Annotated in this window: 57 protein-coding genes (2 of these 57 cut by a window edge); 26 read left to right on the top strand and 31 right to left on the bottom strand. The window is 66.0% G+C overall.

Annotation, left to right across the window (positions count from 1 at the left end; all coding sequences use genetic code 11):
- On the bottom strand, positions 1–103 hold the 5' portion of the coding sequence (locus D7325_RS07335) for a type 1 glutamine amidotransferase domain-containing protein (protein ID WP_120994896.1). The gene continues 437 nt to the left of window position 1, outside the view; only the first 103 of its 540 coding nucleotides appear in the window; it begins with the start codon at positions 101–103; its stop codon lies off the left edge, out of view.
- Positions 104–237: 134 nt separating this feature from the next.
- Here D7325_RS07335 and D7325_RS07330 point away from each other — a divergent pair, with 134 nt between their 5' ends.
- From D7325_RS07330 to D7325_RS07305, 6 genes are all read left to right on the top strand, one after another.
- Entirely contained in the window at positions 238–1,104 is an 867-nt protein-coding gene (locus D7325_RS07330; RefSeq protein WP_120994895.1) for an HDOD domain-containing protein, read from the top strand.
- 108 nt (positions 1,105–1,212) lie between these two features.
- Positions 1,213–1,707: an MOSC domain-containing protein gene (locus D7325_RS07325; RefSeq protein WP_120994894.1), complete on the top strand. Its 495-nt coding sequence runs from the start codon at positions 1,213–1,215 to the stop codon at positions 1,705–1,707.
- Between the two features lie 125 nt (positions 1,708–1,832).
- Positions 1,833–2,267 (top strand): peptide-methionine (R)-S-oxide reductase MsrB, encoded by a 435-nt coding sequence (gene msrB, locus D7325_RS07320; RefSeq protein ID WP_120994893.1) that lies wholly within the window; start codon positions 1,833–1,835, stop codon positions 2,265–2,267.
- Positions 2,264–2,809, top strand: a complete 546-nt coding sequence (gene msrA / locus D7325_RS07315) for a peptide-methionine (S)-S-oxide reductase MsrA (RefSeq protein ID WP_120994892.1) — start codon at positions 2,264–2,266, stop codon at positions 2,807–2,809. The genes msrB and msrA overlap by 4 nt, the downstream gene beginning before the upstream one ends.
- Positions 2,810–2,869: 60 nt before the next feature.
- Positions 2,870–3,682, top strand: coding sequence for a bifunctional DNA-formamidopyrimidine glycosylase/DNA-(apurinic or apyrimidinic site) lyase (gene mutM, locus D7325_RS07310; protein WP_120994891.1), 813 nt, complete (start codon positions 2,870–2,872; stop codon positions 3,680–3,682).
- Positions 3,683–3,798: 116 nt separating this feature from the next.
- Positions 3,799–4,137 (top strand): multidrug transporter, encoded by a 339-nt coding sequence (locus D7325_RS07305; protein WP_120994890.1) that lies wholly within the window; start codon positions 3,799–3,801, stop codon positions 4,135–4,137.
- A gap of 83 nt (positions 4,138–4,220) precedes the next feature.
- Here D7325_RS07305 and ggt read toward each other — a convergent pair whose 3' ends face one another.
- From ggt to D7325_RS07275, 6 genes are all read right to left on the bottom strand, one after another.
- The gene (gene ggt / locus D7325_RS07300) at positions 4,221–6,002 is read right to left on the bottom strand and encodes a gamma-glutamyltransferase (protein ID WP_120994889.1); all 1,782 of its coding nucleotides are present in this window, start codon (positions 6,000–6,002) and stop codon (positions 4,221–4,223) included.
- Positions 6,003–6,005: 3 nt separating this feature from the next.
- Positions 6,006–6,257, bottom strand: coding sequence for a YfhL family 4Fe-4S dicluster ferredoxin (locus D7325_RS07295; RefSeq protein ID WP_120994888.1), 252 nt, complete (start codon positions 6,255–6,257; stop codon positions 6,006–6,008).
- A 104-nt stretch (positions 6,258–6,361) separates the two neighbouring features.
- Entirely contained in the window at positions 6,362–6,844 is a 483-nt protein-coding gene (gene coaD, locus D7325_RS07290; RefSeq protein ID WP_120994887.1) for a pantetheine-phosphate adenylyltransferase, read from the bottom strand.
- A 95-nt stretch (positions 6,845–6,939) separates the two neighbouring features.
- A complete protein-coding gene (locus D7325_RS07285) occupies positions 6,940–8,532 on the bottom strand; it encodes a GMC family oxidoreductase (RefSeq protein WP_120994886.1) in 1,593 nt (530 codons plus the stop codon).
- Between the two features lie 33 nt (positions 8,533–8,565).
- Positions 8,566–9,102 carry a twin-arginine translocation pathway signal protein gene (locus tag D7325_RS07280; RefSeq protein ID WP_120994885.1) on the bottom strand — a complete coding sequence of 179 codons (537 nt, stop codon included), beginning with the start codon at positions 9,100–9,102 and terminating at the stop codon, positions 8,566–8,568.
- 37 nt (positions 9,103–9,139) lie between these two features.
- On the bottom strand, positions 9,140–10,570 hold the full coding sequence (locus D7325_RS07275) for a coniferyl aldehyde dehydrogenase (RefSeq protein ID WP_120994884.1): 1,431 nt from the start codon (positions 10,568–10,570) through the stop codon (positions 9,140–9,142).
- A gap of 130 nt (positions 10,571–10,700) precedes the next feature.
- Here D7325_RS07275 and D7325_RS07270 point away from each other — a divergent pair, with 130 nt between their 5' ends.
- Positions 10,701–11,363, top strand: a complete 663-nt coding sequence (locus D7325_RS07270) for a TetR/AcrR family transcriptional regulator (protein ID WP_120995112.1) — start codon at positions 10,701–10,703, stop codon at positions 11,361–11,363.
- A gap of 80 nt (positions 11,364–11,443) precedes the next feature.
- Positions 11,444–12,202 carry a hypothetical protein gene (locus D7325_RS07265; RefSeq protein ID WP_120994883.1) on the top strand — a complete coding sequence of 253 codons (759 nt, stop codon included), beginning with the start codon at positions 11,444–11,446 and terminating at the stop codon, positions 12,200–12,202.
- A 6-nt stretch (positions 12,203–12,208) separates the two neighbouring features.
- Here the strand turns inward: D7325_RS07265 and D7325_RS07260 are convergent, their stop codons facing one another.
- The 4 genes from D7325_RS07260 to D7325_RS07245 are packed head-to-tail and all read right to left on the bottom strand — an operon-like array spanning position 12,209 to position 16,685.
- On the bottom strand, positions 12,209–13,237 hold the full coding sequence (locus tag D7325_RS07260; RefSeq protein ID WP_245962035.1) for a hydrolase: 1,029 nt from the start codon (positions 13,235–13,237) through the stop codon (positions 12,209–12,211).
- Positions 13,238–13,273: 36 nt separating this feature from the next.
- Entirely contained in the window at positions 13,274–13,867 is a 594-nt protein-coding gene (gene rsmD, locus D7325_RS07255) for a 16S rRNA (guanine(966)-N(2))-methyltransferase RsmD (protein WP_120994882.1), read from the bottom strand.
- Positions 13,868–15,337: a M16 family metallopeptidase gene (locus D7325_RS07250; protein ID WP_120995110.1), complete on the bottom strand. Its 1,470-nt coding sequence runs from the start codon at positions 15,335–15,337 to the stop codon at positions 13,868–13,870.
- The gene (locus tag D7325_RS07245) at positions 15,330–16,685 is read right to left on the bottom strand and encodes a M16 family metallopeptidase (protein ID WP_120994881.1); all 1,356 of its coding nucleotides are present in this window, start codon (positions 16,683–16,685) and stop codon (positions 15,330–15,332) included. Before D7325_RS07245 ends, D7325_RS07250 begins: the two co-directional genes overlap by 8 nt.
- 193 nt (positions 16,686–16,878) lie before the next feature.
- On the opposite strand from D7325_RS07245, the gene ftsY reads away from it, so the two are divergent.
- The 4 genes from ftsY (at position 16,879) to rpoH (ending at position 20,859) form a co-directional block, all read left to right on the top strand.
- A complete protein-coding gene (gene ftsY / locus D7325_RS07240; protein WP_120994880.1) occupies positions 16,879–18,213 on the top strand; it encodes a signal recognition particle-docking protein FtsY in 1,335 nt (444 codons plus the stop codon).
- 4 nt (positions 18,214–18,217) lie between these two features.
- Positions 18,218–18,886, top strand: coding sequence for a cell division ATP-binding protein FtsE (ftsE, locus tag D7325_RS07235; RefSeq protein ID WP_120994879.1), 669 nt, complete (start codon positions 18,218–18,220; stop codon positions 18,884–18,886).
- Positions 18,886–19,893 carry a permease-like cell division protein FtsX gene (ftsX, locus tag D7325_RS07230; RefSeq protein WP_120994878.1) on the top strand — a complete coding sequence of 336 codons (1,008 nt, stop codon included), beginning with the start codon at positions 18,886–18,888 and terminating at the stop codon, positions 19,891–19,893. The genes ftsE and ftsX overlap by 1 nt, the downstream gene beginning before the upstream one ends.
- Positions 19,894–20,004: 111 nt before the next feature.
- Positions 20,005–20,859, top strand: a complete 855-nt coding sequence (rpoH, locus tag D7325_RS07225) for an RNA polymerase sigma factor RpoH (RefSeq protein ID WP_120994877.1) — start codon at positions 20,005–20,007, stop codon at positions 20,857–20,859.
- Between the two features lie 204 nt (positions 20,860–21,063).
- Here the strand turns inward: rpoH and mtgA are convergent, their stop codons facing one another.
- Positions 21,064–21,771, bottom strand: a complete 708-nt coding sequence (gene mtgA / locus D7325_RS07220; protein WP_120994876.1) for a monofunctional biosynthetic peptidoglycan transglycosylase — start codon at positions 21,769–21,771, stop codon at positions 21,064–21,066.
- Between the two features lie 68 nt (positions 21,772–21,839).
- Between mtgA and D7325_RS07215 the strand changes: the two genes are divergently transcribed.
- From D7325_RS07215 to D7325_RS07195, 5 genes are all read left to right on the top strand, one after another.
- Positions 21,840–22,211, top strand: coding sequence for a DUF423 domain-containing protein (locus tag D7325_RS07215; RefSeq protein ID WP_120994875.1), 372 nt, complete (start codon positions 21,840–21,842; stop codon positions 22,209–22,211).
- A 75-nt stretch (positions 22,212–22,286) separates the two neighbouring features.
- Positions 22,287–22,487: a sulfur carrier protein ThiS gene (thiS, locus tag D7325_RS07210; protein ID WP_120994874.1), complete on the top strand. Its 201-nt coding sequence runs from the start codon at positions 22,287–22,289 to the stop codon at positions 22,485–22,487.
- Positions 22,488–22,588: 101 nt separating this feature from the next.
- A complete protein-coding gene (locus D7325_RS07205) occupies positions 22,589–23,383 on the top strand; it encodes a thiazole synthase (protein ID WP_120994873.1) in 795 nt (264 codons plus the stop codon).
- 42 nt (positions 23,384–23,425) lie between these two features.
- Positions 23,426–24,136 (top strand): tRNA (guanosine(46)-N7)-methyltransferase TrmB, encoded by a 711-nt coding sequence (gene trmB, locus D7325_RS07200; RefSeq protein WP_120994872.1) that lies wholly within the window; start codon positions 23,426–23,428, stop codon positions 24,134–24,136.
- 90 nt (positions 24,137–24,226) lie between these two features.
- Entirely contained in the window at positions 24,227–25,561 is a 1,335-nt protein-coding gene (locus tag D7325_RS07195) for a DUF1329 domain-containing protein (protein ID WP_120994871.1), read from the top strand.
- A gap of 31 nt (positions 25,562–25,592) precedes the next feature.
- Here the strand turns inward: D7325_RS07195 and D7325_RS07190 are convergent, their stop codons facing one another.
- The 10 genes from D7325_RS07190 to D7325_RS07145 form a co-directional block, all read right to left on the bottom strand.
- Positions 25,593–25,916 carry a DUF3392 domain-containing protein gene (locus D7325_RS07190; protein WP_120994870.1) on the bottom strand — a complete coding sequence of 108 codons (324 nt, stop codon included), beginning with the start codon at positions 25,914–25,916 and terminating at the stop codon, positions 25,593–25,595.
- 12 nt (positions 25,917–25,928) lie between these two features.
- Positions 25,929–27,143 carry a radical SAM family heme chaperone HemW gene (gene hemW, locus D7325_RS07185; protein ID WP_120994869.1) on the bottom strand — a complete coding sequence of 405 codons (1,215 nt, stop codon included), beginning with the start codon at positions 27,141–27,143 and terminating at the stop codon, positions 25,929–25,931.
- On the bottom strand, positions 27,140–27,736 hold the full coding sequence (rdgB, locus tag D7325_RS07180; protein WP_120994868.1) for an RdgB/HAM1 family non-canonical purine NTP pyrophosphatase: 597 nt from the start codon (positions 27,734–27,736) through the stop codon (positions 27,140–27,142). Before rdgB ends, hemW begins: the two co-directional genes overlap by 4 nt.
- Entirely contained in the window at positions 27,733–28,152 is a 420-nt protein-coding gene (locus tag D7325_RS07175; RefSeq protein WP_120994867.1) for a DUF4426 domain-containing protein, read from the bottom strand. Before D7325_RS07175 ends, rdgB begins: the two co-directional genes overlap by 4 nt.
- A 15-nt stretch (positions 28,153–28,167) precedes the next feature.
- Positions 28,168–28,776: a methionine biosynthesis protein MetW gene (gene metW, locus D7325_RS07170; RefSeq protein WP_120994866.1), complete on the bottom strand. Its 609-nt coding sequence runs from the start codon at positions 28,774–28,776 to the stop codon at positions 28,168–28,170.
- Positions 28,777–28,783: 7 nt separating this feature from the next.
- A complete protein-coding gene (gene metX / locus D7325_RS07165) occupies positions 28,784–29,923 on the bottom strand; it encodes a homoserine O-succinyltransferase MetX (RefSeq protein ID WP_120994865.1) in 1,140 nt (379 codons plus the stop codon).
- A gap of 73 nt (positions 29,924–29,996) precedes the next feature.
- Positions 29,997–31,985 carry a dynamin-like GTPase family protein gene (locus tag D7325_RS07160; protein WP_120994864.1) on the bottom strand — a complete coding sequence of 663 codons (1,989 nt, stop codon included), beginning with the start codon at positions 31,983–31,985 and terminating at the stop codon, positions 29,997–29,999.
- A gap of 106 nt (positions 31,986–32,091) precedes the next feature.
- Positions 32,092–32,682: a YggT family protein gene (locus D7325_RS07155; RefSeq protein ID WP_120994863.1), complete on the bottom strand. Its 591-nt coding sequence runs from the start codon at positions 32,680–32,682 to the stop codon at positions 32,092–32,094.
- A gap of 15 nt (positions 32,683–32,697) precedes the next feature.
- A complete protein-coding gene (gene proC / locus D7325_RS07150) occupies positions 32,698–33,531 on the bottom strand; it encodes a pyrroline-5-carboxylate reductase (RefSeq protein ID WP_120994862.1) in 834 nt (277 codons plus the stop codon).
- Positions 33,532–33,547: 16 nt separating this feature from the next.
- The gene (locus tag D7325_RS07145; RefSeq protein ID WP_120994861.1) at positions 33,548–34,237 is read right to left on the bottom strand and encodes a YggS family pyridoxal phosphate-dependent enzyme; all 690 of its coding nucleotides are present in this window, start codon (positions 34,235–34,237) and stop codon (positions 33,548–33,550) included.
- A gap of 62 nt (positions 34,238–34,299) precedes the next feature.
- On the opposite strand from D7325_RS07145, the gene pilT reads away from it, so the two are divergent.
- The gene (pilT, locus tag D7325_RS07140; protein WP_120994860.1) at positions 34,300–35,334 is read left to right on the top strand and encodes a type IV pilus twitching motility protein PilT; all 1,035 of its coding nucleotides are present in this window, start codon (positions 34,300–34,302) and stop codon (positions 35,332–35,334) included.
- A gap of 50 nt (positions 35,335–35,384) precedes the next feature.
- On the top strand, positions 35,385–36,530 hold the full coding sequence (locus tag D7325_RS07135) for a PilT/PilU family type 4a pilus ATPase (RefSeq protein ID WP_120994859.1): 1,146 nt from the start codon (positions 35,385–35,387) through the stop codon (positions 36,528–36,530).
- Here D7325_RS07135 and D7325_RS07130 read toward each other — a convergent pair.
- Together D7325_RS07130 and D7325_RS07125 are read right to left on the bottom strand one after the other, a co-directional pair.
- Positions 36,489–37,985, bottom strand: a complete 1,497-nt coding sequence (locus D7325_RS07130) for a TIGR03915 family putative DNA repair protein (protein ID WP_120994858.1) — start codon at positions 37,983–37,985, stop codon at positions 36,489–36,491. The genes D7325_RS07135 and D7325_RS07130 overlap by 42 nt on opposite strands.
- Entirely contained in the window at positions 37,985–39,199 is a 1,215-nt protein-coding gene (locus D7325_RS07125) for a putative DNA modification/repair radical SAM protein (RefSeq protein ID WP_120994857.1), read from the bottom strand. The genes D7325_RS07130 and D7325_RS07125 overlap by 1 nt, the downstream gene beginning before the upstream one ends.
- 108 nt (positions 39,200–39,307) lie before the next feature.
- Here D7325_RS07125 and D7325_RS07120 point away from each other — a divergent pair, with 108 nt between their 5' ends.
- Positions 39,308–39,709, top strand: coding sequence for an NINE protein (locus D7325_RS07120; protein ID WP_120994856.1), 402 nt, complete (start codon positions 39,308–39,310; stop codon positions 39,707–39,709).
- Between the two features lie 47 nt (positions 39,710–39,756).
- On the opposite strand, the gene D7325_RS07115 is transcribed toward D7325_RS07120, so the two are convergent.
- The 7 genes from D7325_RS07115 to gshB all read right to left on the bottom strand — a co-directional run bounded on the left by D7325_RS07115 (position 39,757) and on the right by gshB (position 45,572).
- A complete protein-coding gene (locus D7325_RS07115; RefSeq protein ID WP_120994855.1) occupies positions 39,757–41,031 on the bottom strand; it encodes a dihydroorotase in 1,275 nt (424 codons plus the stop codon).
- Positions 41,028–42,032 (bottom strand): aspartate carbamoyltransferase catalytic subunit, encoded by a 1,005-nt coding sequence (locus D7325_RS07110; RefSeq protein WP_120994854.1) that lies wholly within the window; start codon positions 42,030–42,032, stop codon positions 41,028–41,030. Before D7325_RS07110 ends, D7325_RS07115 begins: the two co-directional genes overlap by 4 nt.
- An 8-nt stretch (positions 42,033–42,040) precedes the next feature.
- Complete coding sequence (pyrR, locus tag D7325_RS07105; protein ID WP_120994853.1) at positions 42,041–42,556, bottom strand: bifunctional pyr operon transcriptional regulator/uracil phosphoribosyltransferase PyrR; 516 nt, start codon at positions 42,554–42,556, stop codon at positions 42,041–42,043.
- Positions 42,557–42,574: 18 nt separating this feature from the next.
- Positions 42,575–43,003, bottom strand: coding sequence for a Holliday junction resolvase RuvX (gene ruvX / locus D7325_RS07100; protein ID WP_120994852.1), 429 nt, complete (start codon positions 43,001–43,003; stop codon positions 42,575–42,577).
- The gene (locus D7325_RS07095; protein ID WP_120994851.1) at positions 43,000–43,566 is read right to left on the bottom strand and encodes a YqgE/AlgH family protein; all 567 of its coding nucleotides are present in this window, start codon (positions 43,564–43,566) and stop codon (positions 43,000–43,002) included. The genes ruvX and D7325_RS07095 overlap by 4 nt, the downstream gene beginning before the upstream one ends.
- 51 nt (positions 43,567–43,617) lie before the next feature.
- A complete protein-coding gene (locus tag D7325_RS07090) occupies positions 43,618–44,514 on the bottom strand; it encodes an energy transducer TonB (RefSeq protein ID WP_120994850.1) in 897 nt (298 codons plus the stop codon).
- A gap of 98 nt (positions 44,515–44,612) precedes the next feature.
- Positions 44,613–45,572 carry a glutathione synthase gene (gshB, locus tag D7325_RS07085; RefSeq protein ID WP_120994849.1) on the bottom strand — a complete coding sequence of 320 codons (960 nt, stop codon included), beginning with the start codon at positions 45,570–45,572 and terminating at the stop codon, positions 44,613–44,615.
- 225 nt (positions 45,573–45,797) lie between these two features.
- On the opposite strand from gshB, the gene pilG reads away from it, so the two are divergent.
- The 6 genes from pilG to D7325_RS07055 form a co-directional block, all read left to right on the top strand.
- The gene (gene pilG, locus D7325_RS07080; RefSeq protein WP_120994848.1) at positions 45,798–46,205 is read left to right on the top strand and encodes a twitching motility response regulator PilG; all 408 of its coding nucleotides are present in this window, start codon (positions 45,798–45,800) and stop codon (positions 46,203–46,205) included.
- Positions 46,206–46,252: 47 nt separating this feature from the next.
- Positions 46,253–46,618, top strand: coding sequence for a twitching motility response regulator PilH (gene pilH, locus D7325_RS07075; protein ID WP_120994847.1), 366 nt, complete (start codon positions 46,253–46,255; stop codon positions 46,616–46,618).
- A gap of 41 nt (positions 46,619–46,659) precedes the next feature.
- The gene (locus tag D7325_RS07070) at positions 46,660–47,196 is read left to right on the top strand and encodes a chemotaxis protein CheW (RefSeq protein WP_120994846.1); all 537 of its coding nucleotides are present in this window, start codon (positions 46,660–46,662) and stop codon (positions 47,194–47,196) included.
- Between the two features lie 68 nt (positions 47,197–47,264).
- Complete coding sequence (locus D7325_RS07065; protein WP_120994845.1) at positions 47,265–49,352, top strand: methyl-accepting chemotaxis protein; 2,088 nt, start codon at positions 47,265–47,267, stop codon at positions 49,350–49,352.
- A 51-nt stretch (positions 49,353–49,403) separates the two neighbouring features.
- Positions 49,404–50,261 carry a CheR family methyltransferase gene (locus D7325_RS07060; RefSeq protein ID WP_120994844.1) on the top strand — a complete coding sequence of 286 codons (858 nt, stop codon included), beginning with the start codon at positions 49,404–49,406 and terminating at the stop codon, positions 50,259–50,261.
- An 11-nt stretch (positions 50,262–50,272) separates the two neighbouring features.
- Positions 50,273–55,061, top strand: the 5' portion of a protein-coding gene (locus D7325_RS07055; RefSeq protein WP_120994843.1) for an Hpt domain-containing protein. Its footprint extends 2,246 nt past the window's final position; the window shows 4,789 of its 7,035 coding nt (coding positions 1–4,789); its start codon is at positions 50,273–50,275; the stop codon falls past the right edge of the window.

Raw genomic sequence — 55,061 nt, 5'->3', positions numbered from 1 at the left:
CGCCGGCCTGGTCGAGCGCCTCTTTCGGGCCGGTCAGTTCGACCTGTTCGAAGCCGTCGGTCACCAGGATGGCGATGCGTTTGCCGTTCAGGGATTGAGCCATGCGCAAGTCCTCCGCTGTCGTGATCAAAGGAAGCGCCACTGGGCGCCTCGTCCTTGAAATCCGACCGCCATCTCGGCCAAAGTTCGCAGCTTCCAGGGATGGCCTTTTGCCTTCCCCTCGCGCAGAGCCCCCCGATGGCCGTCGAACTTACCGCCGATCAGATTCGGCATGTGCTGCAGGGCATCAGCGTCCCGCCGCAACCGCAGATCATGGTCGACCTGCAGATGGAGCAGGTCATGCCGATCCCCGATCTCAAGAGCATCGCTCGCCTGATCAGCCAGGACCCGGGCCTGTCGGGCGCGCTGCTGAAGATCGTCAATTCGAAGTTCTTCGGCCTGTCCAACCGCATCGCGTCGATCCAGCAGGCGGTGAACCTGCTGGGCTGCGACTCGGTGATCAACCTGATCAACGCGCAGTCGATCAAGGGCGAGATGAGCGACGAGACCATCGTCACCCTCAACCGCTTCTGGGACACCGCGCAGGACGTCGCCATGACCAGCCTGACGCTCGCCAAGCGCATCGGCTACCAGGCGCCGGACGAGGCCTACACGCTGGGGCTGTTCCACGATTGCGGCATCCCGCTGATGATCAAGCGCTTCCCCAGCTACATGAGCGTGCTGGAAGAGGCCTACGCCAGCGCCAGCGCCGAGCAGCGGCTGATCGACATCGAGAACCGCGTCCTGTCGACCAATCATGCGGTGGTCGGCTACTTCACGGCCAAGTCGTGGAACCTGCCGCTGCACCTGTGCGATGCCATCGCCAACCACCACAACGCGCTCTCGCTGTTCCTCGACGATTCGGGGCGCGACGCGCAGATCAAGACACTGCTGGCGATTCTCAAGATGGCCGAGCACATCTGCGCCTGCCACCGGGTGCTGGGGGCGCAGGTCGAGGATTACGAGTGGGAAAGCATCGAGAGGCTGGTGCTGGAATATGTCGGCCTGTCCGACTACGACTTCCAGAACCTCAAGGAGAGCATCCGGGAACTGGGCGTCGCCTGACCGAACCGGGCGCGCTCATGGGGTTCCAAGCCAACCTGCCATGTCCATCGCCGAGGTAGCGCCGTGTTCCATCCCGAGTCCAGGCTCGCCGACTTGCTGTCCGCTCCGATGCGTCCGGGCCGCGTGGAGTGGATCGGCCTGCGCCCGGCGCGGCGTGCCGCGCTGGTCGAGGTCGAGCGGGCGACCGTCGAGCCGGGGCAGGGGCTGGTCGGCGATCGCTACGCCTCCAGCGGTCAGGGCCGTCGTCAGATCACGCTGATCCAGGCCGAGCATCTGGCGGCGATCGCCAGTTACCTCGGTCTGGCAGCCGTTTCGCCACAGGTGCTGCGGCGCAACCTCGTGACCCGCGGCATCAATCTCCAGGCCCTCAAGGGCAAGCGCTTTCGCATCGGCGATGCGCTGTTCGAGCACACCGGCGACTGCCACCCCTGTTCGCGCATGGAAGAAGTGCTGGGCGTCGGCGGCTACAATGCCGTGCGCGGCCACGGTGGCATCACGGCCCGCGTGCTGCAAGGCGGCACCGTCGCGGTGGGCGAGGAGCTGCGGGTCGAGCCCGAGCTGCAAGCACCCGCCGCGCCGCAGCAACAGCGGATGCCCTTTTGATCTGGCCGCCGACGACGCGGAATTTACCGGCGCACGGGTAATCACAGGTCACATGGGCCGTCTTCGGGCGGCAAGCATTCGGCGGGCCGCGCGCGTCGTGGCCGCCCACTGGTGGAGGAACCCCTATGGTCGACAAACTCACCCTCAGCGATGACGAATGGCGTCGCCGGCTTTCGCCCGAGGCCTTCAAGGTGCTGCGCCAGCACGGCACCGAGGCGCCGGGCAGCGGCTGCTTCCTGCAGACCAAGGAACCCGGCACCTATGTCTGCGCGGCGTGCCACAACCCCCTGTTCAAGTCCGGCGAGAAGTTCGAATCCGGCACCGGCTGGCCGTCGTTCACCCAGCCGCTGACCGCCGACTCGGTGACCGAGTACCAGGACCGCTCCTACGGCATGACCCGCACCGAGGTGCGCTGCGGTCGCTGCGACAGTCACCTGGGCCATGTCTTCCCGGACGGCCCGCCGCCGACCGGTCTGCGTTACTGCATGAACTCCGTGGCGATGGACCACGTGCCTGAAGGCCAGTCCCTCGAACTGGTGCGCCAGGGGGAGGTGTCGTGAGCCGCGAAGAGAGCCACATCATCACCCTGGGCGGCGGCTGCTTCTGGTGCGTGGAGGCTGTGTTCGGCAATCTCCGCGGCGTCGAGCGGCTCGTCTCGGGCTATGCCGGCGGACATGTGCCCAACCCCACCTACCGGCAGGTCTGCGAGAAGAACACCGGCCATGCCGAAGTGGTACAGGTGGCCTTCGATCCGCAGCAGATCAGCCTGCGCGAGCTGCTGGAAGTGTTCTTCACGACCCACGATCCGACCACGCCCAATCGTCAGGGCGCCGATGTCGGGCCGCAGTACCGGTCGATCGTCCTGTACACCGACGAGGCGCAGAAGCAGGTCGCCGAGAAGGTCATCGCCGATCTCGAGGCGCGCGGCCTGTGGGATGCGCCCGTGGTGACCGAGCTGGTGCCGCTGGAAGCCTTCTACCCGGCCGAGCCGGAGCATGACGACTATTACCGGCGCAATCCGTACCAGCCCTACTGCCAGGCGGTGATCGCGCCGAAGGTGGCGAAGCTGCGCGCGCTGCACCTGGACAAGCTCAAGGCCTGACGGTGCGACCGGCGGGCGCTTTTGCTATGGTCGCCGGCCCGCCACCCTTCGCTTGCCGCCATGCCTGAATTGCCCGAAGTCGAAACCACCCGCCGCGGGATCGAGCCGCATCTGCTGGGCCGTCGCATCGAGCGGGTGGTCGTGCGCGACCACCGCCTGCGCTGGCCGATACCCGAAGATCTCGACAGCCGCCTGTCCGGGCAGCGCATCGAACGGGTGGCGCGCCGCGCCAAGTACCTGATGCTCGAAGCCGAGGCGGGCACCCTGGTCGTCCACCTCGGGATGTCGGGCAGCCTGCGGCTGGTCGACGGCGCGCTCGAGCCGCGCAAGCACGATCATGCCGACCTGCTGCTCGATTCCGGGCAGGCGCTGCGCTACCACGATCCGCGTCGTTTCGGCGCGATGCTCTGGACCACCGATCCGCTGGCCCATCCGCTGCTGGCCAGCCTGGGGCCGGAACCGCTCGGCGACGACTTCGATGGCGACCGGCTGTACCGGCTGTCCCGCGGACGCAGCATGGCGGTCAAGCCGTTCATCATGGACAACGCCGTCGTCGTGGGCGTGGGCAATATCTACGCGACCGAGGCCCTGTTCGCCGCCGGCATCGATCCGCGCCGACCGGCGGGCGGCATTTCCCGTGCGCGCTACCAGCGCCTCGCCGAGGAAATCCGACGCGTGCTGGCCTATGCCATCGAGCGCGGCGGCACCACGCTGCGGGATTTCGTGGGTGGCGACGGCAAGCCCGGCTACTTCCAGCAGGAGCTGTTCGCCTATGGCCGCGGCGGCGAATTCTGCAAGGCCTGCGGCAGCACGCTGCGCGAGATCCGACTCGGCCAGCGGGCCAGCGTCTACTGCCCCCGCTGCCAGCGCTGAGCGGCGCCGGGCGGGCGTTTCGGCGGTGACGGCGTTCACGCTGACAAACCGTCGGCCGCTGTTATAGTGGCCGGCACAACAACCTGCCACGCTCGCCCATGCTGAGGGATCGCACCATGAACCTGTTCCGCACCACTGCCGCCGCCCTGGCGCTCACCGTTGGCCTGTCGGCGCTCCCGGCGCAGGCGCAGACCGTTCACCAGAACGTCAGTGGCGACCCCGCCTACGAAGTTGAGGCCCCGGCCGGTTACGCGATGGCCGGCGACCTGCTGATCGCCCGCCCGCTGCTGATCGCCGCGACCGCCATCGGCGCCGGCCTGTTCGTGATCAGCCTGCCGTTCTCGGCGCTGGGTGGCAACGTGGCCGAAGCGGGCCAGGCGCTGGTCGTCGAACCGGGCAAGGCCGCCTTCGTACGCTGCCTGGGCTGCACCAACAGCGGCTATCAGCACGACTGAACCAGCGCTGAACCGCTCCATGAAAAAGCCGGTCGATCGACCGGCTTTTTCGTTTCCGCTGGAAGGTTCACCGGTTGCGCTGACTACCGGCTGGCCGGGGCGGTGCGCAGGTCGCTCGCCGGAATCACCAGCGCCTCGCCCGCTCCCCGCGGGTCGCTCGCGGCCTGGACCGCGCCGGTGCGCTTGTCCCAATAGATGATCTGCTGGTTGCCATAGGCGCGCTCCAGCGGCTCGAGCCGGTGCCCCATCGCTTCCAGCGCCTGTCGTTCGCTGGCGCTGAAGGCACCCTCTTCGTACTGGATGACATCCGGCAGGTACTGATGGTGATAGCGGCGCGTCGCGGCCCAGGCGGGTACCGGCTCGCCGCCCAGGTAGGCGAGGGCGGAGAGCAGGTTCATGCTCGGAATCCGGCTGCCGCCCGGCGTGCCGAAACTCGCCAGGCCCTGCGGCCCTTCGATGAAGGTCGGGCTCATGCTCGACAGCGGCCGCTTGCCCGGTGCGATGAGATTGGCCCGGCTACCGGTCAGGCCATAGGCGTTGCTGGCGTCGAGGTCGGCGGCGAAGTCGTCCATCTGGTCGTTGAGCAGCACGCCGGTGCCCGGCACCGTGAAGGCCGCGCCGAACATCAGGTTGAGCGACACGGTGGCCGCGACGGCATTGCCGTCGGCGTCCATCACGACGAAGTGGGTGGTGTGGTCGCCTTCCCACCAGCGCGGCGCCGGCGGCAGCGTCGCGCTCGGCGTGGCGCGCCGCGGATCGACGCTGGTGGCGAGCTGGTCGAGGTGACGGTCGGACAGCAGGTGATCGACTGGCGAGGCGATGAAATCCGGGTCGCCCAGCAGGCCGCGATCGCGGTAGGCGCGGCGCAGCGATTCCACCACCAGGTGCACGCGTTGCAGCGGCGGCGCGGCGCGCCAGTCGAGCCGCTCGAGCAGCCCCAGGCTCTGCGCGATCGCGACGCCACCGGCGGAGGGCAGCGGGGCGCTGATCAGCCGGCGCTCGTCCGGCAGTGCGAAAACCAGCGGTTCCCGCAGGACGGTCTCGTACTGGGCCAGGTCTTCGCGCGTCCAGATGCCGCCCGCCTCGCGCACGCCGGCAACCAGTCGCTCGGCCACCGGGCCGGCATAGAAGCCGGCGTTGCCTTCGACGGCCAGCCGTTCGAGCGTGTCGGCCAGTTCCGGCTGGCGCAGGCGGTGGCCCAGCGGCGGGATGGCGCCGTCGAGCAGGAACAGGCGGGCGCTTTCTGCATCCCGTTGCAGCGCTTCGAGCCGCCAGCCGGCGCGCTCGCGATAGACCGCATCGACCGGGAAGCCCTCGCGCGCCAGGCGAATCGCCGGAGCGAGGCTGGCGGTCAGCGGGAGCCGGCCGTAGTCGTCGGCGAGCTGCACCCAGGCCGCCGGAAGGCCAGGAATGCCAGCCGCCAGCGGACCGTCCAGCGACAGTCGCGGATCGGCCTTGCCGTCGCGCAGGTACAGATCGGCCGTGGCGGCCAGCGGTGCTCGCTCGCGCGCGTCGAGGAATCGATAGGTCGCCGCTTCGCCGGCCTGGCGAAGCATGAAGAACCCGCCGCCGCCCATCCCGGAGCCGTAGGGCTCGACGACCGCCAGCGCCGCACCGATCGCTACCGCGGCGTCGAAGGCATTGCCGCCGTCGGCGAGGATCTGCGCGCCGGCCTCGCTGGCCAGTGGGTGCGCGGTGGCGATCGCCGCCTGCCCGGGCGCCTGGGCCTGGACGGCATTGGCGAGCAGCAGCGTCGCTGCAACGGTGAAGACAAGGGCACGCAGGCGCGCGAGCGGGCGCGGCGTGGAGCGGTGCACCGTCCCGCCAGCGCGGGGTTCGGGCAGGCGGGTCGGGCACTCGGGCATGGGTCAGGCCTTGGCGGTGATGATGAGGTACTTCTGCATCAACTGATCCTTGGTCTCGACGTTGGTTTCATCGAGCGGGATGCAGTCGACCGGGCACACCTGCTGGCATTGCGGCTCGTCGTAGTGACCGACGCATTCGGTGCACAGCTTCGGATCGATGACGTAGATTTCCTCGCCCTGCGAGATGGCGCCATTGGGGCATTCCGGCTCGCAGACATCGCAGTTGATGCAGTCATCGGTGATTTTCAGGGACATTCCGGGAGACTCCCGCCGCAGCGGCCGCGCGGCTCAAAGCGAAAACAACGCGCGATTTTGACGCATCGCCGCGCGCAGTGCACGCGGCGCGACGTCCGGCGGCGTCAGGCCTGCTTGTAGCGGTCGTGCAGCGCGTCCATCACCACCGGGTGGACGAACTTGCTGATATCGCCGCCGAGCCGGGCGATCTCGCGGATCAGCGTCGACGAGATGTAGGAATACTTTTCCGACGGCGTGAGGAACAGGCTCTCGACTTCCGGTGCCAACTGGCGGTTCATGTTGGCCAGCTGGAACTCGTATTCGAAGTCGGACACCGCGCGCAGGCCGCGCAGCAGGATGTTCGCGTTCTGCTCGCGGACGAAGTGCGCCAGCAGGCTGGAGAACCCCATCACTTCGACGTTCGGCAGGTGCCGGGTGACCTCCTGCGCCAGCGCCACCCGCTCCTCGAGCGAGAACAGCGGGTTCTTCCTCGGGCTGGCCGCGACCGCGATGATGACGTGGTCGAACAGACGTGACGCGCGCTCGACGAGATCGCCGTGGCCCTTGGTGATCGGGTCGAAGGTGCCCGGATACAACACTCGATTCATCGCAACGTCCTGAGGGGTCCGTGGGGGGAGGGATGGTAGCGGCTAGCGTCCGGCAGCGTAAAGCGCCGCCGGGTGCGGGCTCCAGCGCCGGCGATTCAGGCCCGCAGGCGTTCGGCGAGCAGGCTGGAGAGCCGGGCGGTGACGCCGTAGACCGACAGCTGCGGGTTGGCGCCGATGCTGGTCGGGAAGAGCGAGCCATCGTGGATCGAGAGGTTCTCGACCTGATGATGACGGCCCAGGCTGTCGACCACGGCGGTGCGTGCGTCCTCGCCCATCGCGCAGCCGCCCATCACGTGCGCGCTGCCCAGGCGGGTGCGGAACAGCTCCAGCGGCAGGTCGTCGATCAGGGCGCGCGCCTCGGCCAGCGAGCGGGCGTGGCGCGCCGCGTTGTGCAGCGGCAGTACCTCACGCGCGCCGGCCGCGAACTGGATGTCCGCCATGCTGTGGTAGGCCCGACGCAGGCCATCCCAGGTGTAGTCGGTCATGCGGTAGTCGAGCGTCGGCGAGCCGTCGTCGCGCAGCAGGACCGTTCCCTCGGCGCTCTCGGGATGGAAGCCGTCGCGCAGCAGGGCAATGAGCACGTTGGTGTGGGGGAGCTGTTCCATGCGCAGGGCGTTGTCGACGCCGAAGCGGCCGAGCAGCGTCGAGGCGATCGCCGGGTGCATCGGCGGCACTTCGAGCTTGTAGCCGATCGGGCCGTCGATTCCGCCCTGCCACTGGAAATGGTCGGAGTAGATCGATTGCGGCGCGCCGTAGAAAGGGTTGATGACCTCGTCGAAGAGCGCGGCCGAGAAATTCACCGGGTGCAGGAAGGTCCGCTTGCCGGTGCGTCCGTGCGGGTCCGGTGCGTCGGAACGCAGCAGCACCGCCGGTGTGTTGATGCCGCCGCCGGCGAGGATGTAATGCCGCGCCCGCACGACGATGCGACGCCCGTTCGGCGCCACGCAGCGGTCGTCCATGCCGAGGCATTCGAGCCAGTCCACCCGGTCACCGGCGAAATGCAGGCGCTCGGCGCGGGCGAGGTAGAGCAGTTCGCCGCCGTTCTCCAGCGTGGCGGGGACGGTCGTCACGAGCATCGATTGCTTGGCGTTGGTCGGGCAGCCCATGCCGCAATAGCCGAGGTTCCAGCAGCCGCGGACGTTGCGCGGAATCACCGCCCAGTCGTAGCCCAGGGCCTGGCAACCGGCGCGGATCACGTCGTTGTTGGCGTTGGGCGCGACGGGCCACGGTTCGATGCCGAGTCGCCGTTCCATGCGTTCGAACCAGGGCGCCAGGTCCTCGACGCCATGCCCGCGCACGCCGTGCGCATCGGCCCAGTGCGACAGCGTGGCGACGGGGGTGCGGAAGCTCGATGTCCAGTTCACCACCGTGGTACCGCCGACCGTCCGGCCTTGCAGGATGGTGATGGCGCCGTCCTTGCTCGTTCGACCGATCGCTTCCTGGTAGAGGCTCGGGTAGGCCTCCGCTTCCTGCATGTGGAAGTCGCGGCTGGTCTTGAGCGGGCCTTCCTCGATCAGCAGCACCTTGAAGCCGGCGGCGCTGAGCAGTTCCGCGCTGGTGCCGCCGCCGGCCCCGGTGCCGACGATGGCGATGTCGGCTTCGAGCGTCAGGTCGGCCTCCAGGCGGGAGCCGTCATGGGTTTTCCAGCCGCGGGCCAGGCCTTCGGCGAAGAGATCGGGTACGGGCATCGCGTTCTCCGGCGATCAGGTGGGCGAGGGCATTCAGACGGTCGGCGGGCCGGGGTAGCCGCAGGCCGCCCAGGCCTGTGGCTGGCTGTACCAGCTCATGAGGGTCAGCTGGAGCAGTGAGCTGTAGCCCTGCCGTAGCAGCATCAGCCGGCTGCCTTCCCAGCGTCCGAGAAAGGCGCGCACCTGTTCATCGGATGCGCTTGTCCAGTCGCCCCAGATGCCGGTCAGCGGCCCGCGTGTGACGGGCAGCGTCAGCAGGTCGAACAGTTGCAGCACCTGGGTGGCCAGCGCCGGGCTGAGGTGGGCGATGGCGCGGTCGATGCCGGCCAGCGTCGCGGCCGTCGCGTCAGGCGGGGCGGGGGGCGGGACGGCGCCGTCGAGGATCACCGGGATCAGCCGCCGCAGGAGCGGCAGGTCGCCGTCGCGCAGCTGGCTGAAGCCGGCGGCCGGTGCGTCGGCCGAGCAGCCGGTCAGGCTGGCGGTCAGGCCGACGGTCGCCAGCGCGGCGCCACCGAGCAGCCCGAACCGGAGCAGGTTGCGGCGTGAGGATGAGGCGGGTGCGGTCGTCATTGTTGTTATTACCGTCGGTTGCCTGTGGCGGCGGTCGTCAGCGCACGAAGAGCTTCTGGATCAGTCGTTGCAGCGGCCGGCCGTAGGGCGGATAGATCAGTCGCGCGGCGTTGAAGCGCTGCTTGCCGAGCACGCCCTTCGCCTTGCTGAAGGTGAGAAAGCCTTCGTGGCCGTGGTAATGCCCCATGCCCGACGGGCCGATGCCGCCGAAGGGGAGATCGTCCTGGGCGACGTGCAGCAGCGTGTCGTTGAGGCAGACGCCGCCGGAGTGGGTTCGCTCGATCACCCGCTGCTGCTCGCGTTTGTCGTAGCCGAAGTAATACAGCGCCAGCGGCCGCGGGCGTGCATTGACGTAGGTGATGGCGTCTTCGGGCCGGTCGTAGGGGACGATCGGCAGCAGCGGGCCGAAGATCTCGTCCTGCATGACGCGCATGTCGTCATTCACGTCGAGCAGCAAGGCGTGCGGCATGCGCCGGTCCTGGCCTTCGGCGAACAGCGGGACGATGCGCGCGCCCTTGATCTCGGCATCCGACAGGTAGCCGCGCAGGCGCGCCAGCTGTCGCTCGTTGATGATCGAGGTGTAGTCGGGGTTGTCGGTGAGTGTCGGGTAGAACCGCGCGACCACCTGCCGGTACGCCTCGACGAAACCCGCGACGCGCTCGCGCGGCACCAGCACGTAGTCGGGTGCGACGCACGTCTGCCCGGCGTTGAGCGTCTTGCCGAAGGCGATGCGCTCGGCGGCATCGGCCAGGGGCACCTCGTGCGAGACGATGGCCGGCGACTTGCCGCCGAGCTCGAGGGTCACCGGCGTGAGGTTGTCGGCGGCCGCGCGCATCACGTGGCGGCCCACCGCGGTCGAGCCGGTGAACAGCAGGTGATCGAAGGGCAGTTGCGAGAAGGCGATGCCGACCTCCGCGTCGCCGAGCACGACGGCGACCTGGTCCTCGGGGAAGATTTCGGCCAGCAGGGTCTTGAGGCGCAGCGAGGTCGCGGGCGTCGACTCGCTCATCTTGATCATCACGCGGTTGCCGGCGGCAAGGGCGCCGACCAGCGGCGCGATGGCGAGGAACAGCGGGTAGTTCCAGGGCACGATGATGCCGACCACGCCCAGCGGCTGGTAGACCACCCGCGCGCTGGCCGGCTGGAAGGCGAGGCCGACGCGCCGCCGCGAGGGCTTCATCCAGCTGCGCAGGCGTCGGCGGGCGTAACGAATGCCATGCAGGCAGGGCATCACCTCGGCGAGCAGCGTTTCGTCGGCCGAGCGGTTGCCGAAGTCCTCGCTGATGGCCTCGACCAGGCTGCGCTGGTTGACCTCGATGAGATGGCGCAGGGCTTCGAGCCATTGCAGGCGTTCGTCGGCGGACGGCATGGGCTGGCGGGCGAAGGCGGCGCGCTGACGTTCCAGCAGCGGCACGAGAAGATCCCGCGGCGACTGATGCGGCGCGAGGTAGCGGACGTCGGCGACCATGAGGCTGCTCCGGGCATGTTGTTCTGATTGGTCTGCGGAAGGTTTAGAGCAATTGCTCTAGTCTGTCAACGAACCCCGCCCCGGTGTACCTTTGGCCCTTCTTTCGCCGGCCGAGCAGCGTTTCATGCCCATGCCACCGTCACGTCCCAAGACCCGTGCGCGCATCGTCCAGGCGAGCCTGGCGCTGTTCAACGAGCAGGGCGAGCGCAGCGTCACGACCAATCACATCGCCGCGCATCTGGGCATCTCGCCGGGCAACCTGTACTACCACTTCCGCAACAAGCAGATGATCATCGCCGAGCTGTTCGCCGAGTACGCGGCGAGCGTCGACGACTTCCTGCGGCTGCCGGAAGGCCGCGCGCTGACCGTGGCCGACAAGACCCACTACCTCGAGTCGCTGCTCGATGCGATGTGGCGCTACCGGTTCCTGCACCGCGATCTCGAACACCTGCTCGCCGCCGACCCGGTGCTGGCCGAGGATTACCGCCAGTTCGCCCGTCGCTGCCTGGCGCACGCGCAGGCCATCTACCGCGGGTTCGTCGAGGCCGGCATCCTGTGCCTGGAGGAGGCGCAGGCCGAGGCGCTCGCGCTCAATGCGTGGATCGTGCTGACCAGCTGGGTTCGCTTTCTCGGCACCGTGCGCAGCGACGCCGCAACGCTGGACGAATCCATGCTGCGCCGCGGTCTGTACCAGGTACTGGCGCTCGAGGGCGGCTTCGTTTCGCCGCAGGCGGCGCCGGCGGTGCAGGCGTTGTACGCGCGGCTGCACGTGCCGCTGGAGCAGCTGTTCTGAACGCCTGGCGCGCCGGCTGGCTGGCATGCCTGCTGATGGCATCGCCGGCTGCACCGCGCGCCGAGGACGGGAAGCCGCCGATGACGGACTGGGAACAGGGCACCTACGTCTGGGACAGCCACGCGCTGCTCGATCCCGTGCGCCGCGAAGCCGAACTGGAGGCCTTGCAGCGTGCCGGCATGCGCCGCCTTTATGTGGGTCTCGACCTCGCGCAGACGCAGGACATCGCCCGCACCGGCGAGGCCGTGACGGCGCTCGAGGCGGCGGCTGATGCGCGGGGCATGAGCCTGAGCCTGCTGCTCGGCGATCCGCACTGGATGACCGAAGCGCGTCGCCCGCACCTGATCGAATTGCTGGCAAGTCTGCGCGAGCTGCCCTTCGATGCGCTGCATCTGGACCTCGAAGTCGAACAGCTGGGCTGGCCCGTGCCGGATGCGCGCGTCCAGGATTGGATGGACACGCTGCGTGACGTCTACGCGATGAGCCCCTGGCCGCTGGAAATCTCGGCGCACCATCGCTGGTTCGAGGCCGCCGAGCCAGGGGTGCCCTGCGTGCCCTGCGCGTTGCCGGTGGTGGGTGTGGAGCGGGTCAGCCTGATGCTCTACACGCGCAACGCCGACTACGCGGCCACGCGGATCGCCGAGATCGCCGAGCGCTGGCCCGGATTGCAGTTTCGGCTGGCGCAGAGCGTCGAGGACTTTCTCGCCCCTTACGAAACCTGGGACGGCGCCTCGCGCGCCGAGTTGGCCGAGCAGGTCGAGCGCTGGGCCGACAGGTTGCGCCCGCATGGCATCACCGGCATCGACTGGCAGGACTGGGCGGCCTTCCCGCCGCGCTGATCCGGTTCAGCTTTGCGCCAGGCTCGCCAGCCACGCGGGAATGCGGCGCTCCAGGTAGTAGCCGGGGCGCCATGGGGCACCTTCGACGAACCCGACATGGCCACCGCGCCGGTGCCGCTCGAAGCGCGTCGTCGGCGAAAGCTCCCGCTCCTCCGGCAGGCTGTGCGGGAACACGAACGGATCGTCCAGCGCCTGGATGAGCAGCGTCGGCACGGCGATCGCCCCGAGGTAGTAGCGGCTCGATGAGCGGCGGTAGTAGTCGTCGGCATCGGTATAGCCGTGCAGCGGCGCGGTGATGCGGCCGTCGAAATCCCAGAAGGTCCGCATGCCTTCGAGCGAGCCGAGACGTTGCAGGGCGGCGAAATGCTCGGTCAGGCCGTCGTGCCGGAACCGCTGCAGCTTGACCTGCACGTAGTCGACCATCGCGCGCATGAAGTGCGCCTGGTAGACGCGGGAGAAGCCAATGCCGATGCGGTCGGCGCACTGGTCCAGCCGAAAGGGCACCGACACCGCCGCGGCCCCGCGCAGCGGGCACTCGGCGCCGGTCTCGCCGAGGTACTTGAGCAGCACGTTGCCGCCCAGCGAATAACCCACCGCATACAGCGGCCGGCCGGGGTGCAGTGTCTGGAGATGGGCGATCACCTCGGCGAGGTCGTCGCTCGCGCCGGAGTGATAGGCGCGCGGCAGCAGGTTCGGCTCGCCCGAACAGCCGCGCCAGTTGATCGCCACGCTGGCCCAGCCCTGGGCAGCCAGGCTGCGCTGCATGCCGAGGACGTAATGCGAGTCGGAAGAGCCGGTCAGGCCGTGCAGCACGAGCGCCAGGGGCGCGTCGCCGGCCGCGTCGGCGTGCCAGTCGAGATCGAGGAAATCGCCGTCGGCCAGCCAGAGGCGCTCGCGGCGTCGGGCAAGCGCCTGGTGACGCCGACCGAAGGGCCCCCAGAGCGTTTGCAGGTGCGGTCCGGGCAGCCACCAAGCGGGCGCGAAGGGGGCGGTGTCTTCGGCGATCGAGTCGCTATTCGCAACCACCAGGCTCACGCCGGCACTCCTGTCATCGAGGGCATGCGCGACCGGCTAGCAGCTGCGTTCCCAGAGTGCGTAATGCACGCTGCCGGCCTTCTTTTCGCGGTGCAGCCGCCAGTTGCCGGGCAAGCCCAGGCTGGAGGGCGCCGCTTCGCTCTCGGTGTAGATCCAGGCCCGCTCGGCGAGCCAGCCCTTGTCTTCGAGCAGCGCGCACGCGGGCAGCAGGAGCTGCTTGTTGAAGGGCGGGTCGAGAAAGACGAGGCCGAACGGCGTCGGCGACTGGTTCTCCAGGTAGCGCAACGCATCGGCCTGCATCAGCTGGCCCTGGCCGCACTTGAGCGTGTCGAGGTGCTTGCGCAAGCTGGCGATGGCGCTGGCGTTCACGTCCAGTGCCAGCGCCATGCCCGCCCCGCGGGATAGGGCTTCGAGATAGAGCGCGCCGCTGCCGGTGAAGGGGTCGAGCACCCGCGCGCCGACGATGTAGGGCGCGACCCAGTTGAACAGGGTCTCGCGCACCCGGTCCGGCGTGGGGCGCAAGCCCTCGGCGTCGGGGAAGTCGAAGCGACGGCTGCGCCATTCGCCGCCGATGATGCGTAGCTGGCCGGTACCGCGACGGGCGGTCGGGCGGATCGGTGGGTTGGCCAATCAATGCTCCGGAACGGCGCTGGGCGCCTGGACGGGTTGGTCGGTTGGCGGCGGCAACGGCTTTTGCTCGACGGTCGGTCCGGCCGTGACGATGACGAAGTCGTCGACATCCAGGTGCTCGTTCATGGCGCGCCGGACGTCTTCGACGCTGAGCGCCTGGATCGCCTGGGTGAAATCTTCGAGGTAGGTCAGCGGCAGGTCGTAGAAGCCGATGCTGCCGAGCTGCCCGACGATGTCGGCGTTGCTGGCGGTCGTCAGCGGGAAGCTGCCGGCGACTTCGCGCTTGGCCTGTTCGAGTTCGGCTTCGGTCGGGCCCTTTTCCAGGTACTCGCCCACCAGCCGCTTGACCAGCGCCAGCGTGCCGTCGGCCAGCTCGGCGCGGGTCTGCAGGTTGATTATGAACGGCCCGGCCTCGGCCATCGGGCTGAAGCCGGAATAGACGCCATAGGTCAGCCCTCGCTTCTCGCGGATTTCTTCCATCAGCCGGGTGCCGAAGCCGCCGCCGCCGAGAATCTGGTTGCCGAGGTAGAGCGCCGGGTAGTCCGGATCGCCGCGTTCGATGCCGAGCTGGGCGAGCAGCAGGTGCGTCTGGCTGGACGGAAATTCGATGTGCTCCAGGCCGGGCTTGGGCGCCTGCGGCGAGGCGAGCGGCGGTAGCGCCGGGCCTTCGGGCAGGGCACTGGAAACCTGGGCGGCGATCGCCTGCGCTTCGTCGCGGGTGAGGTCGCCGACCAGCGCGATCACCGCATTCTTGGCCGTGTAGGCACGGTCATGGAAGGCGTTCAGGTCGTTCACGTCGATCTTCGGGATCGACTCGGGCGTGCCTTCGCTCGGGTGGGCATAAGGGTGGTCACCGTAGAGCGACTCGAACAGCGCATCGCTGGCCAGCTTGCCGGGGTTCTGCTTCTGGAATTCGAAGCCCGCCAGCACCTGATTGCGGATGCGCTCCAGCGATTCCTGCGGGAAGGTCGGCGCGCCGACGACCTGGCTGAACAGTTCGACCGCCTGCTGGCGCTTGTCCGCGTCGCTCAGGCTGCGCAGGCTGGCCACGGCCATGTCCCGGTAGGAGCCGTTGCCGAAGACGGCGCCGAGGCGCTCGAACCCCTGGGCGATCTCGGTCACGTTCTTGCCGGCGATGCCTTCGTTGAGCATGGCGTTGGTCAGCATCGCCAGACCGGGTTCGCCGGCGTCCTGGCTGCTGCCCGCGGCAAAAGTCAGGCGCAGGTCGAACATCGGCAGCTGGTGTGCTTCGACGAACAGCACCTTGGCGCCTTCTTCGGTCGTCCAGCTCTGGATATCGAGTGCGCGTCGGTCGAGCGGCTGATCACTGAGCGACTGCAACGACTCGATGCGGCTTTCGGCGCTCGAGGCGCCGGCCGGTTGCTCGGCCAACGCCGGTGGGGCCAGCAGCAGGCTGGCGACGGTGAACAGCGCCGCGGGGAGACGACGGATCGGGGTGGCTTCACTCATCATCCTTCGGCTCCTCCGGCAGGACGTGCGCGACGCTCAGCCGCGGGCGGGTGAAATAGGTACGGGCGGCCTGCTGGATGTCCTCGGCGGTCACCGCTTCGAGGGCGGCGAGTTCCTGGTCCATCAGTTTCCAGGACAGGCCGACCGTCTCCAGCTGGCCGATGGTGGTGGCCTGCTGGGTGATGGAGTCGCGCTCGTAGACCAGTCCGGCGATGACCTGGGCGCGCACGCGCTCGAGTTCTTCCTCGGTGGGCGGGGCATTCTTCAGGGCTTCGAGTTCCCGCCACAGGCCGGCTTCGGCCTCCTCGATGGAGTGCCCCTTCTGCACGTTCGGGGCGGCGGACAGCACGAACAGGCTGTCGCCGCGGGCGTAGGCGTCGTACCAGGCGGAGGCGCCCGTCACCAGCTCCTCGCCACGTTCGAGCCGCGAGGGCAGTCGGGCGCTGTAGCCGCCGTCGAGCAGGGCCGCTGCCAGCCGTAACGCATGCACCGAGGTGGCGCTCTCGGCAGTCGACAGGCTGGGAACGTTGAACGCCATGATCAGGCTGGGCAACTGGGTGTTGAGGTGCAGCGTCAGGCGCCGCTCGCCCGGTTCGTCCAGCTCCAGCGGGGCCTTGGCGATCGGCACCGGCTGCCGTTCGATAGGGCCGAAATAGCGCTGCGCGAGGGTGCGCACCTCGTCGACCGTGACATCGCCCACCACCACCAGTGTGGCGTTGTTGGGCGCATACCAGGCCTCGTACCAGCGACGCAGTTCCTCGACGGTCATGCGCTTGAGATCGGCCATCCAGCCGATGGTCGGGATGTGATAGCCGCTGGACGGGTAGGCCATCGCCTGGAACCGCTCGAACGCCAGGGCGTTGGGCTTGTCGTCGGTGCGCAGGCGGCGTTCCTCCATGATCACCTGGATCTCGCGCTCGAATTCCTCCGGCGGCAGCCTGAGGCTCGCCATGCGGTCGGCCTCCAGCTCCAGCGCGACCGCCAGACGATCGCGCGCCAGCACCTGGTAATAGGCGGTGTAGTCGTCGCTGGTGAAGGCGTTTTCCTCGGCGCCGAGTTCGCGCAGGATGCGCGACGCCTCGCCAGGGCCGAGTTTGCGGCTGCCCTTGAACATCATGTGCTCGAGCGCATGGGACAGGCCGGTCTGGCCGGGCGACTCGTAGCTCGAGCCGACCTTGTACCAGAGCTGTGAAACCACCACCGGCGCGCGGTGATCCTCACGCACGATGACCTTGAGGCCGTTGTCGAGAACGAATTCGTGGGTCGGCTGGCTCTCGGCGGCGAGCGCTGTCAGCGACAGACCCAGTCCGAGCAGCAGGGCCGCGGCGCGGCAGATGATCTGGGGCATGGGATGGCTCTTGCTGGCTGAGTATTCATGCATGGACGAGCGCGTCATGGTACTGGCGCGTCGGGGTGAATCAAACCCTCGCCGGGACGCCGCCCGGCCCGGTCTTAGCGTTGGCGTCGAGCGAGGTGCTAGGATACGGCACCGTCTGGCCGGCGAGACGTCGGCGATCCGCACCTTTGAGAATGCCCCCTCCATGTTTGGTTCCAACGACGACAAGAAGGCGCCGGCAGAATCCGGCGAGAAGAAGGGCCTCTTCGGCTGGCTTCGCCGAAAGCCGCAGACCCCGGCCGCCGAACCGCCCGCCACCGAGCCGCTGGAAGACAGCCAGCCGTTCGCCGACAAGCCGGACCAGCAGGCCATCGAGCAACTGGTCGAGCCGACCGCACCGGAAGAGCCCACCCGCGCCGAGCTGCTCGCGGAGCTGCAGCCGGTCCTCGAGCCGCAGGACGAGCCGCAACCCGAGCCTGCCTCCACCCCTGAGCCTGTCACCGAGCCCGAGCCGACCCCCGAGCCGGTCCCGCTGCCGGACGAGCCGGTCGAAGAGCCACAGCCGACGCCCACGCCGGTCGAGGAACCCGAAGCGCCCACGGCGCCGGCCCGCGCAGGCTTTTTCGCGCGCCTGCGCCAGGGGCTGTCCAAGACCAGCGCCAGCATCGGCGAGGGCATGGCCAGCCTGTTCCTGGGCAAGAAGGCGATCGACGACGAGTTGCTCGAAGACATCGAGACGCGCCTGCTGATGGCCGACGTCGGCGTCGAGGCCACCGCGGTGATCGTCCAGAACCTCACCCGCAGCGTCGCGCGCAAGGAGCTGTCCGACAGCGGCGCGCTGTACAAGGCGTTGCAGGAGGAGCTGGCGGCGCTGCTGCGGCCGGTCGAGCAGCCCTTGCAGATCGACGCGGCGAAGCGTCCCTACGTCATCCTCGTGGTCGGCGTGAACGGCGTCGGCAAGACCACCACCATCGGCAAGCTGGCCAAGAAGCTTCAGCGCGACGGCAAGAAAGTCATGCTGGCCGCCGGCGACACCTTCCGTGCGGCCGCGGTCGAGCAGTTGCAGATCTGGGGCGAGCGCAACGCCATTCCGGTCATCGCGCAGCACACCGGGGCCGACTCGGCGTCGGTGATCTTCGATGCGGTGCAGGCCGCCAAGGCCCGCGGCGTGGACGTGCTCATCGCGGACACCGCCGGGCGCCTGCACACCAAGGACAACCTGATGGAGGAGCTGAAGAAGGTCCGTCGGGTCATGGGCAAGCTGGATGAGACCGCGCCGCATGAAGTGCTGCTGGTGCTCGATGCCGGCACCGGGCAGAACGCGATCAGCCAGACGCGCCAGTTCAACCAGTCGGTCGAGCTCACCGGCCTGGTGCTGACCAAGCTCGATGGCACGGCCAAGGGCGGGGTGATCTTCGCCCTGGCCAAGCAGTTCGGCTTGCCGATCCGCTTTATTGGGGTCGGCGAGACCATCGATGACCTGCGCACGTTCGAGGCGGACGCCTTCGTCCAGGCCTTGTTCACGGATAAAGAGGCCTGATGGCGTGATCCGCTTCGAACAGGTGGGCAAACGCTACGCCAACGGCCATGTGGGCCTGCATGAATTGTCGTTCCGCGTGCAGCGCGGGGAATTTCTGTTCGTCACTGGCCACTCCGGGGCCGGCAAGAGCACCTTGTTGCGGTTGCTGCTGGCAATGGAACGACCGACCAGCGGCAAGCTGCTGCTGGCCGGGCAGGACCTGTCGCGCATCACCAATGCGCAGATTCCCTTCCTGCGCCGGCAGATCGGCGTGGTGTTTCAGAACCATCAGCTGCTGTTCGACCGGACGGTGTTCGACAACGTCGCCCTGCCGATGCAGATCCTCGGGCTCGGCAAGCGCGAGATCGGCCAGCGGGTCATGACGGCGCTGGAGCGGGTGAGTCTGAAGGACAAGGCCTTGCAGTTCCCGGCGGACCTGTCGACCGGGCAGCAGCAGCGGGTCGGCATCGCGCGGGCGGTGGTCCACCAGCCGGCCTTGCTGCTGGCCGACGAACCCACCGGCAACCTCGATCCGCGGCTGGCGGCGGAGATCATGGCGGTGTTCGAAGACATCAACAAACTGGGCACCACGGTGCTGATCGCCAGCCATGACCTGGCGCTGATCGCCCGCATGCGTCATCGCATGCTGACCCTGCAGCGTGGACGCCTGATCGGCGACGGGGAGGCGGGCTGATGGCGGCTTCGACACCGGAATCCAAACCGGCCGAGCGCGTCGGGGGCTCGGGCCGCAAGCCCGAACCGCAAAGCGACGAGCCGGGCTTCAAGGCGCTGTTCCACGCCTGGCTGGAAAGCCATCGGGCGAGTCTGGTCGACAGCCTCAAGCGGCTCGGCAAGCAGCCGATCGGCAGCTTCTTCACTTGCCTGGTCATGGCGGTCGCGCTGAGCCTGCCGATGGGCCTGGCACTTTTGCTCGACAACATCGAGCGGCTTGGCGGGTCCTGGCAGCGCGCCGCCCAGATTTCGCTCTACATGGAGCTGGATGTGCGTAACGAGGCCGGGACGGCGCTGCGCGAGCAGATTGCCGACTGGCCGGACGTGGCGGACGCCGCCTGGGTCAGCCGTGAGCAGGCGCTCGAAGAGTTCCAGCAGTTGTCGGGACTGGGCGAGGCGTTGCGTGAACTGCCGGACAACCCGCTGCCGGGCGTGATCGTGGTGACGCCCCGCGAGATCGACCGCGCCAAGCTGGAATCGCTGCGCCAGCAGCTGGCCGAATTGCCGGGCGTCGAGCAGGCGCAGCTGGACCTCGTCTGGGTCGAGCGCCTGAGTGCGATTCTCAAGCTGGGCGATCGCTTCGTCTTCGGTCTGACGCTGCTGCTGGTGGCGACGCTGTTGCTGGTGATCGGCAACACCATCCGCCTGCACATCGAGAACCGCCGTACCGAGATCGAGGTGGTGAAGCTGGTGGGCGGAACCGACGGCTACGTGCGCCGGCCCTTCCTTTATATGGGAGCGCTGTACGGCCTCGGCGCCGGTCTGCTCGCCTGGCTGCTGCTGGCCTACGGGCTGGGCTGGCTCAACGAGGCGGTGGTTCGTCTGGCGGGCCTCTATGGCAGTGATTTTGCGCTGGCCGGCGTGCCGGGCGAGGATGGCCTGTCGCTGGTTCTAGGGGCGATATTGCTGGGCTACATCGGTGCGTGGCTGGCGGTCGCACGCCATCTGAGCGAATTGGCGCCTCGCTGATAACCTCTTGATATTCAAGCCTTTTAGTTTGCTTGTCGGGAACTTTTCCACAGGCTTGCAGTCCGAGGGGGCAATGATAAACTTCCGCAGCTCACGAGCTGGAGGATCTGCATGACTACATCTCTGCAACCTGTTCAGGCGCTGGTTCCGGGTGCGAATCTCGAGGCCTATGTGCAGACGGTCAACAGCCTGCCGCTGTTGACGCTGGAGCAGGAGCGCGAGTTGGCCGGACGCCTCTACTACCATCAGGATCTCGATGCTGCCCGGCAAATGGTGCTGGCCCACCTGCGTTTCGTCGTTCATATCGCCCGCAGCTACTCGGGCTACGGGCTGGCCCAGGCCGATCTGATCCAGGAAGGCAACGTCGGCCTGATGAAGGCGGTCAAGCGCTTCAATCCGGAAATGGGTGTGCGGCTGGTGTCGTTCGCCGTGCACTGGATCCGGGCCGAGATCCACGAGTTCATCCTGCGCAACTGGCGCATCGTCAAGGTCGCGACCACCAAGGCCCAGCGCAAGCTGTTCTTCAACCTGCGCAGCCAGAAGAAGCGTCTGGCCTGGCTGAACAACGACGAAGTGCGCGCCGTGGCCGACAGCCTGGGCGTCGAGCCGCATGAAGTGCGCGAAATGGAAAGCCGCCTCACCGGGCAGGACATGGCTTTCGATCCGGCCGAGGACGCGGACGATGACAGCGCCTACCAGTCGCCGGCGCACTATCTGGAAGACCATCGCTACGACCCGGCCCGCCAGCTCGAGGATGCTGACTGGAGCGACAGTTCGTCGACCAACCTGCATGAAGCGCTCGAGGGGCTGGACGAGCGCAGCCGCGACATCCTGCAACAGCGCTGGCTGTCGGATGACAAGGTGACGCTGCATGACCTAGCTGCCAAGTACAACGTCTCCGCCGAACGTATCCGGCAGTTGGAAAAGAACGCGCTGAACAAGCTCAAAGGTACCCTGCAGGCGTAATGCAGCCGGCAGATGCAAAAGGCCGCACCCCGAGGTGCGGCCTTTTCGTTTCTGCGGCGACCCTTCCGATGCGGTCCCGGCGGGCGCTCCGGTTGCCGCCGCCGCTGCGGTGAACGCGGGCGCCGTGTTCGGCTGCGGCCGATGGCATCGAAACCTTCCGTGCACGCCTGCCGTCTTCTCGGCGAGCTTCGGCGCGCACGCGCCTCAAGGGTGCGGCGTGCGCATCTCTGCCAGGTAGTTCGTACCGCCAAGCTGGCGGACCTGCTGACGTATCCAGCGCGCGCGGCGTTCGATATAGGCGGTCGGCCGGCTGGCGCTCCATTCGCGCGGGTTCGGGAGCACGGCGGCGAGCAGGCTGGCCTGGCGATCCGACAGGTCAGGCGCGCCCTTGTCGAAGTGATGGCGCGCCGCCGCCTCGGCACCGAAGATGCCGTCACCCCATTCGACGCTGTTGAGGTAGACCTCGAGGATGCGCTGCTTGGGCCAGAAGAGTTCGATCAATGCCGTGAACCAGACTTCCAGGCCCTTGCGCAGCCAGCTGCGATCGGACCAGAGGAAGAGGTTCTTGGCGACCTGCTGACTCAGCGTGCTGGCGCCGCGCAGCGAGCCGCCTTCTTCGTTGTGCTCGATCGCGGCGCGGATGGCGGCGAAGTCGAACCCCCAGTGCTCGGCGAACTTCTGGTCCTCGGCTGCGATGACCGACATCTTCAGGTTGCCGGGTAGTTCCGCCCAGGGGCGCCAGTCACGCTCGAGGTCGATCGCCTCCCCGGTGCCCCAGGATTCGATCTTGCGCTCGATCATCAGCGCCGTGAATGGCGGCGGTACCCAGCGCAGCATGAGGACCAGGCCCATCGAGGCGAGGCCGAGGTAGAGCGCGAGCTTGAGCAGGCGGCGAGTCAGGGAGCAGAACATGGGATTGGTCGGGAGCTTCACGGAGGGCCATTATAGGCAGCAGCCTCACGCTTATGACCGGAGCCCTCATGATTCGTGCCTTTCTGCCCCTGGCCGCCTTTTTCGGCCTTACCGGCGTCGCCCTTGGCGCCTTCGCGTCCCACGGATTGCGCGGCCGCCTGAGCGCCGAGTACCTGGCGGTGTTCCAGACGGGCGTGCTGTATCAGCTGGTGCACGCGCTGGCGCTGTTCGGGGTGGCCTTGCTGGCGATGCACGCGCCAGGCCGCCTGGTGACCGCGGCGGGTGCTTCGTTCGTTGGTGGAATCCTGCTGTTCTCCGGCAGCCTGTACCTGCTCACCCTGACGGGCGTCGGCAAGCTCGGCATGGTCACGCCGCTCGGCGGGCTGTGTTTCATGGCGGGTTGGGCATGCCTGCTGATCGCAGGCTGGCGCATGGCCTGACGGGAGGGCGGCGTGTCGCTTGGACCCCATTGCGCTTCAGGCTAGAATGCGCGGCCCGCAAAAAAGGCCGACCCCATGCGTATCCAGCTCAATGGCGAGCCATTCGAAGTGTCCGATGGCGCGACGATCACAGACCTGCTCGAGCGTCTCGAACTGGCCGGCCGCCGCGTTGCGGTCGAGCTGAACCTGGACATCGTGCCCCGCAGCCAGCATCCGGCCACGCCCTTGAAGGAGGGCGATCGCGTCGAAGTGGTGCACGCCATCGGCGGAGGCTGATTGCCGGCGCGTTGCGACGGTCCGCCAGCATCGTCGCACCGGGCCAACCCGTGCTGGCGATGCGGGGTCATCCGTCGCCCGCCTGACATGAGGAAACATCGATGAACCCAGTTCCCGCCGACAAGCCCTTCGTTCTCGCCGGTCGTACCTACCAATCGCGCTTGCTGGTCGGCACCGGCAAGTACAAGGACATGACCGAAACCCGCGAAGCCATCGAGGCGTCAGGGGCTGAGATCGTCACCGTCGCGGTTCGCCGTACCAATATCGGCCAGAACCCGGACGAGCCCAACCTGCTGGACGTGATTTCGCCGGATCGCTACACCATCCTGCCGAACACCGCCGGTTGCTACGACGCGGTAGAAGCGGTGCGCACCTGCCGGCTGGCCCGTGAACTGCTCGATGGCCACAACCTGGTCAAGCTGGAAGTGCTCGCCGACCAGAAGACGCTGTTTCCCAACGTCATCGAAACCCTGAAAGCGGCCGAGACGCTGATCGCCGACGGGTTCGACGTGATGGTCTACACCAGCGACGACCCGATCATCGCGCGGCAACTGGCGCAGATGGGCTGCATCGCCGTCATGCCGCTGGCCGGCCTGATCGGCACCGGGCTGGGCATCTGCAACCCCTATAACCTGCGCATCATCCTCGAGGAAGCCACCGTGCCGGTGCTGGTGGATGCGGGCGTGGGTACGGCGTCCGACGCGACCATCGCGATGGAGCTGGGCTGCGAGGCCGTGCTGATGAACAGCGCGATCGCCCATGCGCAGCAGCCGGTGATGATGGCCCGCGCCATGCGCCATGCGATCGAGGCCGGCCGACTGGCCTATCTGGCCGGGCGCATGCCGAAGAAACTCTATGCCAGCGCCTCGTCCCCGATGGAGGGGCTGGTCCGCTGATACCGCGCCCGCCAGCCGGGCGCGTTTTCCAGGTAGTTCCCAATGAGTGAAACCTCCGATACGGCGCAGGGTGCGCCACGCCTGCGCACGGTCAAGAGCTTCGTGATGCGCGCCGGGCGTACCACCGAAGGGCAGCAACGCGGTCTCGATCAGGGGTGGCCGCGTTTCGGTCTCGAACTGGAACAGGGCTGCCAGGATTTCGACCAGGTCTTTGGCCGGCAGGCGCCGCGTACCTTCGAGATCGGCTTCGGCATGGGCCACTCGCTGCTGGAAATGGCGCGTACCGCACCCGAGCAGGATTTCATTGGCGTGGAGGTGCACAAGCCAGGGGTGGGCGCCTTGCTGTCCGGCCTGCTGGGCGAGCAGCTCGACAATGTGCGGGTCTACAGCTGCGATGCGCTGGAAGTGCTCGCCCGCTGCGTGCCGGACGCCTCGCTCGACCGGGTCCTGCTGTTCTTTCCGGACCCCTGGCACAAGAGCCGCCACCACAAGCGCCGCATCGTCCAGCCGGCGTTCGCCGAGCTGGTCCGCCGCAAGCTCCGGGTCGGCGGGCTGCTGCACATGGCGACCGATTGGGAGCCTTATGCCGAGCACATGCTGGAGATCATGAATGTCGCGCCGGGCTATGCCAACCTGGCCGAAGACGGTCGCTACGTGCCTCGCCCGCCGGAGCGCCCGGTAACCAAGTTCGAACGGCGGGGCGAACGCCTCGGACACGGCGTCTGGGACCTCAAGTTTCAGCGCCAGCACTAGATAACTACAAAATCCAACACACACAACGACTGCGGCACCGCTTCGGCGGCCGGCCGCGCATGGCGCCGGCGCGCCATGAAGGAGAAAAGGATGCACAGGAAGATCGGCGTTTTGTTGCTAACGGCATTGGCCGCGCAGGCGCAGGCCAAGGTGGATGGCACTCAGGCAGCCCGGCTGGGGGCTGATCTCACGCCCCTGGGGGCGGAGATGGCAGGTAACACGGCCGGCTCGATTCCGGCCTGGACGGGTGGGGTGCAGCCGCCGGCCGGTTACGAGCCGGGCATGCATCACCCTGATCCGTTCGCCGGCGATGCGGTGCTGTATCGCGTCGACAAGAGCAACCTGGCACAGCACGCCGACTATCTGCCCGATGGCTTGCGCGCGCTGATCGAGACCCACCCCGACTTCTACCTGCGCGTCTTCCCGACGCGTCGCAGCGCCGCGGCGCCGCAGCGGATCTACGACGAGACCCGCAAGAACGCCGAAACTACCGAGCTGATCGCCAACGGCAACGGTATCCAGGGCGCCGTGGGCGGCATTCCGTTCCCGCTGCCGCAAAATGGCCTGGAGGCCATCTGGAACCACATCCTGCACTACAAGGGCGAACAGACCCACATGGTCAACAGCCAGGCGGTGGTGGTCGGCGGCAAGCCCAACTACATCAAGCGCGATCGCCACATCTTTTACGTCTACAACCGTGAAGGTATGACCGTCGCGGACATGGACAACACGCTGCTGTACTACAAGTACAAGGTCACGGAACCGGCCAAACTCTCCGGCACGGCGCTGGTGGTCGAAGACACGCTCGATCAGGTGCTGTCGGTTCGCAAGGCCTGGCGCTACAGCCCTGACGATCGCCGTGTGCGTCGCCTGCCGTCGCTGGCCTACGACTCGCTGCAGCCCGACACCAGCGGCCTGGCGACCGCCGACGTGGTCGACGTCTATAACGGCGCGCCGGATCGCTACGAGTGGACGCTGCACGGCAAGCGCGAAATGCTGGTGCCCTACAACAGCTATGCCGTCCATCAGGAAGGGCTGTCGAACGACACCATCGTCGGCGCCCGCACGCTGAACCCCGAGCTGCTGCGCTACGAGCTGCATCGTGTCTGGATCGTCGACGCCGTGCTGCGTCCGAGCTTCAGCCATCCCTACCACAAGCGCCGCTTCTATATCGACGAGGACAGCTGGCAGGTCCTTGCCGTCGATCTGTACAACGAAGAAGGCGAGTTGATCGGCGTGCAGGAAAGTCATCCGATCAGCTACTACGAAGTGCCGATGTTCAACAGCACGCTCGAGACCCTCTACGACCTCGAGGGCGGCAACTACTTCGTCGACGGGCTGGACAACAACGACCCGATGTACGACTTCTCGGTCGAGCTCAGCCCCCGCGATTTCTCCCCGCAGGCGCTGCGTCGCGGCAACTGACCGCCCGCCGCGTTCTCATCCCGGCCGACGCTCAGCGTCGGTCGGCCATCACCCCGATCACGAAGAAGACCAACAGCAGCACCGGCGCCAGGGTGTAGTTGGTGAAGTAGCCCAGCCCGTGCGCCAGGAATGGCGTCAGGTAAACCAGCGCCAGTCCGTAGCCCACCGCGCACACCAGCACGAAGATCAGCGTACGCAGCACGAAGTTGAGGCTGGCGATCGACCGTTGCACCCAGGCATTGATGCTGGGCCCGAAGAGCACCAGCAGCGTGGCCATGATGGCCAACGAGATGTCGTAGAGGTGGCTGCGGCTCCAGCGCGATAGCGTGGCGATGAGGTCCATCAGCAGATCCATTCGGTCCGTCCTTCAGGGCAGGAAGAGTTGCAGCAGGTCGTTGAGAAAGAGCTGGCCGCGCGCGGTGGCGACCAGGCGTGTCGGGTCCTCGCTCATCAGCCCGCGGGCCTGTGCCTGCGCCCGGCCTTGGTCGAGCGTCGACAGCGGCAGCCCGGTCCGCTGGTTGAATAGTTCGGCCGGAACGCCGTCGCTCAGGCGCAGCGCATTCATCAGGAATTCGAAGGGCAGTTCCTGTTCGGTCAGCGTCTTTTCGCCGGCGCGAAAGGGTTTTTCCGGCGCCAGGTAGTCCTTGGGCAGGCGCGTCTTCCAGCTGCGCGTGATGCGGCCATCGGCATGGGTCTGCTTGCCATGCGCACCGGCGCCGAGGCCGAGGAAGTCACCGAACGTCCAGTAGTTCAGGTTGTGCCGCGCGCGTCGGGCATCCCGGGCGTAGGCGGAGGTCTCGTACTGCGCGAAGCCATGCTCGGCGAGTAGCGCCTGACCGGCCTCCTGGATATCCCAGAGCAGGTCATCCTCGGGCAGCAGGGGCGGCTGGCTCCAGAACAGGGTGTTCGGCTCCAGAGTCAGCTGGTACCAGGACAGATGCGTCGGTTGCTGGGCCAGCGCGGTGCGCAGGTCATGCAGCGCATCCTCGAGCCGCTGGCCGGGCAGGCCGTGCATCAGATCCAGGTTGAAGTTGTCGAAGCCGGCCGCGCGCGCCATGTCGGCCGCCCGTACGGCCTCTTCGCCATCGTGGACACGGCCCAGCGCCTTGAGCTTGTCGGCCTGGAAGCTCTGAACGCCGATCGACAGGCGATTGATGCCCAGGTGCCGATAATCGGTGAACTTCGCCTGTTCGAAGGTGCCCGGGTTGGCTTCAAGCGTGATCTCGACATCGTCCGCAAAGCCGACATGGCGCTCCAGCCCGTCGAGCATGGCGCCTAGCGCCGCCGGCGAGAACAGGCTCGGCGTGCCGCCGCCGAAGAATATCGAACTCAACCGACGCCCCTGGCTCAACGCCAGGTCGGCCTGCAGGTCCTCGAGCACGGCTCGAACGTAGTCGGCCTCGGGCAGGCTGGGGCCGGCCGCATGCGAGTTGAAGTCGCAGTACGGGCATTTCCGTACGCACCAGGGGATATGGATGTAGGCCGCCAGGGGCGGCAACTCGACGCGCGACGCGTGAAGCGGGACCTCGTCCGCGCGCTGCTCGCTTCCGGCTTGCGGTTGCCGGCTGCCCGCGTGGCTCATGCGATGCCCAGCCGCGCCTTCAGCAGGGTCATCGCGCGGGCGCGGTGACTGATGCGGTTCTTCTCCCGCGGATCGAGTTCGGCGCTGGAACACCCGGCTTCCGGTACCCAGAACAGGGGGTCGTAGCCGAAGCCATGCGCGCCCTGGGCGGCGTGCAGGATGCGCCCGGGCCACAGGCCCTCGCAGAGGATCGGCAGCGGGTCGTCGGCATGGCGGACCAGTGCAAGTGCGCAGACGAATTGGGCGCCACGCTGCTCGTCCGGCACACCCTGGAGAGCATCGAGCAGCTTGGCGTTGTTCGCCGCGTCGCCCGCGCCGCCGGCGTAGCGGGCCGAGTAGATGCCCGGTGCGCCGCCCAGCGCGTCCACGGCGAGCCCCGAGTCATCGGCCAGCGCCGGCAGGCCCGACACGCGCGCGGCGTTACGGGCCTTGAGAATGGCGTTTTCGATGAACGACAGGCCGGTCTCTTCGGGCTCGACCTGACTGAACTCGCCGACCGAGCGGACCGTCATGCGGTCGCCCAGCATGGCTTGCAGTTCCTTGAGCTTGCCGGCGTTGTGGCTGGCCAGCACCAGTTCGGTTAGCGGTTTCATTGGTCGGGGAAGAATTCCTGGTTGAAGGTTAGGCTCACCGGCTCGCCGCCCATGGGCTGCACGTTGAGGTCGAAGCGCAGCACTTCGCGGCTGTCGAACGGGAACTGCGCCAGGTAGTAGGTCGCATCGCCTTCCTTGTGCCGTTTGAAGCTCAGCGGCTGATCCTGCCCCAGGAGGTTCTTCACCGTGCCGCTGACCAGCGCATCGACCGGCTCGGCATCCTTGAGCACGGCGATGTTGACCACGCCCATGCGCTTGCTGCGGATCAGACCGGCCGCGGCGGCGACGTCCGGCTGCAGGAAGCCGGAGTTGAAGGCGATGTAGTGGATGTCGTAGTCGCCATAGCTCTGTTTGCGTTCGGCCACGGCGGTCGTCGCGATCAGCAGGCCGAGCAGAAGGGTCAAGGCACGTTTCATCGGTTCCTCCGGCAATCAGGATGGACGTGAGCGGTCGCCGACGACCCGGTAGATACCGATCTCGCCGAGCAGGTTCGGCCACAGGCGGCTGGCCCAGCCGTGGCGGTGTTCGCGATCGACGGCCAGGCGTTCCTTCACGCCGATGCCGAGGTCGCGGCACAGGTTTTCGAAGTCTTCGAAGGTGCAGAAGTGGATGTTCGGCGTGTTGTACCAGGTGTACGGCAGGAATTCGGAGACCGGCATGCGGCCCTTGCTCGCCAGGTACCAGCGGCAGCGCCAGTGGCCGAAGTTGGGGAAGGTAATGATGCATTCGCGCCCGACCCGCAGCATCTCCTCGAGCAGCCGGTCCGGGTAGTGCACGGCTTGCAGCGCCTGGGTCATGACGACGACGTCGAAGCTGTCGCTGGCGAAATTGCCGAGGCCCTTGTCCAGGTCCTGCTCGATCACGTTGACGCCGCGCTCGACGCAGCGGGCGATGTTGTCGGGGTCGATTTCCAGGCCGTAGCCGCTGACGCCCTTGTTGTCACGCAGCCAGGCGAGCAGCTCGCCATTGCCGCAGCCGAGGTCGAGCACCCGGCTGCCGGTCGGTATCCAGTCCTGGATGATGTCGAGGTCGGCGCGCATGTCGGTCCTATACGGCTATGCGGTTCATGTAACCGCGGAAGGCTTGCAGGTAGCGGGGAATCGGTATCAGGAAGGCGTCGTGCCCCTGCGGGGCGTCGATCTCCAGATAGCTGACGTTCTTGCCGGCGGCGACCAGCGCGTCGACGATCTCCCGCGAGCGTGCCGGTGAGAACCGCCAGTCGGTGGTGAACGACATCACGCAGAAGTCCGCCTTGGCCACCGCAAGGGTCGCGGCCAGGTCATCGTCGTGCGCGGCGGCCGGATCGAAGTAGTCCAGCGCCTTGGTCATCAACAGGTAGGTATTGGCGTCGAATCGCCCGGAAAACTCCTCGCCCTGGTAGCGCAGGTAGCTTTCCACCTGGAACTCGACGCTGTTGAAATCGTAGTTGAGCTTGTCGCTCTTCAGGCCGCGGCCGAATTTCGCCCCCATCGCATCGTCCGACAGGTAGGTGATGTGGCCGACCATGCGTGCCAGCATCAGGCCGCGCCGGGGGATGACTTCGTGCTCGTGGAAATGGCCGCCATGAAATTCCGGGTCGGAGAGAATCGCCTGTCGCGCGACTTCGTTGAAGGCGATGTTCTGCGCCGACAGCCGCGGCGCCGAGGCGATCGCCAGGCAATGACGCACGCGCTCGGGGTAGGTGATGGTCCATTGCATCGCCTGCATGCCGCCCAGGCTGCCGCCGACCACGGCGGCCCACTGCACGATACCGAGCTGGTCGGCCAGGCGCGCCTGGCTGTGCACCCAGTCCTCGACGGTGACCACGGGGAAGTCGGCGCCGTAGGGCTTTCCGGTCGTCGGGTTAAGACTACAGGGCCCGGTCGAGCCGTTGCAGCCGCCGAGGTTGTTCAGGCTGACGACGAAGAACCGCTCCGTATCGATCGCCTTGCCGGGGCCGATGCAGCTGTCCCACCAACCCGGCTTGCGGTCGTCCATGCTGTGATAGCCGGCCGCATGGTGATGTCCGGACAGCGCATGGCAGATCAGCACCGCGTTGCTGCGAGCGGCATTCAGCGTGCCGTAGGTCTCGTAGACAAGCTGATACTCGGTTAGCGTGCGGCCGCAGGCGAGCGCCAGCGGTTCGCTGAAGAAGGCTGTCTGAGGACTGACCAGGCCGACGGAATCGGCGGGTATGGCGGTGGGCATCGACCCTGCTCTCGCGACAAGAAGCGGCAGAGTCTAAAGCTAAGCGTCCCTCAATTCACCCATCATCCGCCGCTCAGGCCGGCGTCCGCTCGCCCGCGGCGAACGCGGCCGTCGGCAGGGTGACGACCTTGCCCTGACGCTGCACCGGCGATGGCCTGCGCAGCAGGCGAATCATGTCCGACGCCTGTGCCAGTTGCTGCTCGAGTTCGGCCCGGTAACGCTCGAGCAACTGCTCGCGCTGGCCGGTTGCCTGGCTGTCGGTGGCCAGTGATTTGAGCCGCTGCATGTGGTTTTCCAGCTGCTGCTTCTGCTCGAGGCTGTGCTGCACCAGGGGCGTGAGCGCATCGCTCGACCACTGCGCGACCTCGCGGCGCAGCCGCTGATGCAGGCCGATGACCTCTTGCACCAGCGTGCCGAAGAAGCGGCGTGAGAGCGTGCGCTGCTCGGTCAGCAGGGTGCGGATGCGCAACCGGAAGTGGTCGGCCTTGCTCTGCAGGTTGCGCAGCTCGCGCTGGAACGGCTCGATCCGAAGCAGCGGCGCGTCGATGCCGTGCAGCGGGTTGTCCTGGTTGTGACGCTGGTAGATCGCCGCGACCATCTTGTTGGCGAGCGCTACCTCCTGTTCGAGGATGCCGAGGTCGGTTTCGACGTTTCGGAAGAAGTGCAGGATGCCGAGGTTGATGCCCAGCGTGGTCAGGCTGTCGCGCAGCGTGCGGCGCAGCCGTACCAGGTGCTCCTCCAGGCGCTCGGCCCGCACGGCGCCGCGCAGCAGGTCGCCCTGTCGCTTGAGCAGGCGCTGGTTGGTCTTCAGGCCGAGCAGGCGCTTGTGGTGCAGGGCGTGGTCCTGGCGCGTACGGGCGGTGAGCTCCTCGAGCAGCCGGCCGTTGTCCTGCTGATGGCTGGCCAGCAGCTTGCGGTGTTCGTCGACCTTTTCCAGCCGTTGGTGCAGGACCTGCTGACTGTTCTGCATCAGGGCCAACACCTGGCAGACCACGCGCTGCTCGAGCAGGCGCTCCTTGTGGGCGATCAGCCGATCGCAAAGCAACTGTTCGAGCTCCGGCATGCGGCTGCGAGCGAGCAGCGCGCGATCGCCGCGAACATGGGCCAGCAGCGCCTGCTTGGCCGACAGGGGCAGCACGTCGGCCGGGCCCACCCCCAGCTGCTGCGCGGTGCTGCGGCGCATGCGCTCGATCGCCTCGTCGACCGCTTCACCGCCGGCCAGGTCGTCCCACAGCACGTCGATCTTGTTCAGCACGGCGAACAGATTGCCGTCGGCCTGATCGTCGAGCTGGCGAATGTGCTGCTGCCAGATGTCCATGTCGCTGGCGGTGACGCCGGTGTCGGCGCTGAGCATGAAGATGATCGCTTGCGCGCTCGGCAGCATGGAGAGGGTCAGCTCCGGCTCGCTGCCCAGCGCATTCAGGCCGGGTGTGTCGAGGATGCGCAGGCCCTGGCGCAGCAGCGGATGATCGATGTTGACCAAGGCGTGCCGCCAGGCCGGCACCAGCACCTGGCCGGGCTTGCCGGCGTCTTCGAGCATGTCGGGATGGAAGCCGAGCTGGATGGCCTGCTCGACGGGCATCGGCTTGGTCGCTGCAACCTGGGTGAAGGCCTGCGCCATGTTGTCGGCGTCGGACGGGTCGAGCGCAATGTTCAGCCAGTGGCGCGGCGCCCGCTTCAGTTCGGCGATGCTGGTATCGCCCAGCCGCGTCTCGATTGGCAGCAGCCGAATGTAGGAGCGTTCGGAACGCGGATCGTAGAACAGCTCGGTCGGGCACATGGTGGTGCGCCCGGCGCGGGATGGCAGCATCCGCTGGCCATACCCGGAGAGGAACAGGCCGTTGATCAGCTCGGTCTTGCCGCGCGAATACTCGCCGACGAAGGCCAGGGTGATCTGGTCGCTGCGAAGCAGGCGCAGGGCGCGCTCGAGGCGTTGCTCTACGGCTTCGGAAGACAACCGGTTATGCGCCAGCCACCCGCGGTAGCGGGTGATCTCTCTGACCAGATCGCGCTTCCAGGTTATGTAGGCATCCACCTGCTGATCGAGACGTTCCATGCTCATCATCCTGGTGCGATAAAAGGTCGCGCGATTATGCGTGGCTGGCCGATGCAGTCAATCGGCCAGCAGTGGCCTGTCGCCCGGCGGCCATCCGCGCCGGGCGAGCGGTTTACATCAGGACGCGCAGGACCGCGGGCATCCCGGTCATGGCGGCCAGGTTGTTGATGACCATCATGTCCAGCAGCTTGAGCACCAGGAACGCGAAGATCGGCGAGATATCCAGACCTCCGAGGTTCGGCAGCAGCCGGCGGAAGGGCGCCAGCACCGGCTCGCACAGCTGGTTGACCAGCTCGGCGCCCGGGTTGTGGCTGTGTGGCGCCACCCACGAGAGGATCACGCTGATGATCAGGGCGAAGAAGAAGATCTTCAGGAACAGGCCGGTCACCCCGATGATGGCCCAGATCAGCAGCTGCACCGGGTTGCCGGTCGTGCCGAAGGCCAGCAGCAGGGTCAGCGCCATCAGCACGATCTGCACCAGGATGGCCAGCACCAGCGAGGCCAGATCCAGCCCGCCGACACTGGGAATGATGCGTCGCAAGGGCTTGAGCAAGGGGTGGGTGGCACGGACCACGAATTGACTGAGCGGATTGTAGAAATCGGCTCGGACCAGTTGCAGGATGAAACGCAGCAGCACGATCAGCAGATAGAGGCTGCCGAGCGTCTGCAGGATGTAGATGGCTGCGGTGTTCATTCCAATCATGGGTCGACGGCTCCTTTAGCGGCCCAGTTGCTCGGCCAGTTCGCCTGAACGCGCCGCGGCGGCGTCCAGGGCTCGTTGCACCAGGGCTTCGAAATCCCCGGCCTGGAACGCTTTGATGGCCGCTTCGGTCGTTCCGTTCGGCGACGTGACGCGACGCCGCAACTCGGCGGCTTCGACATCGCTCTCGCACAGCATGCGGGCGGCGCCCAGCGCCGTCTGGCGGCTGAGCTGGTCGGCGGTTGCCTGCGGCAGTCCCAGGCGCACGCCAGCGGCGGTCATGGCTTCGACCATCAGGAAGAAATAGGCCGGCCCGCTGCCGGAAACGGCCGTGACCGCATCGATGAGCGATTCGTCATCGAGCCAGAGCGCCAGGCCGACGGCCGACAGCAGACGTTCGGCCAAAGCGCGTTGATCGGCGCTCACCTCGGCGCTGGCGAACAGGCCGCTGACACCCTGGCGCAGCAGCGCGGGCGTGTTGGGCATGCAGCGCACCACCGCGGCCGTCGGACGCCCGGGCTGGGCGAGCCAGCGTTGCAGGCTGTCGCAGCTGATGCCGGCGGCAATCGAGATCACCAGCGTGCCTTCGGCCAGGTGCGGTGCCAGCGACTCGCAGACGGCCTTCATGACCTGCGGCTTGACCGCCAGCAGAACGACGTCGGCATCCGCGACCGCGGCGGCATTGTCGGCGAACGTGGCGATGCCGAAGCGTTCGCCGATCTGCTGGCGTTGCGCTTCACCGGGATCGGCCGCGCGCAGGCTTTGCGCTGGAATGCCCTGGGCGAGCAGGCCGCCGATGAGGCTGGCCGCCATGTTGCCGGCACCGATGAAGCTGATGCGTGGATCGGTCATTGCGTCGTTCCTTGTGTCAGGGGCGCGCGCCGTAGTCACGCGCGCCGAAGAGAGCGGTACCGATGCGGACCCAGGTCGCGCCTTCGGCAATGGCCATGTCCAGGTCCTGGCTCATGCCCATCGAAAGGGTATCCAGCGGCAATGCCAGCTCATCGCGCAGCGAGCGCAAGCGGGCGAACGCGGCGCGCTGCTCATCGGGGTCGTCGGTCGGAGCGGGAATGGCCATGAGCCCGCGCAGCCGCAGTCGTGGCAGGGCTGCGACCTGCCGGGCGAGGTCGGCCACCGCCTCGGGCGCACAGCCCGACTTGCTGGCTTCGCCACTGACATTGACCTGCAGACAGACGTTCAGCGGCGCGCGCGTACCGGGCCGTTGTGCGGAAAGACGCTCGGCGATCTTCAAACGATCGACCGAATGGACCCAGTCGAAGTGCTCGGCGATCGGACGGGTCTTGTTCGACTGGATCGGGCCGATGAAATGCCAGGTCAGCGGCAGGTCGGCCAGCGCGGCCTGCTTGTCCAGCGCTTCCTGCAGATAGTTCTCGCCGAAATCCCGCTGTCCGGCCTCGAACGCCTCCCGCACGGCGGCGGCTGGCTGGGTTTTCGATACGGCCAGAAGGCTGACGGTCGAAGGGTCCCGACCGGCGGTTTGCGCCGCCTCACGGATACGCGCACCGACCTTTGCAATATTGGTTGCTATCGTGGACATTACTTTCCGCCGCCTGGCCTGTGCGCGGCATTCTACCTGCTTGCTTCTGATTGGGGAGTCCCATGGATATCACTGAACTGCTGGCTTTCAGTGCCAAGCAGGGAGCGTCCGACCTGCATTTGTCGGCCGGTCTGCCGCCCATGATCCGCGTCGATGGTGACGTCCGCCGCATCAACCTGCCGCCGCTCGATCACAAGCAGGTGCACGCGCTGATCTACGACATCATGAACGACAAGCAGCGCAAGGATTACGAGGAATTCCTCGAGACCGACTTCTCCTTCGAGGTGCCGGGCGTCGCGCGGTTCCGGGTCAACGCCTTCAACCAGAATCGCGGCGCCGGCGCGGTATTCCGGACCATTCCCTCCAAGGTACTGACGATGGAAGACCTTGGCATGGGCGAAGTCTTCAAGAAGGTGTCGGATGTGCCGCGAGGCCTGGTTCTGGTGACCGGCCCGACCGGATCGGGCAAGTCGACGACCCTCGCGGCGATGCTCGACTACCTCAACAACAACAAGTACCACCACATCCTCACCATCGAGGATCCGATCGAATTCGTGCACGAGTCGAAGAAGTGCCTGGTGAACCAGCGCGAAGTGCACCGCGACACTCACGGCTTCTCCGAGGCTCTGCGTTCGGCCCTGCGGGAAGACCCGGACATCATCCTCGTCGGTGAAATGCGCGACCTCGAAACCATCCGCCTCGCGCTGACCGCGGCCGAGACCGGCCACCTGGTGTTCGGCACGTTGCACACGACCTCGGCGGCCAAGACCATCGACCGGGTGGTCGATGTGTTTCCGGCGGAAGAGAAGTCGATGGTGCGCTCGATGCTGTCCGAATCCCTGCAGGCGGTCATTTCGCAGACGCTGCTCAAGAAGATCGGCGGTGGCCGCGTGGCTGCGCATGAGATCATGATCGGCACGCCGGCCATCCGTAACCTGATCCGCGAAGACAAGGTCGCGCAGATGTATTCGGCAATCCAGACCGGCGGCTCACTGGGCATGCAGACGCTGGACATGTGCCTGAAGAACCTGGTCGCGCGCGGTCTCGTGAGCCGGGAAAGCGCCCGCGAAAAGGCCAAGACGCCGGAAAATTTCTGATCTCGCCAGCCTGATGCGCGAGTCCTGCCACGATCATTGCGAGTAGCCCGATGGAATTCGAAAAACTGTTGCGCCTGATGGTCGAGAAGGGCGGTTCCGACCTGTTCATCACCGCTGGCGTGCCGCCGTCGATGAAGGTCAACGGCAAGATCATGCCGGTCAGCAAGACGGCGATGTCGCCGGAGCAGACCCGCGAGACCGTGCATTCGGTCATGAACGAGCAGCAGCGGCGCGAATTCATGGAAAAGCACGAATGCAACTTCGCCATCAGCGCGCGGGGCATCGGGCGCTTCCGGGTCAGCGCATTCTTCCAGCGCAACCTGGCCGGCATGGTGCTGCGGCGGATCGAGACCCACATTCCGACCATCGAGGACCTCAAGCTGCCGGAGGTCCTGAAGAAGCTGGCGATGACCAAGCGCGGGCTGGTGCTGTTCGTCGGCGCGACCGGCACCGGCAAGTCCACCTCGCTCGCAGCGATGATTGGCTATCGCAACAAGAATTCGAGCGGCCACATCATCTCGATCGAAGACCCGATCGAATTCATTCACCAGCACCAGAGCTGCATCGTCACCCAGCGCGAAGTGGGCATCGATACCGAGTCGTTCGAAGTCGCGCTGAAGAACACCCTGCGCCAGGCGCCCGATGTGATCCTGATCGGCGAGGTACGGACGCGCGAAGCGATGGACCATGCGGTCGCCTTCGCCGAAACCGGCCACCTGTGTCTGGCGACGCTGCATGCGAACAACGCCAACCAGGCCCTCGATCGGATCATCAACTTCTTCCCGGCGGACCGGCAGCAGCAGGTCTGGATGGACCTGTCGCTCAACCTCAAGGCCATCGTGGCGCAGCAGCTGATCCCCACGCCGGACGGCAAGGGCCGCCGTGCGGTGATCGAGGTGCTGATCAACACGCCGCTGGCCGCCGACCTCATCCGCAAGGGCGAGGTGCACGAGCTGAAGGCGTTGATGAAACGCTCGACCGAGCAGGGCATGCAGACCTTCGATCAGGCCCTGTACAACCTCTATACGCAGGGCGAGATCACCTATGAAGACGCCTTGCTGTACGCCGACTCGGCCAACGACCTGCGCCTGATGATCAAGCTGGGCTCCGAGACCGATGGCGAACATCTCACCAACATCGCTCAGGGGCTGACATTAGAGGTCAGCGACGACGACCCGGGTTTGCGATTCCGCTGAGCCATCGGCTGCCTCGGACAGACGATGCGCTGTCTCCAGACCGACCTGTAGCTGGGCGAGTAGCCGTGACCGCTGCTCGCCCATGCTCTCGCCGATTGCCTCCAGCGCCGGCGCGCTGACGACCCAGCGTTCGCCGTGGCGCCAGGCGTTCGAGAGGGCTGCGATGTCTCGCTGCGAGGGCGCTGTCGAGGCGGGGGCTGTCATCTCCAGTGCGCTCAGCGCCTCCATCCCCAGGACGAGCACGACATTCGGTCGAATCTGTGCCAGTTCTTCTGCGAGCCAAGTGCTACAGGCCCGGTATTCGGACGCATCAGCCGCAGCGGGGCGACGCCCTGCCGTGTCGCTGTCTTCGGCCCGCCCCTTGAAGTGCTTCAGTGCATAGGTCAGGTAAAGCTGGGCGCGCGACAGGCCGGCCGCCTCGAGGGCCTGGTCCAGCAGGGTGCCTTCAGCGCCAACGAAGGGGCGGCCGGCAAGGTCTTCGCGATCGCCCGGTTGCGCGCCAATCACCATCATCTTTGCGAATTCAGGGCCTTTACCGGCAATGGCGCACGTCGCGTCCCGCCAGCGTGCACAGCGACGGCAGGCATCGAGCGGCGAAGCGGGTGACCGCAGGGGTTGGGCGCGCATCGGTGATACCGCGACCTGGCGACCCGGTTGTCTGGCGACGTCTTCTGTCTGCGATCGGTTGGGCCGCGCGAGGCGAGCCTGGTTGCTCATCGTCGGGATGAGGTCGCCCTCGGGCAGGTCGCGCCAGAAGCGCGCAGGCATGTGGCGGCGCGTGAGCTGAAGGTTGACCCGCGCCGGATTGAAGGTGTTGCGGTAATAGGCGCGCCAGAGCTCGTCGGTCGGATCGCTGAGGTTGCGCGCCAGCGTGCCGAGCGCCGGTGCCGGGTCATCGATCAGCGTGAGCCGCTCGCCGTCCGAGCAGGCGGCGGCGTCGGGCGTCACGATCATCCAGGCCTGGCGCCCCATGCGGGCCATGAAGTGATCGACCACCAGCGCGAGCACATCATGGGCGGGCTCATGCCACGCCAGTAACAGCGAGGGACCCGCCGGCGTGATCACCGAGCGAAAGCGCACGAAGGCTTCCATGTGGTGCGCTTCGCGCCGCAGCAGGTGCGCGCGGCGATGAAGCTCGCCGCCATCGATGTCAGCGACCAGCATGGCGCTGCGATCGCCCTGCGCCATACGCCAGAGCGCGCGATACATCAGTGCCCACCGATGGGGCTGGCGACAACGAGCCGCACCGTCGAGCAGGTCGGAAAAGCGCTTCGGGATGGTGATCCGGCTGGGCGCGGCTGTGGGCGCGCTGACTGGCGTATCGGCGAACAAATCACCGGCCCCTGGGGCATTCGCATCCAGCCAGACGAGTCGTTCCGGTTCGACGCCTTCGTGCAGCAAGCTCCGGCTGATGTCGCGCCACTGCGCATAGCCGCCGACATGGACGGTGCGCATCACCACAGTGCCAGCTGCGTTGCGGGTGTCGCCGTCAGCGCGTGGCGCAACGTCTCGGAGGCGGCTTCGCCAAGCCCGGGTCGATAATCCTGGACGGCGATGAAGGGCTTGAGCGTGCTCATCGAGCAGCGCAGCCGCACGAGGTCGTCCCAGCGAATGCGGCGTATCTGACGCAACTGCACCAGGCGCTTGGCGTTGCGTACGCCGATGCCCGGCACACGGGCGATCGTCGAGGCCTCTGCGCGGTTGAGGTCGACCGGGAACTGGTCCCGGTGTCGAAGCGCCCAGGCGAGCTTTGGATCAATATCCAGCGCCAGGTTGCCCGGTGCCGACAGCAGCTCTCCGGCGCGGAAGCCGTAGCCGCGCATGAGGAAATCCGCCTGGTACAGGCGATGCTCGCGCAGTAGCGGCGGTGCGCTCAGCGGAACCGAACGCGGGCTTTGGGGAATGGGGCTGAAGGCCGAATAGTAGACGCGCTTGAGACCGTAGGCGCCATACAGCCGTTGTGCGCTGCCGAGAATGGTGAAGTCGTCGGTGGCATCGGCGCCAATGATCATTTGCGTGCTCTGGCCTGCCGGCGCGAAGCGGGGCGCACGCGGCTCGGCATCGCTCTCCTCGACCCCGAGCCGGATGCGACCCATCGCCCGGCGGATGGTTTGGCCGTTTTTTTCAGGTGCGAGCTGCGTCAGCCCGGCTTCGGTCGGCAGCTCGATATTGACGCTCAGCCGGTCGGCATAAAGGCCGGCTTCGGCGATCAGCTCGGGCGCGGCATCGGGGATCGTCTTGAGATGGATATAGCCGCGGAAACCGTGCTCGGTACGCAGCAGGCGTGCGACCCGGACCAGCTGCTCCATCGTGTAATCGGCCGAGCGGATGATGCCGGAGCTGAGAAAGAGACCGCTGACGAAGTTGCGCCGGTAGAAATCGAGCGTCAGCCGTACGACCTCCTCGGGCGTGAAGCGCGCTCGGGGTACATCGCTGGAGCGCCGGTTGACGCAGTATTGGCAGTCATAGAGGCAGAAATTGGTCAGCAGGATTTTCAGCAGCGAGACGCAGCGGCCATCCGGCGTGAAGCTGTGGCAAATGCCGGCGCCGTTGGTGGCGCCGAGGCCGTCGCGCGACCGCGAGCTGCGTTTGGGCGCGCCGCTGCTGGCGCAGGACACGTCATACTTCGCGGCATCGGCGAGTACGATCAGCTTGTCGGTAAGGTTCATTCGAGCACCGGAATACTGTATTTATAAACAGTATTCGGATTATTCGGCAGCCCAGCAAGTCTATGCTGGTACCGCATGTCGCCAGCATGGCGATTCAGGAGGCAATGCATGCAAAACCAGGACACCCACAGCAAGGCCATCGGCTATCTGCTCTGGATATTCGGCTTTCTCGGGGCGCATCGCTTCTACTACGGCAAGCCTGTCACCGGCACCATTTGGTTCTTCACGCTCGGCCTGTTGTTCGTCGGCTGGATCATCGACCTGTTCCTGATCCCGTCGATGGACCGCGAGGCGGACCTGCGCTTCACGGCCGGTCGCCTGGATTACAACATCGCCTGGATACTGCTCACTTTCCTGGGCGTGTTCGGCGTGCATCGCATGTATCAGGGCAAGTGGATCACCGGGCTGATCTACCTGTGCACCGGCGGTCTATTTTTTGTCGGCGTGCTCTATGACTTCTGGACGCTCAACACCCAGGTATCGGTGGTCAACCGCCAGGCGCTTCGCTGAACGAGCCGGGGCTCGGCACGAGGTAGCTCGCCGATGCCCCGGACGTGTCAGGCGCTGAAGGTGGTTCTGCCGCCGACGAACGTGTGACGCACCTGGCCGGGCAGGCAGTGACCCAGGAATGGGCAGTTGCGGCCTTTCGAATGCCAGGTTTCGCCGGCCACGGTCGAGCGGGCCGGATCGAAGAGCACCAGATCGGCCGGCGCGCCAACCCGCAGCTGCCCCGCTGAAAGAGACAGCGCCCGCGCTGGCCCGCTGGTCAGGCGCGCCAGTGCGGTGGGCAGGTCCAGCAGGCCGTCCTGGACGAGGGTCAGGGCAAGCGGCAGGAGGATCTCGACGCTGCTGATGCCCGGCTCGGTCTCGCCGAACGGTGCCTGCTTGGCATCGAGCTCGTGCGGCTGATGGTGGCTGGTGATCGCCGAGATGACCCCCGTCTTCACCGCTTCCCGCAGCCCGTCCCGGTCGGCTGCCGTGCGCAGCGGCGGCTGCACGTGATAGAGGCTGGAGAACCCGTGCAGCGCTTCGTCCGTCAGGATCAGCTGGTACATCGCCACGTCGGCCGTGACCGGCAGCCCGCGGGCCTGTGCCTCGGCGATCATCTGCGCGCCACGTGCGCTGGTGAGCTGACTGAAATGCGCGCGCACGCCGGCTTGCTCGACCAGCAGGAGATCGCGCGCCAGGGCGACCGTCTCGGCTGTCTCGGGAATGCCGGCAAGCCCGAGGAAGCTGGCAGCGGCGCCTTCGTGTGCCAGGCCGCCCTCGGCCAGATCCGCATCCTGCGAATGGAACACGATGGTCAGGTCGAAGGTCGCCGCGTATTCGAGCGCACGCCGCAGGGTGCGGTTGCTCGACAGACCGGTGAGGCCGTTGCCGAACGCGACGCAGCCGGCATCGCGCAAGGCGACCAGTTCGGCCAGCTGTTCCCCGGCGAGGTCGCGGGTCAGCGCGCCGATCGGAAACACCCGTGCGTGCCCGCAGGCCTGCGCGCGGTCGAGCACGAGCTCGGCGACCGCAGGCGTATCGAGCACTGGGCGCGTCAAGGGCGGGCAGCACAGGCTGGTGACCCCGCCGGCCGCCGCTGCGCGGGTCTCGCTTTCGATACTGCCCTTGCGGCTGTAGCCCGGCTCCCTGAGCGCGACGCTCAGGTCGACCAGCCCGGGCGACAGCACCAGTCCCTGGGCGTCGATGGTCTGCGCGGCCACGAAGCCCGGCGATGGCGTGCCGATCGCATCGATCCTGCCGTCGGCGATGTACAGGCTGGTCGTCTCGTCGCGGCCGCTGGCGGGATCGACAACGCGGGCACCGAGGATCTCGATCGGGTTCATTTGGCTTCCTCGGCAGCGATCTGACGTTGAGCGGTCTGTCCGCTCATGGCCATCGACAGCACGGCCATGCGGATGGCGATGCCATAGGTGACCTGATTGAGAATGACCGAGTGCGGGCCATCGGCCACGGCCGATTCGATCTCCACGCCCCGGTTGATCGGTCCTGGGTGCATCACGATGGCATCGGGCTTGGCCAGGGCCAGTCGCTGGGTCGTCAGGCCGTACAGGCGATAGAACTCGCCCTCGCTCGGTAGCAGGCCACCCTGCATGCGCTCGCGTTGGAGCCGAAGCATGATCACCACGTCGACGTCGCGCAGCCCCTCGTTCATGTCGGTGAACACGCGCACGCCGTATTGCTCCAGTCCGACTGGGAGCAGCGTCTTCGGTCCGATCACCCGTACGTCGCGGCAGCCCAGGGTGCGCAGCGCCAGCATGTTCGAGCGGGCCACCCGCGAATGCAGGATATCGCCGACGATCGCGACCGAGAGCGGCTCGAAGGCGCCCTTGTGGCGACGAATGGTCAGCATGTCGAGCATGCCCTGGGTCGGGTGCGCATGGCGGCCGTCGCCGCCGTTGATTACGGCGACATCAGGGCTCACATGCTCGGCGATGAAATGCGCTGCGCCCGAATCGGCATGGCGCACGACAAACATGTCGGCGGCCATCGCTTCGAGATTGCGCAGCGTATCGGTCAGGGTTTCGCCTTTGCTGGTCGATGACGTCGAGACATTCAGCGTAATGACGTCGGCCGACAGCCGTTTGGCGGCGAGCTCGAACGTGGTTCGCGTGCGGGTGGAATTCTCGAAGAAGACGTTGCAGACCGTCTTGCCCCGCAGCAGCGGGACCTTCTTGACCGAGCGGTTGCCGACTTCGAGAAAGGAGTCGGCGGTGTCGAGAATCTCGGTCAGCAGGGCGTTGGAAAGGCCGTCGAGGGACAGGAAATGCCGCAGCTGGCCGTGGTCGTTCAGCTGGAGGGGGCGCTTGGCGTAGGTGGGCGTCATCGCGGTTCTCAGTGGTCGGCGGGAGCGAGGGCCTGCAGTTCCAGGGCGAGCGGACGAGGCCCGGTCAATTTTATGCGTTGATCGGGCGACAGCGGCAGGGTCGCGCCAACGACGTCGGGCCGAATCGGCAACTCCCGAGCATTCAGGTCGAGCAGGCAGACGAGGGTCACGCTGGCCGGGCGGCCGTAATCGAAGAGCTCGTTGAGCGCCGCCCGCGTCGTGCGTCCGGTCATCAATACGTCGTCGACCAGGACCAGGTGCTGGCCTTCGATTTCGAAGGGCAACTCCGACGGCTGAACCTGGGGGTGCAGGCCGTTCTGCGTGAAGTCGTCGCGATAGAAGGACACGTCGAGCACGCCGAGCGGCTCATCCAGCCTGCGTGCAGCGATCAGGGCGTCGGCGACCCAGACGCCTCCGGTGCGGATGCCGATGAAGCGCGGCGTATCGATGCGCTTGAGCCTCAGGTGCGTATTGAGCGCCTGGTGCATGTCAGCCAGCAGGCGTTGCGGATCGGGCAGGTTCACGAGCAGGTCCTCATGGGATCAAGGAGCGGGCTGTTGGGCCAGCCAGCCTTCGAGCAATAGCGCCGCTGCCAGCGCGTCGACCGGGCGCTCGCGATAGCCGTCGCGCTGGCCTTGCCGGAGCCGGTGCCCCTTGGCTTCGAAGGTGGTGAGTCGCTCGTCGTGGGTGAATACGGGCTTGCCGAAGCGCCCGCTCAGCCGTCGAGCGAATTTCTCGGCACGCGCGCTCATGTCGCTGGGCGTGCCGTCCATGTTGAGCGGTAGCCCGACGACGACGAGGTCGGGTTGCCACTCGTCGAACAAGGCCTCGACGCGCTGCCAGTCCGGGACGCCGTTCTGTGCCTTGATGATGCAGAGTTCGCGCGCCTGTCGCGTCACCGCCTGGCCGACGGCGACGCCGATCTGCCGGGTGCCGTAATCGAAGCCCAGGGCGATTTTCCAGCCGATCACGCGTGTCCTACCTGGCTGCTCAACAGGCCGAGGTTGACGCCCAGGCTTGCGGCGGCCGCGTCCAGCCGCTCGCCGGCGGGCAGGTCGAAGAGTATGTCTGGGTCTGCCGGGCAGCTCAGCCAGGCGTTCTCGGCGATCTCGGCCTCGATCTGCCCCGCTTCCCAGCCAGCGTACCCGAGGGCGACGAGGAACCGCTGCGGGCCGCGGCCATCGGCGATCGCGAACAGCGAATCCTGGGATGTCGACAGGCTCAGCGAGCCGAGCGCGAGTGTCGCCTGGAAATGGCTACCGGTCGGGTGAAGGACGAAACCCCGGTCGGTCTGTACCGGTCCGCCGGTATAGATCGGCACCTCGCGGCAGGTCACCGGTGGCATCTGGTCCGGCCTGAGCTGTTCGAGGACGTCGGCCAGGTTGAGGCCGCTGGGTCGGTTCACCACCAACCCCATCGCGCCCTCGGCGTTGTGCTCGACGAGGTAGATCAGCGTGTGGCCGAAATTGGGGTCGGCCATGTGGGGCATGGCGATCAGGAAGTGGTGCTTGAGGTAGCTCGGGTGGGTCGTCATGCCGGCTAGCTTAAGCGTTGGCCGGGCAGGCTGGAAGCCACCGCTGGCCCATCACTGGCTGGACAGGCGATCGCCGCGCTCGAAGCGCCAGGTGCGAATGATTTCGACCTGGTCGAACCGCTCGGCAAGCTCGCCGGTGAAGGGTGCGAACGGTGCCGCCAGTCGAACGATGCGCATGGCTGCATCATCCAGAATCGGTTGCCCGGACGACTCCAGGATCTGCAATTCGTGCACGGTGCCGTCCCGGTTGACGGTCACCAGCATGCGCAAGCTGCCGTATATCTGCTTGCGCCGGGCTTCGCTGGGATAGTTGAGGTTGCCGACGCGCTCGACCTTCTTGCGCCATTGGTCGCGGTACCAGGCACTGATGTCGCGCATCGTCGCGGCGCTGTTCTGGCGGTTGACCCGCGGCCGCTTGGCATATTCCTGGCGCTGCTTCGCCAGCTCCGCTTCGAGGCTGGCGATCTCCGCGCTGAGCTCGGAGCTGTCGAAGTCGGCGCGGGGCTGGGGCGCCGGTTGAGGCTTGCTCTGCGGCTGTTGGGTCGGGGTCTTCTGTTCCTTGGGCGCGCGTGTTGCGACGGTCTTTCTCGGCGCTTCGGGTTCGACCTGGCGGGGCGGCGACGACGGCGGTGTCACCTGCCGTACTTCGGTGTCGTGAAAAGGGGCCTGCTCGGTCGTTTTTGGCGTGGCCTCATGTTCCAGCGTGCCGCTGCCCTGTTGATTGTCCTGGGCCAAGAAGTCCGCTTCCTTGGGTTTTTCTTCGCTGCGGAAGGTCGAGAGCGTGACCTCGAGCGATTTGGTCGCCGGCTCCGGGTCGGTCAGCGTGAACCCGACACCCAGGATGAGCGCCGCGTGCAAGACGGCGGCGAGAAACAGCGTGAACCCCAGCCGGTCCACAGGGCGGACGGCGGGGGAGGCGGTGGGAGTGGAATTCGACGCTGCGTTCATCGCTTCAGGCCAACTGCAATGGCGCGGAGTCTGCCGATCGAGCCGTCAAAAGTCTATGAACCAGGCGGCACCTTTGGCTGCTTGGTCATGGCGAGGGGCTAACCGGCGCGCGAGCCCAACTTGGCGGCGATCGCATCCATCAGCCGCTCGCCGATGCGCGTGTCGAACGCAGCGTCGATTTCGCGAATGCAGGTTGGGCTGGTGACGTTCACCTCGGTCAGGTAGTCGCCGATGACGTCCAGTCCGACGAACAGCAGGCCCCGCTCACGCAACGACGGGCCGACGGCCGCTGCAATTTCGCGGTCCCGCTCCGACAGCGGTTGCGGAACCCCGCGGCCGCCGGCGGCCAGGTTGCCGCGTGTTTCTCCGATCGCCGGGATTCTTGCCAGGCAATAGGGGATTGGCTCGCCATCAATCATCAGGATGCGCTTGTCGCCCTCGCTGATCGCCGGAATGTAGCGTTGCGCCATGATCTGGCGCGTGCCGTGCAGCGTGAGCGTTTCCAGGATTACCGAAAGATTCGGGTCGCCTTCGCGGTGGCGGAAGATCGAGGCGCCACCCATCTCGTCAAGGGGTTTGAGAATGATGTCACGATGCTGTGCGGCGAACTCCCGCAGAATGTCCGCTCTACGGCTTACCAGGGTGGGCGACATCAGTTGTGAAAAACGGGTCGCGAACAGCTTTTCATTGCAGTCGCGCAGGCTGCTCGGCCTGTTGACGACCAGCGTGCCGGCGGCTTCGGCAAGCTCCAGCAGATAAGTGGCGTATACGTACTCGCTGTTGAAGGGAGGGTCTTTGCGCATGAGGACGACATCGAGGTCGGCCAGTGCGGCGTCCGTCTCGTCACCGAGCTCGAACCATCGCTGAGGGTCCTTGTATGTCGTCAGAGGGCGCATCCGTGCGCGCGCTTGCCCATCGAGCTGGTAGATGTCGTTCAGCTCCATGTAATGCAGGGACCAACCACGGGCCTGGGCTGCCCAGAGCATGGCCAGCGTGCTGTCCTTCTTGAAATTGATCCGGGCGATTGGGTCCATGATGACCCCGACGCGAATGGTCATGTTGAGCTCCGTAGGCGATGCAGGCGACAGGAAAGGCTGGGGCGCAGATTGGCGCCCGCTGGATGGGTGGTCAAGCGCATCATGGCGGGCTCGGCGGCAGATGGCCTGTGTATAAAGAGTGTGCTAAAAAGGCCCGGCGATTGGGTGCAGCCCATCCGTGGCAGGGCCTCTAGCGCACTGACATGACGATAAAACTACGACTCACCGAGGCGATGGTAGGGCGAAATGGAACAGCACTCCGAGGGCTTGAAGGTCATGGTGATCGACGATTCGAAAACGATTCGTCGCACCGCGGAAACCTTGCTGAAAAAAGTTGGTTGCGAGGTCATCACGGCGGTGGATGGTTTCGATGCGCTCGCCAAGATCGCAGATACCCATCCCGGCATCATCTTCGTGGACATCATGATGCCGCGACTGGATGGCTATCAGACGTGTGCGCTCATCAAGAACAACAGCGCCTTCCGGTCGACCCCGGTCATCATGCTTTCATCGAAGGATGGCTTGTTCGACAAGGCCAAGGGGCGGATCGTCGGTTCTGACCAGTACCTGACGAAGCCGTTCAGCAAGGAAGAGCTGTTGGGGGCCATCAAGGCCCACGTCCCGGACTTCGCTCCTGTCGAGCATGCTTCGTGAAGCTTCACCCTTCTGCTGTCGATGATGCCTCCAAATAGGGAAAAGACATGGCTCGCGTATTGATTGTTGATGACTCGCCGACCGAGATGTACAAGCTCACCGCCATGCTGGAAAAGCATGGGCATCAGGTTCTGAAGGCTGAAAACGGTGCGGATGGCGTTGCGATCGCACGTCAGGAAAAGCCGGACGCGGTACTGATGGATATCGTCATGCCGGGGCTGAACGGCTTTCAGGCCACGCGCCAGCTAACCAAAGATGCGGAAACCAGTCACATTCCGGTGATCATCGTGACCACCAAGGATCAGGAAACCGATAAAGTCTGGGGCAAGCGTCAAGGCGCCAAAGACTACCTGACCAAGCCGGTCGACGAAGCGACTCTGCTTCAGACGCTGAAGTCCGTTCTGGCTGGTTGAATCGTTGGGCCGCCTTTACGGATAAAGGATCAGGTCTCCAAATGTCCGAACAGCAATCACCCTTTCAGCTCCTGCTGGAAGTCGATAATCGATGCCGCCTTCTCGCCGCCGGCCTGCCATCACAACAGCAGATCGCGCAGACGTGGGGTGGCATCGGTTTTCGTATGGGCGATCGGTATTTCGTGGCGCCCATGGGAGAGGTGGGCGAAGTGCTCCATGAGCCGCGCTATACCCTTCTGCCAGGCGTCAAGCCCTGGGTGAAGGGTGTTGCCAATGTGCGAGGCCGGCTGCTGCCGGTCATGGATCTCTGTGGTTATTTCGGGCTCGAGCTGTCTCCGTTGCGCAAGCAGCGGCGTGTGCTGGTGGTCGAGCACAATGAAGTGTTTGCCGGACTCATCGTGGATGAAGTCTATGGGATGCAGCATTTCTCGATCGATGCGTTCAGCGAGCAAGTGCCGGCCATGGAAAGTGGCGTCATGCCATTCGTGCATGGGCATTTCGAGCGGGAGCGCGAGTGGGCAGTATTCAGCCCTCATGCGCTCGCAGCGCACCATGAATTTCTTGACGTAGCCTGTTGACCGGCTAAAGCAGCCGGTTTCGTTTCTTCGTTGCATTAGATGGATGATGGTCCAGGCGGGGGCCGCAAATGACTAAGACATTCGACATCAACACCCTCTGGGTCGGCTTCCGAAGCAACCGGCTGATCGCTGGCCTGTTCGTGCTTCTCCTGGCCTCCATTGTCTTGCTGTTCGTCAACTTCGCTTACGTGAATACGCATTCGAACTATGACAGCGAATACATCAGCCACGCCGGTGAGCTTCGGGTTCTGTCCCAGCGGGTGGCGAAGAACGCCGTCGAAGCGGCGGCCGGTACTCCGCAGGCGTTTGCGTCGCTGAAGGATGCTCGGGACGACTTCCAGGAGCGCTGGGGGTATCTGACCGAAGGTAACGTCGCTACCGGGCTGCCTGCGGCTGCCGAGGCGATCCAGGCGGGTGATCTGCTGGGTCAGCAGGATTGGGACGTCACGCGCAACGTAGCGGCCGTTCAGCTGGACTGGGACAAGCTGCGCAAGGACACCGATGCGATTCTTGCCAGCGAGCAGACGGTTCTGTCGCTGCATGAAGTCGCCGAGACACTGGCGGAAACCGTTCCGCAGTTGCAGGTCGAGTACGAAGAGGTCGTCGACATTCTTCTTGAAAGCGGTGCGCCGGCGTCCCAGGTGTCGGTTGCTCAGCGTCAGTCGTTGCTGGCCGAGCGGATTCTCGGCTCGGTGAACAAGGTGCTGGCAGGTGACCAGGATTCGGTCCAGGCGGCCGATATGTTCGGTCGCGACGCCAGCCTGTTCGGCCGCGTTCTGACCGCCATGCGCGAAGGCAACGAAGCCATGGGCATCACGCGGGTAACCGATCCTGAAGCGCTCGATCGTCTGACCGAAATCGCCGAGCTGTTCGAATTCGTTGCCGGCGCCGTGGACGAGATCCTTGAAACCTCCCCGGAGCTGTTCCAGGTCCGTGAATCGGCTAACAGCATATTCACCGTCTCGCAGAGCCTGCTCGATAACACCTCCGAGCTGGCCGCAGGGCTCGCCACCCGTGCCGAAAGCCGCTACATCAACACGCTCGCCAGCTACGTGCTCGGCGCCCTGGCGCTGGCCTCGATCATCCTGATCGGTCTGGTCATGGTGAAGGAAACCCGTCGGCGTCTGAGCGAAACCGCTGAAAAGAACGAGCGGAACCAGGCGGCGATTCTTCGACTGCTCGACGAGATCGCCGACCTGGCGGACGGTGACCTGACGGTTGCCGCGACAGTGACGGAGGATTTCACCGGTGCCATCGCTGACTCGATCAACTACTCGATCGACCAGCTGCGCGAACTCGTCGAAACGATCAACCAGACGGCGGTTCAGGTAGCGGCCGCCGCGCAAGAGACCCAGGCCACCGCCATGCACCTGGCCGATGCGTCCGAACACCAGGCCCAGGAAATTGCCGGCGCCTCCGCCGCGATCAACGAAATGGCGGTCTCCATTGACCAGGTGTCGGCGAACGCCTCGGAATCCTCGGCGGTAGCAGAGCGTTCCGTTGCGATCGCGAACAAAGGCAACGAGGTGGTGCATAACACCATCACCGGCATGGACAACATCCGTGAGCAGATTCAGGACACGTCCAAGCGGATCAAGCGACTTGGTGAATCGTCGCAGGAGATCGGTGACATCGTCAGCCTGATCAACGACATCGCCGACCAGACCAACATCCTCGCCTTGAACGCAGCCATCCAGGCGTCCATGGCAGGCGATGCAGGCCGTGGCTTCGCCGTGGTAGCGGACGAGGTCCAGCGTCTTGCAGAACGTTCGTCGGGTGCTACCAAGCAGATCGAAGCGCTGGTAAAGACCATTCAGACCGATACCAACGAGGCGGTGATCTCGATGGAGCAAACCACCACCGAAGTGGTGCGCGGTGCGCGCCTGGCGCAGGACGCCGGGGTCGCTCTGGAGGAGATCGAAAAAGTATCGAAGACACTGGCGGCCTTGATCCAGAACATTTCCAACGCAGCACGTCAGCAGGCTTCGTCCGCGGGCCACATTTCTAACACCATGAACGTGATTCAGGAAATCACCTCACAGACCTCGGCGGGCACGACCGCTACCGCGAAAAGCATCGGTAACCTCGCCAAGATGGCGAGCGAGATGCGCCGGTCGGTGTCGGGCTTCACGCTGCCCGATGTGGAGCAGGCCTGATTGGTCGTACGGCGTTAACTTCGACGCGGCAGGAACAGGTGAGGGCTGGTCATGCAGGCAATGGGTGCCTGGGCGCTCAAGCCCTTGGTCGAATTAACGCCCGCTGAATTCGCTGACTGGCAATCGCTGGTCGAAGAACGGACAGGCTTGGTCGTGTCCGAACAGCGCCGAACCTTCCTTGAAGCCAGCCTGTCGGCCCGCATGCGCGAAATCGACGTGCCGGACTACCGGAGTTATTTCAGCAAGGTCACCGATGGCAGGGCCGGCGCGATCGAATGGTCATCGCTGGTCGATCGGCTGACCGTCCAGGAAACGCGTTTTTTCCGCCACCGGCCATCATTTGATTTTCTCGAGCGCTATCTGACGGTCCGTCTCGACCAGACAGGGTTCCTGTCGCTCTGGAGTCTCGGCTGTTCGACCGGGGAGGAAGCCTACTCGCTGGCGATTGCGGCAACCGAGGCAATCGCGGCGCATGGCAAGTCCATTCGCTTCGGCGTGACGGGGACCGACATCAGCCTCAGTGCGTTGGAGGCTGCGCGCGCCGGTAGCTTCACTCTGCCTCGACTGGTCGAAGTCAGCCCGGTCTTGCAAGGTCGTTACTTCCAGTCGGGCCCTCACGGCAGATTGACCGTCGCAGCCGAGCTGAAGGAGCGGGTGTGTTTTGCGCGGCTGAATGCGCTCGAGCTCGAGTCGGCGCCAATGACGGGTATGGACGTCATCTTCTGCCAGAACCTTCTGATTTATTTCCGGCGCTGGCGCCGGCGTGAAATTCTCAACCGCCTTGCCGAACGCCTCGCCCCAGGTGGTGTGTTGGTTATCGGTGTCGGCGAGGTGGTCGATTGGCGCCACCCTGAAATGAGGCCGGTCGAAGACGATCAGGTCCTCGCTTTTATCCGGGAAACAGTATGAGCGGAGTCGCTATGAGTGATCGGCATGATTATGTCGCTCTGGAGTGGGTCAAGGGCGAAATCGCCGAGACGCTACGTCAAGCGCGCCAGTCGCTGGAGGCCTTCGTCGAAAGCCCGGAGGACCTTGCGCGGATTCGCTTCTGCCTGACCTACATCCATCAGGTCCATGGCACTCTGCAGATGGTCGAGTTCTATGGCGCCGCGCTGCTTGCCGAAGAAATGGAACAGCTGGCCGGGGCGCTCGCCGAGGGACGCGTCGCGAATAAGGGTGAAGCGCTGGAAGTGTTGATGCAGGCGATCCTGCAGCTTCCCAACTACCTCGATCGCATTCAGGGCGCCCGTCGCGATCTGCCCATGATCGTCCTGCCGCTGCTCAACGATCTTCGAGCGGCGCGGGGCGAGAAACTGCTCTCGGAGACGAGCCTGTTTTCGCCGGATTTGTCCTCCGCCATGCCGGCGCTCAGCTCGGAGTCTCTTGCTTCGCTTGGCTCGCCGGAGCTTCCCATACTGCTGAGAAAGCTGCGCCAGATGTTGCAAATGGCGCTGGTGGGCGTGGTGCGCAATCAGGATCTGGCCACGAATCTCGGCTACATGGCCCGTGTCTTCGCGCGGCTCGAGGGGCTATGCCGCCAAGCGCCACTGGCCCCTCTGTGGGAAATCGCCAGTGGTGTGGTCGAGGGGATCGCCAGCGGCGCCATCGTCAATGGCTCCTCGGTGCGGACCCTGCTTCGGGAGGTCGACAAGGAACTCAAGCGCCTCGTTGACCAGGGGCTCGAGGCGATGAACCGTCCGGCCTCGGACGAATTGATCAAGAACCTGCTTTTCTATGTCGCCAAGGCGCCGGGGCAAAGCCCCATGATCGAAGCACTCAAGCGCAAGTACCGACTCGACGAAGCATTGCCCGATGCCGAAACGGTCGACCACGAGCGCGCCCGGATGGCCGGCCCCGACCGCGGCGCGATGCGGTCGGTGGTCGCGGCGCTGTGCGAAGAACTTGTTCGCATCAAGGACAGCCTGGACCTGTTCGTCCGTAGCGATCGGAGCAATCTGGCCGACCTTGGCAGCCTGGCTGTACCGCTGAAGCAGATCGCCGACACGCTGGCCGTTCTGGCATTCGGCCAGCCGCGCAAGATCATCCTCGATCAGCTGGCGGTCGTTCAGGCGTTGGCCGGTGGCTCCGAGCGACCGACGGATGCGGCCCTTATGGATATCGCAGGTGCGTTGCTCTACGTCGAAGCCACGTTGGCCGGCATGGCCGGCGGCCCGTCCGATGATCAGGGCAGCGAAGAAAGCCGCCTGCCGACCACCGACGTCGGGCAGATTCACCGACTGGTCATACGCGAAGCGCGCACGGCGTTGGAGCAGGGCAAGGACGCCATCATCGAATTCATCGCCTCGCAATGGAATCACGAGCACCTCGCACGCGTGCCGGAACTGCTGACCCAAGCCCGTGGCGGATTGGCGATGATTCCGCTCGAGCGTGCCGCCGCCTTGCTCGAAGCCTGCAACCGCTACATCGTCGAGCAACTGCTCGCGCATAACGCCATTCCTGATTGGCAGAGCCTCGATACCCTTGCCGACGCCATCACCAGCGTCGAGTATTACCTCGAGCGACTGGCCGAAGATCATGTGGCGCAAGGCGAACTGATCCTCGACGTCGCCGAAGAAAGCCTCGATGCGCTGGGCTATCCCTTGGCTCGCCGCGAAGACGCCCGTCCGGAAGAAGCGCCGGCTGCGGTCGAGGCAACCGACGAGAATGCGATCACCGAGGACATCGACTCGAACGTCACGCCATCGTTCGATGCCGAGCCGACGCTGCTTGGCGACGATGACTGGGTACCTGCGCCGCTCGCCGAAGTCGAGGATGACATCGACTACCTGCAGATGGACGTGCCGGATGAGCAGTCGCTCTTCGCTCAGGCGCCGGAACCGTTCGAGCTTGCCGAGGCCGCCGCGCTGGATGCTGAGCCCTCGCTGGCATGGATCGAAGAGTTGGCGCTTCCTGAGGTGGAGCTGCCAGCGCGCAGTGAGGAGCCAGCGGCGGTGATGCCGGTCGAGCCGACGCTCGATGACGTCATGGCCGCGCCTGTACAGGCGATCAACCCGCCGGCACAAGATGCGCCGATCAGCCTCCTTCCTCCGCCCGAGGACGAAGAGCCGATCGACGCAGAGCTCGCCGAAGTGTTCATCGAGGAAGCCGCGGAAGTCCTGGAGACGATCGGCACCTACCTGCCACGCTGGCTGGCCGACAGCGACGACGGGGAGGCGCTGACCGAAATTCGGCGTGCCTTCCATACGCTCAAGGGCAGTGGCCGAATGGTCCGCGCGCTGATCGTGGGCGAACTGGCCTGGTCGATCGAGAACCTGCTCAATCGGGTGCTCGACCGCTCGATCCAGCCGACCGATGCGGTGCAACAGGCCGTAGCCGATGCCTACGCGCTCGTGCCGTCGCTGGTCGAGGACTACGCCGCACAGGCGCAGCGTCAGCGGGGCGATGCCGACGAACTGGCCTGCCGGGCCCATGCGCTGGCCCGTGGGCAGCAGGTGTGCAGGTCGACCGAGGCGCCGCTAATCGAAGAGCCAGCCGACGAGCCAGCCATCGAGGCGGCCGTGCCGACCCCGGCGATCATCGAGTCGATCGAGGCCGGAAACGCTCATGAAGTTCTCGATCCGCAGCTGCTGGATATTTTCCGCAACGAGGCGGAAAACCATCTCGATACCGTGGTCGCCTTTCTTGCCGATTGCGCGCAGTCCCTGCCGCAACCGGTCACCGATGCCCTGCAGCGTGCCCTCCATACGTTGAAGGGCAGCGCTCATATGGCCGGCATACTGCCGATGGCCGAGATCGCGACGCCATTGGAGAAGATGGCCAAGGAGTTCAAGGCCAATCACATTCCCTTCGACCTGGCGGCAGCCCAGTTGCTGCATGAGGCCGAGCAGGCGTTCCGCTCCGGTCTTGAGCGTCTCGACACCGATCCCCTCCAGCCCATCGAGGGTGGGCCAGAGTTGATCGAGCGTGTCCGCTCGCTTCATGCCGAACGCGTTGGCGAGCAGATCGACGGCCTCGAGCACGGCAACGATGGGCGTGACCCACGGATGATCTCGCTGTTCCTCTCCGAGGGCATGAACATCCTGCTCGATGCGGAAGGGTTGCTGCAAAGCTGGCGCGAACATCCCGAGGCCCGGCAGGAGCTTTCCGCCCTGCTGGAAGAGTTGACCACACTGGGCCTCGGCGCGCAGATGGCCGGCTTGCCGCAGGTCGACGCCCTCTGCCAGGCGCTGCTGAAGCTCTATTCCGTCGCTCAGGACGGCCGGCTGGCCATCAGCCGCACGTTCTTCGACGAGGCAGAAGCGGGGCATGAAGCGCTCGTCGGCATGATGGATCAGGTCGCGGCGGGGCTGGAGGTCGGGCCGGCGCTCGATGTCGTCGAGCGTCTCGAAGCATTGTTTGCCGAGGTAGACAGCGAAGAGGTTCTTCCGCTCGAGCCGTCGCCCTTGCCGACGATGCACGAGCCGGCCGAAATCGAGCTTGGTCTCGATGACATTTCTCAAGACGAGCTGATCCTTGAAGCCGAGGCGTGGCCTGTCGCCGAAACCCTCCTGCTCGAGGAAACCGTCGGGAGCGTGCCCGATACGGCGGACAGCGAGATGGTCGACATCTTTCTGGACGAGGCCGTCGATCTGCTCGACAGCGCCGGTCAGGCATTGGAGCGTTGGCTCGTCGAGCCAACCGACGAGTTGGCGCTGTCCAGCTTGCAACGCGATCTGCACACCCTCAAGGGCGGGGCGCGGATGGCGCTGGTCCAGCCCATCGGCGATCTGGCGCACGAGCTCGAGTCGCTCTACGAGGGGCTGGTCGATCGTCGTTTCGGCCCGTCCCCCGAACTCGGCAGCCTGCTACAACGGAGCCACGATCAGCTTGCGTTGCAGCTGGAACAGTTGCAGGGCCATCGACCGATGGCGTCAGCGCAACGCCTGATCGAAGCGATCCAGGCCTTTCGTGCGGGCGGCGTTGCCCAGATCGAATCAATTCCCGATGTTTTCGCTGGCGATGATTCGCCTCAGCCGGACGAAGCGCAACAGGCCATGTTGGTTGATACGGCCTTGCCGCCAGGCGGCACGACGATCGAGCACGGCGATCGCCGCGACGCGGTCGAGCCAACCGAGGCCCGTCCGTTGATGGAGGCTCATTGGGAGACGGTGGATGCCGCGGCCGATGAGTTGGAGCGCGATCCCGAGCTGGTAGACATCTTCCTAGAAGAGGCGGCCGACATTCTTGAAAGCGCGAGCGGCTCGCTGGCGCGCTGGATGACCGACCTCGACAACAGCATCGAACTCGAGGCGCTCCAGCGCGACCTGCACACGCTCAAGGGCGGCGCGAGAATGGCCGAGATCAGCGAGATCGGCGATCTGGCGCATGAGCTCGAGTCGCTCTACGAAGGCCTCTGTGGTGGTCGCTTCCGGGCCGATACGCCGCTCTTTTCGCTGCTGCAGGGTTGCCACGACCGACTCGCGGACATGCTCGATTGCGTGCGCGCCCACAAGGCCCTTCCGGATGGGCGGGCCCTGATCGATGCCATTCGTCGGTTCCGCTTCAATCCCGAGCAACAGCTCAGTGCGCCGGCGGCGGTGTCGCTCAAGCAGGCCGAGGACGCCCGTGACTCGAGCGTCGAAGCGGAGATTCTCGACATCTTCGTCGAAGAGGCCGGCGACCTGCTCGACGAGTTCGACGCCAGCCTTGCGCGTTGGAGCGCAACGGATGAAAAGGGGCCGATCCTGTCCGATCTGCTGCGAATCCTGC

This window comes from Stutzerimonas urumqiensis (genome assembly GCF_003640395.1).
Taxonomy (GTDB): domain Bacteria; phylum Pseudomonadota; class Gammaproteobacteria; order Pseudomonadales; family Pseudomonadaceae; genus Stutzerimonas; species Stutzerimonas urumqiensis.
The sequence above is the reverse complement of the archived record's forward strand: the minus strand, read 5'-3'. Positions and strand labels throughout refer to the sequence as shown.

Bases quoted from the DNA above. Each gene is read 5' to 3' on its own strand.
- D7325_RS07330 (WP_120994895.1), top strand. From the start codon at position 238: ATGGCCGTCGAACTTACCGCCGATCAGATTCGGCATGTGCTGCAGGGC.
- D7325_RS07325 (WP_120994894.1), top strand. From the start codon at position 1,213: ATGCGTCCGGGCCGCGTGGAGTGGATCGGCCTGCGCCCGGCGCGGCGT.
- msrB (WP_120994893.1), top strand. From the start codon at position 1,833: ATGGTCGACAAACTCACCCTCAGCGATGACGAATGGCGTCGCCGGCTT.
- mutM (WP_120994891.1), top strand. From the start codon at position 2,870: ATGCCTGAATTGCCCGAAGTCGAAACCACCCGCCGCGGGATCGAGCCG.
- D7325_RS07305 (WP_120994890.1), top strand. From the start codon at position 3,799: ATGAACCTGTTCCGCACCACTGCCGCCGCCCTGGCGCTCACCGTTGGC.
- ggt (WP_120994889.1), bottom strand. From the start codon at position 6,002: ATGCCCGAGTGCCCGACCCGCCTGCCCGAACCCCGCGCTGGCGGGACG.
- D7325_RS07295 (WP_120994888.1), bottom strand. From the start codon at position 6,257: ATGTCCCTGAAAATCACCGATGACTGCATCAACTGCGATGTCTGCGAG.
- coaD (WP_120994887.1), bottom strand. From the start codon at position 6,844: ATGAATCGAGTGTTGTATCCGGGCACCTTCGACCCGATCACCAAGGGC.
- D7325_RS07285 (WP_120994886.1), bottom strand. From the start codon at position 8,532: ATGCCCGTACCCGATCTCTTCGCCGAAGGCCTGGCCCGCGGCTGGAAA.
- D7325_RS07280 (WP_120994885.1), bottom strand. From the start codon at position 9,102: ATGACGACCGCACCCGCCTCATCCTCACGCCGCAACCTGCTCCGGTTC.
- D7325_RS07275 (WP_120994884.1), bottom strand. From the start codon at position 10,570: ATGGTCGCCGACGTCCGCTACCTCGCGCCGCATCAGTCGCCGCGGGAT.
- D7325_RS07270 (WP_120995112.1), top strand. From the start codon at position 10,701: ATGCCACCGTCACGTCCCAAGACCCGTGCGCGCATCGTCCAGGCGAGC.
- D7325_RS07265 (WP_120994883.1), top strand. From the start codon at position 11,444: ATGACGGACTGGGAACAGGGCACCTACGTCTGGGACAGCCACGCGCTG.
- D7325_RS07250 (WP_120995110.1), bottom strand. From the start codon at position 15,337: ATGAGTGAAGCCACCCCGATCCGTCGTCTCCCCGCGGCGCTGTTCACC.
- D7325_RS07245 (WP_120994881.1), bottom strand. From the start codon at position 16,685: ATGCCCCAGATCATCTGCCGCGCCGCGGCCCTGCTGCTCGGACTGGGT.
- ftsY (WP_120994880.1), top strand. From the start codon at position 16,879: ATGTTTGGTTCCAACGACGACAAGAAGGCGCCGGCAGAATCCGGCGAG.
- ftsX (WP_120994878.1), top strand. From the start codon at position 18,886: ATGGCGGCTTCGACACCGGAATCCAAACCGGCCGAGCGCGTCGGGGGC.
- rpoH (WP_120994877.1), top strand. From the start codon at position 20,005: ATGACTACATCTCTGCAACCTGTTCAGGCGCTGGTTCCGGGTGCGAAT.
- mtgA (WP_120994876.1), bottom strand. From the start codon at position 21,771: ATGTTCTGCTCCCTGACTCGCCGCCTGCTCAAGCTCGCGCTCTACCTC.
- D7325_RS07215 (WP_120994875.1), top strand. From the start codon at position 21,840: ATGATTCGTGCCTTTCTGCCCCTGGCCGCCTTTTTCGGCCTTACCGGC.
- thiS (WP_120994874.1), top strand. From the start codon at position 22,287: ATGCGTATCCAGCTCAATGGCGAGCCATTCGAAGTGTCCGATGGCGCG.
- D7325_RS07205 (WP_120994873.1), top strand. From the start codon at position 22,589: ATGAACCCAGTTCCCGCCGACAAGCCCTTCGTTCTCGCCGGTCGTACC.
- trmB (WP_120994872.1), top strand. From the start codon at position 23,426: ATGAGTGAAACCTCCGATACGGCGCAGGGTGCGCCACGCCTGCGCACG.
- D7325_RS07195 (WP_120994871.1), top strand. From the start codon at position 24,227: ATGCACAGGAAGATCGGCGTTTTGTTGCTAACGGCATTGGCCGCGCAG.
- D7325_RS07190 (WP_120994870.1), bottom strand. From the start codon at position 25,916: ATGGATCTGCTGATGGACCTCATCGCCACGCTATCGCGCTGGAGCCGC.
- hemW (WP_120994869.1), bottom strand. From the start codon at position 27,143: ATGAGCCACGCGGGCAGCCGGCAACCGCAAGCCGGAAGCGAGCAGCGC.
- rdgB (WP_120994868.1), bottom strand. From the start codon at position 27,736: ATGAAACCGCTAACCGAACTGGTGCTGGCCAGCCACAACGCCGGCAAG.
- D7325_RS07175 (WP_120994867.1), bottom strand. From the start codon at position 28,152: ATGAAACGTGCCTTGACCCTTCTGCTCGGCCTGCTGATCGCGACGACC.
- metW (WP_120994866.1), bottom strand. From the start codon at position 28,776: ATGCGCGCCGACCTCGACATCATCCAGGACTGGATACCGACCGGCAGC.
- metX (WP_120994865.1), bottom strand. From the start codon at position 29,923: ATGCCCACCGCCATACCCGCCGATTCCGTCGGCCTGGTCAGTCCTCAG.
- D7325_RS07160 (WP_120994864.1), bottom strand. From the start codon at position 31,985: ATGAGCATGGAACGTCTCGATCAGCAGGTGGATGCCTACATAACCTGG.
- D7325_RS07155 (WP_120994863.1), bottom strand. From the start codon at position 32,682: ATGATTGGAATGAACACCGCAGCCATCTACATCCTGCAGACGCTCGGC.
- proC (WP_120994862.1), bottom strand. From the start codon at position 33,531: ATGACCGATCCACGCATCAGCTTCATCGGTGCCGGCAACATGGCGGCC.
- D7325_RS07145 (WP_120994861.1), bottom strand. From the start codon at position 34,237: ATGTCCACGATAGCAACCAATATTGCAAAGGTCGGTGCGCGTATCCGT.
- pilT (WP_120994860.1), top strand. From the start codon at position 34,300: ATGGATATCACTGAACTGCTGGCTTTCAGTGCCAAGCAGGGAGCGTCC.
- D7325_RS07135 (WP_120994859.1), top strand. From the start codon at position 35,385: ATGGAATTCGAAAAACTGTTGCGCCTGATGGTCGAGAAGGGCGGTTCC.
- D7325_RS07130 (WP_120994858.1), bottom strand. From the start codon at position 37,985: ATGCGCACCGTCCATGTCGGCGGCTATGCGCAGTGGCGCGACATCAGC.
- D7325_RS07125 (WP_120994857.1), bottom strand. From the start codon at position 39,199: ATGAACCTTACCGACAAGCTGATCGTACTCGCCGATGCCGCGAAGTAT.
- D7325_RS07120 (WP_120994856.1), top strand. From the start codon at position 39,308: ATGCAAAACCAGGACACCCACAGCAAGGCCATCGGCTATCTGCTCTGG.
- D7325_RS07115 (WP_120994855.1), bottom strand. From the start codon at position 41,031: ATGAACCCGATCGAGATCCTCGGTGCCCGCGTTGTCGATCCCGCCAGC.
- D7325_RS07110 (WP_120994854.1), bottom strand. From the start codon at position 42,032: ATGACGCCCACCTACGCCAAGCGCCCCCTCCAGCTGAACGACCACGGC.
- D7325_RS07095 (WP_120994851.1), bottom strand. From the start codon at position 43,566: ATGACGACCCACCCGAGCTACCTCAAGCACCACTTCCTGATCGCCATG.
- D7325_RS07090 (WP_120994850.1), bottom strand. From the start codon at position 44,514: ATGAACGCAGCGTCGAATTCCACTCCCACCGCCTCCCCCGCCGTCCGC.
- gshB (WP_120994849.1), bottom strand. From the start codon at position 45,572: ATGACCATTCGCGTCGGGGTCATCATGGACCCAATCGCCCGGATCAAT.
- pilG (WP_120994848.1), top strand. From the start codon at position 45,798: ATGGAACAGCACTCCGAGGGCTTGAAGGTCATGGTGATCGACGATTCG.
- pilH (WP_120994847.1), top strand. From the start codon at position 46,253: ATGGCTCGCGTATTGATTGTTGATGACTCGCCGACCGAGATGTACAAG.
- D7325_RS07070 (WP_120994846.1), top strand. From the start codon at position 46,660: ATGTCCGAACAGCAATCACCCTTTCAGCTCCTGCTGGAAGTCGATAAT.
- D7325_RS07065 (WP_120994845.1), top strand. From the start codon at position 47,265: ATGACTAAGACATTCGACATCAACACCCTCTGGGTCGGCTTCCGAAGC.
- D7325_RS07060 (WP_120994844.1), top strand. From the start codon at position 49,404: ATGCAGGCAATGGGTGCCTGGGCGCTCAAGCCCTTGGTCGAATTAACG.